Annotated in this window: 39 protein-coding genes, 1 tRNA gene and 1 pseudogene; 17 read left to right on the top strand and 24 right to left on the bottom strand. The window is 33.4% G+C overall.

The genetic code is table 11. The annotated features are described in order from the left end of the window. Nucleotides 1–111: 111 nt before the first annotated feature. The 4 genes from katG to ACM55G_RS08655 form a co-directional block, all read right to left on the bottom strand. Nucleotides 112–2364 (bottom strand): catalase/peroxidase HPI, encoded by a 2253-nt coding sequence (katG, locus tag ACM55G_RS08670; RefSeq protein WP_416843512.1) that lies wholly within the window; start codon nt 2362–2364, stop codon nt 112–114. A gap of 605 nt (nt 2365–2969) precedes the next feature. Beyond that, nucleotides 2970–3521 carry an acyl-CoA thioesterase gene (locus tag ACM55G_RS08665; protein ID WP_416843511.1) on the bottom strand — a complete coding sequence of 184 codons (552 nt, stop codon included), beginning with the start codon at nt 3519–3521 and terminating at the stop codon, nt 2970–2972. 49 nt (nt 3522–3570) lie between these two features. Then, nucleotides 3571–5010: a rubredoxin gene (locus ACM55G_RS08660; protein ID WP_416843510.1), complete on the bottom strand. Its 1440-nt coding sequence runs from the start codon at nt 5008–5010 to the stop codon at nt 3571–3573. Between the two features lie 80 nt (nt 5011–5090). Then, entirely contained in the window at nt 5091–8600 is a 3510-nt protein-coding gene (locus ACM55G_RS08655; RefSeq protein ID WP_416843509.1) for a molybdopterin-dependent oxidoreductase, read from the bottom strand. A 147-nt stretch (nt 8601–8747) separates the two neighbouring features. Here ACM55G_RS08655 and ACM55G_RS08650 point away from each other — a divergent pair, with 147 nt between their 5' ends. From ACM55G_RS08650 to ACM55G_RS08640, 3 genes and pseudogenes are all read left to right on the top strand, one after another. After that, the gene (locus tag ACM55G_RS08650; protein WP_416843508.1) at nt 8748–9446 is read left to right on the top strand and encodes a Crp/Fnr family transcriptional regulator; all 699 of its coding nucleotides are present in this window, start codon (nt 8748–8750) and stop codon (nt 9444–9446) included. 362 nt (nt 9447–9808) lie between these two features. Then, nucleotides 9809–11260, top strand: coding sequence for an alginate export family protein (locus ACM55G_RS08645; protein ID WP_416843507.1), 1452 nt, complete (start codon nt 9809–9811; stop codon nt 11258–11260). Between the two features lie 32 nt (nt 11261–11292). After that, a pseudogene (locus ACM55G_RS08640) lies at nt 11293–12079 on the top strand (CmpA/NrtA family ABC transporter substrate-binding protein). A gap of 554 nt (nt 12080–12633) precedes the next feature. Here ACM55G_RS08640 and ACM55G_RS08635 read toward each other — a convergent pair. After that, nucleotides 12634–12816: a hypothetical protein gene (locus ACM55G_RS08635; RefSeq protein ID WP_416843506.1), complete on the bottom strand. Its 183-nt coding sequence runs from the start codon at nt 12814–12816 to the stop codon at nt 12634–12636. A gap of 187 nt (nt 12817–13003) precedes the next feature. Between ACM55G_RS08635 and ACM55G_RS08630 the strand changes: the two genes are divergently transcribed. Continuing rightward, complete coding sequence (locus tag ACM55G_RS08630) at nt 13004–15166, top strand: TonB-dependent receptor (RefSeq protein WP_416843505.1); 2163 nt, start codon at nt 13004–13006, stop codon at nt 15164–15166. Between the two features lie 1244 nt (nt 15167–16410). Here ACM55G_RS08630 and ACM55G_RS08625 read toward each other — a convergent pair. Together ACM55G_RS08625 and ACM55G_RS08620 are read right to left on the bottom strand one after the other, a co-directional pair. Continuing rightward, nucleotides 16411–17130, bottom strand: coding sequence for a hypothetical protein (locus ACM55G_RS08625; RefSeq protein WP_416843504.1), 720 nt, complete (start codon nt 17128–17130; stop codon nt 16411–16413). Between the two features lie 139 nt (nt 17131–17269). Next, entirely contained in the window at nt 17270–18301 is a 1032-nt protein-coding gene (locus ACM55G_RS08620; protein ID WP_416843503.1) for a hypothetical protein, read from the bottom strand. Nucleotides 18302–18572: 271 nt separating this feature from the next. On the opposite strand from ACM55G_RS08620, the gene ACM55G_RS08615 reads away from it, so the two are divergent. From ACM55G_RS08615 to ACM55G_RS08605, 3 genes are read left to right on the top strand one after another with little or no spacing between them, the layout of a single operon-like run. Next, the gene (locus ACM55G_RS08615) at nt 18573–19094 is read left to right on the top strand and encodes an RNA polymerase sigma factor (RefSeq protein WP_416843502.1); all 522 of its coding nucleotides are present in this window, start codon (nt 18573–18575) and stop codon (nt 19092–19094) included. Between the two features lie 45 nt (nt 19095–19139). Continuing rightward, the gene (locus ACM55G_RS08610) at nt 19140–20033 is read left to right on the top strand and encodes a FecR family protein (protein ID WP_416843501.1); all 894 of its coding nucleotides are present in this window, start codon (nt 19140–19142) and stop codon (nt 20031–20033) included. A gap of 6 nt (nt 20034–20039) precedes the next feature. Continuing rightward, entirely contained in the window at nt 20040–22586 is a 2547-nt protein-coding gene (locus ACM55G_RS08605) for a TonB-dependent receptor (protein WP_416843500.1), read from the top strand. A gap of 1072 nt (nt 22587–23658) precedes the next feature. Here the strand turns inward: ACM55G_RS08605 and ACM55G_RS08600 are convergent. Next, on the bottom strand, nt 23659–25830 hold the full coding sequence (locus ACM55G_RS08600) for a TonB-dependent receptor family protein (RefSeq protein WP_416843499.1): 2172 nt from the start codon (nt 25828–25830) through the stop codon (nt 23659–23661). A 25-nt stretch (nt 25831–25855) separates the two neighbouring features. Further along, a complete protein-coding gene (locus ACM55G_RS08595; RefSeq protein WP_416843498.1) occupies nt 25856–26953 on the bottom strand; it encodes a cytochrome-c peroxidase in 1098 nt (365 codons plus the stop codon). A gap of 853 nt (nt 26954–27806) precedes the next feature. On the opposite strand from ACM55G_RS08595, the gene ACM55G_RS08590 reads away from it, so the two are divergent. The 3 genes from ACM55G_RS08590 (at nt 27807) to ACM55G_RS08580 (ending at nt 28578) form a co-directional block, all read left to right on the top strand. Next, nucleotides 27807–27977 carry an NUDIX domain-containing protein gene (locus tag ACM55G_RS08590; protein WP_416843497.1) on the top strand — a complete coding sequence of 57 codons (171 nt, stop codon included), beginning with the start codon at nt 27807–27809 and terminating at the stop codon, nt 27975–27977. Nucleotides 27978–28188: 211 nt separating this feature from the next. Then, entirely contained in the window at nt 28189–28326 is a 138-nt protein-coding gene (locus ACM55G_RS08585; RefSeq protein ID WP_416843496.1) for a YkvA family protein, read from the top strand. A gap of 6 nt (nt 28327–28332) precedes the next feature. Continuing rightward, complete coding sequence (locus ACM55G_RS08580) at nt 28333–28578, top strand: YkvA family protein (protein ID WP_416843714.1); 246 nt, start codon at nt 28333–28335, stop codon at nt 28576–28578. Between the two features lie 1096 nt (nt 28579–29674). On the opposite strand, the gene ACM55G_RS08575 is transcribed toward ACM55G_RS08580, so the two are convergent. The 13 genes from ACM55G_RS08575 to ACM55G_RS08515 all read right to left on the bottom strand — a co-directional run bounded on the left by ACM55G_RS08575 (nt 29675) and on the right by ACM55G_RS08515 (nt 42819). After that, a tRNA-Ser gene (locus ACM55G_RS08575) sits at nt 29675–29759 on the bottom strand. A gap of 167 nt (nt 29760–29926) precedes the next feature. Continuing rightward, nucleotides 29927–31060: a 3,4-dihydroxy-2-butanone-4-phosphate synthase gene (gene ribB, locus ACM55G_RS08570; RefSeq protein WP_416843495.1), complete on the bottom strand. Its 1134-nt coding sequence runs from the start codon at nt 31058–31060 to the stop codon at nt 29927–29929. 9 nt (nt 31061–31069) lie between these two features. After that, nucleotides 31070–32503 carry an LptF/LptG family permease gene (locus ACM55G_RS08565; RefSeq protein WP_416843494.1) on the bottom strand — a complete coding sequence of 478 codons (1434 nt, stop codon included), beginning with the start codon at nt 32501–32503 and terminating at the stop codon, nt 31070–31072. 7 nt (nt 32504–32510) lie between these two features. Further along, on the bottom strand, nt 32511–33155 hold the full coding sequence (gene lolA1 / locus ACM55G_RS08560; protein ID WP_465245446.1) for an outer membrane lipoprotein periplasmic chaperone LolA1: 645 nt from the start codon (nt 33153–33155) through the stop codon (nt 32511–32513). A 49-nt stretch (nt 33156–33204) separates the two neighbouring features. Next, nucleotides 33205–35655 (bottom strand): DNA translocase FtsK, encoded by a 2451-nt coding sequence (locus ACM55G_RS08555; RefSeq protein ID WP_416843492.1) that lies wholly within the window; start codon nt 35653–35655, stop codon nt 33205–33207. Between the two features lie 19 nt (nt 35656–35674). After that, entirely contained in the window at nt 35675–36049 is a 375-nt protein-coding gene (locus ACM55G_RS08550) for a diacylglycerol kinase family protein (RefSeq protein ID WP_416843491.1), read from the bottom strand. 10 nt (nt 36050–36059) lie between these two features. Next, complete coding sequence (gene tpx, locus ACM55G_RS08545) at nt 36060–36557, bottom strand: thiol peroxidase (protein WP_416843490.1); 498 nt, start codon at nt 36555–36557, stop codon at nt 36060–36062. 190 nt (nt 36558–36747) lie between these two features. Continuing rightward, complete coding sequence (locus tag ACM55G_RS08540; protein ID WP_416843488.1) at nt 36748–37005, bottom strand: DUF6952 family protein; 258 nt, start codon at nt 37003–37005, stop codon at nt 36748–36750. Between the two features lie 70 nt (nt 37006–37075). Beyond that, entirely contained in the window at nt 37076–37384 is a 309-nt protein-coding gene (locus ACM55G_RS08535; RefSeq protein WP_416843487.1) for a thioredoxin family protein, read from the bottom strand. A 65-nt stretch (nt 37385–37449) separates the two neighbouring features. Beyond that, a complete protein-coding gene (locus ACM55G_RS08530; protein ID WP_416843486.1) occupies nt 37450–38088 on the bottom strand; it encodes a peroxiredoxin in 639 nt (212 codons plus the stop codon). A 141-nt stretch (nt 38089–38229) separates the two neighbouring features. Next, complete coding sequence (locus ACM55G_RS08525) at nt 38230–39840, bottom strand: glycoside hydrolase family 3 protein (RefSeq protein WP_416843485.1); 1611 nt, start codon at nt 39838–39840, stop codon at nt 38230–38232. 143 nt (nt 39841–39983) lie between these two features. Continuing rightward, nucleotides 39984–41267, bottom strand: coding sequence for an MFS transporter (locus tag ACM55G_RS08520; protein WP_416843484.1), 1284 nt, complete (start codon nt 41265–41267; stop codon nt 39984–39986). Nucleotides 41268–41286: 19 nt separating this feature from the next. Next, entirely contained in the window at nt 41287–42819 is a 1533-nt protein-coding gene (locus ACM55G_RS08515; protein ID WP_416843483.1) for a glycoside hydrolase family 10-like protein, read from the bottom strand. Nucleotides 42820–43067: 248 nt separating this feature from the next. Here ACM55G_RS08515 and ACM55G_RS08510 point away from each other — a divergent pair, with 248 nt between their 5' ends. Together ACM55G_RS08510 and ACM55G_RS08505 are read left to right on the top strand one after the other, a co-directional pair. Beyond that, the gene (locus tag ACM55G_RS08510) at nt 43068–45983 is read left to right on the top strand and encodes an FAD-binding and (Fe-S)-binding domain-containing protein (RefSeq protein ID WP_416843482.1); all 2916 of its coding nucleotides are present in this window, start codon (nt 43068–43070) and stop codon (nt 45981–45983) included. A 302-nt stretch (nt 45984–46285) separates the two neighbouring features. Continuing rightward, the gene (locus ACM55G_RS08505) at nt 46286–48217 is read left to right on the top strand and encodes an amino acid permease (protein ID WP_416843481.1); all 1932 of its coding nucleotides are present in this window, start codon (nt 46286–46288) and stop codon (nt 48215–48217) included. A 124-nt stretch (nt 48218–48341) separates the two neighbouring features. Here the strand turns inward: ACM55G_RS08505 and ACM55G_RS08500 are convergent, their stop codons facing one another. Next, a complete protein-coding gene (locus ACM55G_RS08500) occupies nt 48342–49568 on the bottom strand; it encodes an aminotransferase class I/II-fold pyridoxal phosphate-dependent enzyme (protein ID WP_416843480.1) in 1227 nt (408 codons plus the stop codon). A 304-nt stretch (nt 49569–49872) separates the two neighbouring features. Here ACM55G_RS08500 and ACM55G_RS08495 point away from each other — a divergent pair, with 304 nt between their 5' ends. Both ACM55G_RS08495 and lpdA read left to right on the top strand, forming a co-directional pair. Then, nucleotides 49873–50331, top strand: a complete 459-nt coding sequence (locus tag ACM55G_RS08495; RefSeq protein WP_416843479.1) for an Lrp/AsnC family transcriptional regulator — start codon at nt 49873–49875, stop codon at nt 50329–50331. A gap of 149 nt (nt 50332–50480) precedes the next feature. Next, on the top strand, nt 50481–51884 hold the full coding sequence (gene lpdA / locus ACM55G_RS08490) for a dihydrolipoyl dehydrogenase (RefSeq protein ID WP_416843478.1): 1404 nt from the start codon (nt 50481–50483) through the stop codon (nt 51882–51884). Nucleotides 51885–51946: 62 nt separating this feature from the next. Here the strand turns inward: lpdA and ACM55G_RS08485 are convergent, their stop codons facing one another. Further along, a complete protein-coding gene (locus ACM55G_RS08485) occupies nt 51947–52324 on the bottom strand; it encodes a DoxX family membrane protein (protein ID WP_416843477.1) in 378 nt (125 codons plus the stop codon). A 591-nt stretch (nt 52325–52915) separates the two neighbouring features. Between ACM55G_RS08485 and ACM55G_RS08480 the strand changes: the two genes are divergently transcribed. Genes ACM55G_RS08480 through ACM55G_RS08470 form a run of 3 tightly spaced genes read left to right on the top strand, consistent with a single transcriptional unit; the run spans nt 52916 to nt 57543 of the window. Then, complete coding sequence (locus ACM55G_RS08480; protein WP_416843476.1) at nt 52916–54202, top strand: anthranilate synthase component I family protein; 1287 nt, start codon at nt 52916–52918, stop codon at nt 54200–54202. A gap of 27 nt (nt 54203–54229) precedes the next feature. Continuing rightward, on the top strand, nt 54230–55540 hold the full coding sequence (tilS, locus tag ACM55G_RS08475) for a tRNA lysidine(34) synthetase TilS (RefSeq protein WP_416843475.1): 1311 nt from the start codon (nt 54230–54232) through the stop codon (nt 55538–55540). Then, complete coding sequence (locus ACM55G_RS08470) at nt 55540–57543, top strand: protein-disulfide reductase DsbD family protein (protein WP_416843474.1); 2004 nt, start codon at nt 55540–55542, stop codon at nt 57541–57543. Before tilS ends, ACM55G_RS08470 begins: the two co-directional genes overlap by 1 nt. Nucleotides 57544–57671: the final 128 nt, after the last annotated feature.

The raw sequence follows: 57671 nt of genomic DNA, 5'->3' as shown, positions 1-57671 counted from the left end.
TATGGATATCAATCCGCCTAGGTAAAAATGGAAAAAAGCAGATCAAAAGGCAAATAAAAAAGGTGGCCCATTACAGGCCACCTTTAATACTATATACTACAAGGTTTATAATTAAACTAAGTCGAAACGGTCTAGGTTCATTACCTTAGTCCACGCTGCAATAAAGTCCTTAACAAACTTTTCTTGAGAGTCTCCACAGCCATAAACTTCAGCAATGGCCCTTAGCTCTGTGTTAGAACCAAAAATAAGATCCACACGCGTTCCAACCCATTTGATTGCACCTGTTTTACGATCGGTACCTACAAATGCGTCATCCGATTCGGAAACAGCTTTCCAAGTTGTACCTAAATCAAGTAAGTTTACAAAGAAATCGTTCGTTAAAGCCTCTGGACGTTTTGTGAAAATTCCCGTTTGCGAGTGATCAAAGTTTGTATTCAACACACGCATACCACCAACTAGAGCCGTCATTTCTGGTACAGATAGTGTTAATAATTGTGCTTTATCAATAAGGAGTTCCTCAGCTGAAACCGTATATTTTGTCTTAACGTAATTACGGAAACCATCTGCTTGAGGCTCAAGAACTGCAAATGAATCTACATCTGTTTGTTCTTGTAAAGCGTCTGTTCTTCCGGGTGTAAAAGGCACTTTCACATCTTGATTAGCATTTTTTGCTGCTTTTTCAATTCCTGCACTACCACCTAAAACTATTAAATCCGCAATGGAGACTTGCTTACCGCCAAAATTAGCGTTGTTGAATTCTTTTTGAATTTGACCAAGTGTTTCTAGAACTTTCTCCAATTGAGAAGGATTATTCACTTTCCAATCTTTTTGAGGTTCTAGACGAATACGACCACCGTTTGCTCCACCACGTTTGTCAGACCCACGGAAAGTTGATGCGGAAGCCCATGCAGTTGATACCAATTGAGAAACTGATAATCCTGAAGCCAAAATTGTTGCTTTTAGAAAATCAACATCTTGATTGTCAATTAATTGATGTGTAGCCACAGGAATAGGATCTTGCCAGATTAATTCTTCGGCAGGCACTTCTGGTCCTAAATAGCGAGTCTTTGGACCCATATCACGGTGCGTTAGCTTGAACCATGCTCTAGCAAATGCATCATTGAATTGGGCTGGATTCTCTAGAAAACGTCTTGAGATTTTTTCATAAGCAGGATCAAATCGCAGTGAAAGGTCTGTCGTCAACATAAAGGGTTGGTGACTTTTTGATGGGTCGTGAGCATCTGGCACTAAACCAGCTCCTGCACCATCTTTTGGTTTCCATTGGTGCGCACCTGCGGGACTTTTGGTTAATTCCCATTCATAACCAAATAAATTTTCGAAATAGTTATTGCTCCATTTTGACGGAGTGGTAGTCCATGCCCCTTCTAAACCACTAGTAATTGTATCTCCAGCATTACCAGTACCAAAACTATTTTTCCAACCTTGACTTTGTTCTTCAATAGGTGCTCCAGCAGGTTCTGCAGTAACATATTTCTCTGGATCTGCGGCGCCATGGGTTTTACCCAATGTATGTCCACCTGCACTTAATGCAACAGTTTCTTCATCATTCATTGCCATACGGGCAAAAGTTTCACGAATATCATGCGCTGCTAATACTGGATCTGGGTTTCCGTTAGGTCCTTCTGGATTTACATAGATTAATCCCATTTGAACTGCAGCAAGAGGTTGCTCTAATTCACGTTCTCCATTATAACGATTGTCACCTAACCATTCGCGCTCAGAGCCCCAATAAATATCTTCATTTGGTTCCCAAACATCTTCACGTCCGCCAGCGAAACCAAAAGTTTCAAAACCAGCCGACTCTAAAGCACAGTTACCTGTTAAAATCAATAAATCAGCCCAAGAAATTTTTCTACCATATTTTTGTTTGATAGGCCAAAGTAACAAACGAGCCTTATCTAAGTTGGCATTGTCTGGCCAACTGTTTAATGGTGCAAAGCGTTGCGTTCCAGCTCCAGACCCACCACGTCCGTCTGCGATGCGATACGTACCTGCACTGTGCCAAGCCATTCTGATGAATAGACCTCCGTAAAAGCCATAATCTGCCGGCCACCAGTCTTGTGAGGTGGTCATTAAATCCATGATGTCCTTTTTCAAGGCTGCAAAATCCAAAGACTTGAACTCTTCCGCATAGTTGAACGTTTCTCCCATTGGGTTAGATGACGCTCCGTGTTGGCGTAAGATGTTTAATTTCAATTGATTTGGCCACCATTCGCGATTTGCCGGAGCAGAACCAGCACCTTGCTTTGCCGGAGTACCAGCACTTGCACCATGATTAAACGGACATTTACTTTCACTGTTCACATTGTAGGGCGCTGTGGTCGGATTTGTGTTATTTTCCATATTGTATTTTTATATTATTTTCTAGAGTACGAATTTACATAAAAACATTCTTATCGAAATTTATTTTTAATAGATAAAAACTATAGTCCTTTTCTAAAATCCGTTATACAGTCAACTTACAGAAAAATGTTTAATTAAATGGTGTGATAGCATTTGGAGATCGTTCTGTTAGTATTGAGCCCAAAAACTCGACATTCAGCTAAATGTTTGATCGATCTTTACTTTCTATTACTGCAACGCTTTAGAGAGTGAGTTTTCTTGCCTAAATACTTTAATATCAAGAAGAATCTTAAGTGAATTAATTATTAAAAATCAATATGATTTGCTCGTGTGGTAGTACTAACGGTATGAATAGCAATGTAGTTCTTGGTGTTATTGAATTGGATTTCAAGAGTTGGATACACAGAGATTGAAAAATAATATAATGATGTTTGTTCTGCAAACAAAATAGCGACAAGCGTTTATCAAAATGAGGGCAGATGGTATAACTTTAAAAGGAGTAATTCTAATAAACTCTTGGGCTACATTTAGGCAAACGGAATTCAAAACCAGAACTTTGGCAAGCCAGAAGACGTTATTGTTTTAATATTAGCAAATCATATTAATTAGTATTGCAATTCCACCTTAATATTATATTGATTTAAACTCAAAATACTTTCTCTAGATCCAAAAGTTGCAATACTCTTTTGATATTCTCTTTCTTTTTTCAAAGCAATTTGTTTTACACAGTTTTGAAACCTACTCACTTCTTTTAGATTAGTAAGTAATAATCCGGGAACGGCTGCTTTTTTTCCTTCTTTGTCTTTGGAAACCATTGTGAAATAGGACGAATAACAATGATTAACGGTTCCTGTCTGAATATTTTCTGATTCCACACGAATACCCACAATCATGGAGCTGCTTCCTACGTAATTTACGCTGGCTTTCATCGTTACTAATTCGCCCACTTCAATAGGTTTTAAGAAATTCACGGTATCTACCGATGCCGTTACGCAATAATTTTCGGAAAATTTTGAAGCACAAGCAAAAGTAATTTGATCGAGTAATGATAAAATATAACCTCCATGTATTTTGCCACTAAAATTTGTGTGTGAAGGCAGCATTAATTCGGAAATTGTAATGTAAGAAGAACTTACCGTTTTGAAACCAGTATTCATCTGTTGAATTTATTGTTTTTAAAAAGAGTATTTTCTTTTACAGCTTAAGTTATAAAGTATTCAGTTTTTCTCCTGCCAATACTATAAAATTTATTTTTGGAGATTCACATAGTGAGCAACAGTACTCTTCGGGTAAATCTTTGAATAAAACCCCTTTTTCAATCCCTTGAATACCATCACCGTATTCTGAATTGTATACCGTTAAACATTCCGGACATTGATGAACATCTTGTGCTGCTTTTTCTTTTTTGGTGTTTGTTTTACTAACTTGAACAACTAAATTTCCTAAATCTTCAAAATATTTTCTACTCAATTCAATCAAAATGGTTGGTAATTCCAGTTTGTCTACATCTTGGGCATGAACAATATATTCTTTGGTATTCGGATCAAAATTTTTAGCATACAAAACATTATATGTATCCCTAATTTTGATGGACTCCAAGTCTTTTGGTAATTCATTTTTTTCGAGTATAATTGAAGTGAAATAATGTCCGTCACGATTGTATTCTGTTATTCCAAAGGTAAGTCCATACGTACTGATGTCAAATTGGTCGAGTGTTCGAACCAGAAAAGTTTTAAGATTTAAAGCCCATTCCATGGCAACCGGTAAATGCCAGTTAAGTTCTAATAAAGAGTGACGCACGTTAATTCCTTTTTTACCCAAGAATTTTTCCCAATCTAATTTGCTGTCTTTTGGGATTCCTTTAATGATAAAGGACTTCCATGGCGTGATGCATATTTTTCCAATTTTGCAGTCAAAACATAAATCGCACATTTCTTTCAAAAACTCTAAATCATAGAGATTATTTCTCCAATACAACCCCAACCAATATTGATCAATTCCCAATCGATTCATTCCTTCATAATATGGAAATGGATAGAAAGGAATATTTAAAGGTTTGTCAATGGTTCTGTTGTTGGTACCCAAAGCATCATTGACTAATTGAAAAATCATGTCTACAGAATCGGGTTCTTCTTCGAGTATTTTTTCTATTGCATAATATATTTCGGCGATATTCCAACTGTAAATCAATACGGGATACATTTCCATTTTATCCCATTTTGGCAAACGGATATAGAGAAACCAATAATCGTCATGATCCGAAGCAATAAAGTTGATGTGCCCCGTAAATAAAGGAACTAACTGTTGTTTTGGATCGGTGATGTTAACTTTAAGCTTGGGTTGTTCTTTAAATTGCTCTAAAATATATAAAAACTTATTTCCCGTAAGCCAAGGGGTATTTCTAAAAATATCGGTAGATACATAAGAAGAAACGATGTTGTTTCCACTTTTTTCATTGGGATAAACAAAATAGTTCTTACCTGTTTTTTCTTTTTCAATAGGAGTAAAACCTTTAGGGAATATAATATCTTGTCGAGAACCAAAGGAGATTGCATCAAGTCCTTGTTCTAAAGCCATATTTACAATTACTCGCAATTCACCTGGTGAAATTACGCCTCCTTTTACTATTAGTCTTGTCAATTCCATAATTTATAGTTTAGAATTTTCAGTCTCAGTTTTCAGTCTCAGTACGCAACTGAAAACTGAGACTGAGACTGAAAACTATTTTATTTAATCTTCGCCAATATCTCTTTTACTTCCGTTTTGCAACTTCCACAACCTAATCCAGCACCCGTGGTTCTGCATAATTCGGTAAAGTTAGTCACGCCACTTTTTATAGCTTCTTCAATATTCCCACTTCCTACTTGGCTGCAGGAACACACTAACTTGCCTAGTACGGGTTTCGTATTCGAACTTCCTCTAAGCAGCGTATTTCTTTTATCTGATAATTCGATTTTGCTTTCAATCATCGTTTTGAATTCGGCAAATTCGTTTTTATCACCCATCAAAATAGCACCTACTAATAAGTCATTTTTGACGATACATTTTTTATAGTATCTTTTTCCTAAATCAGCAAACACAATTTCTTCGTAAGCGTCATTGTCCGGAATTTCTACTTCGCCAATACTACATAAATTTATATCTTCCAGTTTCAAGATATTCATTAAAACGGAACCTTTATAAAAACTGCTGACATCGCCGGCCATAAAATTCGCCAATACATCCGCTTGTTCTTCAGCTGCCGAAGTAATTCCGAATAACTGGTTGTTGAATTCAGCAATTTCTCCAATAGCAAATATATTTGGATTCGATGATTGTAAATACTGATTCACTTTTACACCACGTCCACAGGATATCCCTGATTCTTTGGCTAATTCTATATTTGGAATAGTACCAATGGTGTATACGATGGCATTGGCAGTGATAATTCGACCACTTTTCAGGGCAATTTCTAATTCGTTTGGATTCTCGGTTTCGAATACGGTACTGACTTCGTTATCAAAATAAATTTGAATGTCACGAAGTTGTACTTCTTCGGCCAATAATTTACTCGAAATTCGGTCTAATTGACGTTCCATTAATCGGGAAGCCCTTTGAATTATAGTGATTTTTACTTTTTTATGTTTTAGGGCTGCCGCCAATTCTAATCCTAATAATCCACCACCCACGATAACTACATGTTGCTTTTCTGCAACTAAATTAGTGTTATTCAAATAGTTTTTTAATCGGTCAGCATCTTCTTTTTTTCTAATGGTGAATCGTCCCGGCAAATGTAATTGTGCATTTTCAGGAATAAAAGGTCGGCTTCCTGTGGCTAAAATTAAAGAATCAAAAGAATGGGCGATGCCGTCACTATCTAGAATTATATTTTCTTTGGTGTTGATGTTATCAATTGAAACACCCGATTTCAGGGTGATATTTAGCTTGCTTAACGCTTCATCTTTTATTTTTAAAAGCTGTTCCCAAGAAAGTTCTGCAGTTACGTATTCCGGTAATAAAACCCGGTTGTAAAATGGGTTTTCTTCATTTGAAAATACAATAATTTCGTCTGAAGTATTGATTTCCCTGTAGTTCTGAATGAATCGGAAAGCAGCTGCTCCAGCACCTACAACCGCGATTTTCTCGAAAGGTTTTACATATTTAGCAACCGCGACAGTGGTGAATTTAAAGTCAGGCTCTTTCGATACAGGATCTACCAGCGTATTAGTCAAATTATTGGTTCTGTTCAAATCATTTTCCAATTGTTTCCCCCAGTGCATCGGCAAGAATAACACGCCTTCTCTAATAGTGTCGGAAACTTTCGCTTTTACACGAACAGTTCCGTTTTTACTGGTCACTACAACAATATCTCCATTATTTATGGACGCTTTGTAGGCATCAATAGGATTTATTTCAAGCACAGGACTCGGAATATGCGTCATTAATCGGGACACTTTACCGGTTTTAGTCATCGTATGCCATTGGTCTCTTATACGACCCGTGGTTAGAATATAAGGAAACTGATCATTTGGTTGTTCCGAAGTATTCTCAATAGCCGTCGGTATATTAAAAATGGCCTTTTGCGAAGGCGTATAGAATTTTTTATCGGTAAATAAACGGGGGGTTCCAGGATGTCCATAATCAGGAACGGGCCATTGAAAAGTGCCTTCGTTTTTTAGACGATTGTAATTTAAAAAGGAAATATCTATGTTGGTGTTTTTTGTCATTAGACAATGTTCCTTATAAATATCTTCGGTGCTGTTGAAATTGAAGCCGTTGAAATTCATTTTTTTAGCAAAACGAGTCAGGATTTCCACATCCGGTAATGCTTCTGCCGGTGCATTAATGCCTTTCGGCAAATAAGAAATTCGTCTTTCAGAATTGGTCATGGTTCCTTCTTTCTCTAACCAACCTGCTGCCGGCAATAATAAATCGGCAAATTTTGACGTATCTGCATTATGTGAAATATCCTGAACCACCACAAATTTGGCATTAGCTAAAGCTTTTTCAACTCTGCGAGAATCAGGCAAACTCACTAACGGATTGGTACAAATAATCCAGATCGCTTTCATTTTCCCAGATTCCAAAGCTTCAAACATTTCTGTTGCCGTTAATCCCGGTTTTTCAGATAGGTCTTCAACTCCCCAAAAATCAGCTACTTCTTTCCGATGTACCGGATTGTTTAATTCTTTGTGTACAGCCAATAAATTAGCCATTCCACCTACTTCACGACCACCCATAGCATTAGGTTGTCCCGTCAATGAAAAAGGCCCGGAGCCTGGTTTTCCTATTTGTCCTGTTAATAAAGAAAGGTTCAGTAAAGCAGTATTTTTGTCTACGCCAATAGCACTTTGATTGAGTCCCATTGCCCATAGCGAAAGAAATCCTTTGGCTTTACCAATGATTTCAGCCGCTAATTTGATGTCATTTAAGGGAACGCCACAAAGTTTAGATGCTTTTTCTAAGGAACTGGAAAGAACAAGGTCTTTGTATAATTTGAAATTTTCAGTATGGTTTTTAATGAAATCATTGTCGGCGTATCCTTTTTCGATTAGCCTTTTGGCCAAAGCATGATATAAAATGATGTCAGTACCCGGAATGATTTGTAAATGTAAATCAGCTGCTATTGCTGAATCCGTTCTTCGGGGATCGACTACAATGATTTTTGTTTTAGGATTTTTTTCCTTGTGTTGTTCTATTCGTCTAAAAAGAATAGGGTGACACCAAGCGGGATTGGCTCCTGTTATCAAAAAAGTATCTGCCAGTTCAATATCGTCGTAAGCGATTGGCACAGCATCTTCTCCAAATGTTTTTTTGTACCCTGCAACCGCTGAACTCATGCACAAACGGGAGTTGGTGTCGATATTATTGGTTTTCAGAAATCCTTTTACCAGTTTGTTTACCAAATAATATTCTTCCGTAAGACATTGTCCAGAAATATAGAATCCAACACTGTCAGGACCATGTTTTTTTATTATGGACGAAAAAACTGCTGCTGCACGATCCAAAGCGGTATCCCAGCTCACTCTTTCCATAGGATGGGACTTACTCCATCGCATTTCTGGATAAAGAATCCTGTCTGAAGTATCATTGACCACATAATGAAGATTCATCCCTTTAGAACAAAGCATGCCTCTATTCACCGGATGGTCTTTATCGCCTGTAACGGTGACTCCATTTTTGGAATCATTGGTTACTATAATTCCGCATCCTACTCCACAATAGGAACACGTGGTTTTGATTTTTGAATTTTGCATTATTGAATTTCTTTATTAATAATGAAAGGGTTATATATGGATCTGTTTCAGATCTTACTAAAGTGTAAAAATAAGTATTTTTACGTATTTATACGTATTAAATGAATTTTATTTTATATTTTTGAGTAAAATAAATAGTAGCTTCGTATGAAAGAAGAATTAGCCACTTGTAACAGCTGTATAAATGAAAATTGTTTCATTAAAAAGCACCTTCATTTAGAACAAATGAAAAACTATATTAACAGGAAACGTAGTTTTACTTGTAAAAAAGCGCAGCAATTTATCATTGAAGGCGCGCCAATTCAAGGTTTATATTTTATTTACAAAGGAAAAGTAAAGACGGTAAAAACTGGTATTAATGGGAGGGAACAAATCGTACGATTAACTAAAGATGGCGACACGGTTGGGTTCAGAGGTTTTGGTACCAGTAAGCGCTACCTAATTGGTGCTTATGCATTGGAGGATACTACATTATGTGATTTCAGTAATGAAGACATGCTGGAAATACTGCATAATGTTCCTGAATTTACCTTTGATTTAATGTTGTTTTATGCGGAAGAGCTTAATAAAAGTGAGAATAATATTCGCAAAATTGCACAAATGAATGTGCGGGAAAGGGTAATTGATACCTTATTATATATACATAAAAAATTCGGTCAGATAAATGGCGTAATAGAGCTTGATTTGTCCAGAAAAGAAATTGCAGATTTTGCTGGAACCACTGATGAGCAGGTAATACGAGTGATTTCAAGTTTAAAAAAAGAAATGCTCATTAAAACTGTCGGTAAGAAAATAGGATTAGTTCATACCGATAAATTAAAATTAGAAATTAAAGAACATAAATAGTTACACAATATATTCGCATTTTTTCTTCTTTTATTTATTATTCTGATACGTATTCTCCTTTTGGAGAATGTAATCTCCCAACTGTTTTATTCGAATAAATAATCGCTTTTTATGTTTTTTAAAAGCCGATTGACAATATTTCCCCAAATAAATTTTTACTATACGTATTTTTCACTACGTTTTTAATACTGCTTAAGCCACGCTATTGTTGGTTTTGGTTCTAATGTCTGTCAAAAGGCAGGAGTTAAACCACCTTAATTACGGTTTTTTGGTACTAAAAAGTTATTTCAGTCTGTTTTTTATATAGTATATACGTATAAGTACTTACTTAAATTTGCGTCATACTAATAAAACATAAGATTATGCAAAAGTTTAAAACCACATTACGAGGCACTCAAGGATGGAATAGGAGAAAAATTTCAAAAGTAAATCTTTCAAAATCTTTTTTCTTGGGAATCGCCTTAACCTTATTAAGCCAAAATGAAGCAAAAGGACAATTTACCGCAACAGGACAAATTAGAGAAAGAACGGAACTTAGAGCAGGACAAGGGACTTTGCAAAAAGAGGCAGACAAAGCAGCATTATTCAATTCTCAAAGAGCACGATTAAATATAGGATTTACAGGATATCGGTTTAAAGTATTTATGGCGCTACAAGATGTGCGCGTGTGGGGACAAGATGCTTCTTCCATAAATAGAACAACTACAGAAGCAAATAATGGGATCATGCTTCATGAAGCTTGGGGAGAGATCATGTTAAATGACACGATAAGCACCATTCAAAATTTATCTTTAAAAATAGGACGTCAAGAAATCTCTTATGATGACCAAAAAGTGTTAGGAGGTTTAGACTGGTTGCAACAAGGAAGAAGACATGATGCGATCGTTTTCAAATTTGTAAATAAAGGATGGATTGCTGATCTTGGAGCAGCATTTAACCAAAATAAAGAAGGTAACGCTGGGACAGTTTATAATGGAGTTCCTACTGCTTATGGTGCCGGGACAAACGGAATTGGTACCATGTACAAATCATTTCAGTATGCTTATATAGGAAAGAAACTTTCCTTTGGTGATATCTCGTTTTTATTCTTTAAAGATGATTTTAATAAATATACGAATGTTACTTCTGGAACACCGGCTGTAACTAGTAAAGTATATAGTGAAGGTGTTTGGAGTCGCAATACTACAGGATTTTATTTCAACACTAATGTTACCAGAAAATTCAATCTTACAGGAAGCTTATACCATCAAGGGGGTAAGGACAAAGACGGCAGATCTATAAGCGCTAATTTGGCTTCCATAACATCCACTTTGCAAGTAGGAAGAAAATTATTTGTAGGTCCTGGAATTGATTATTTATCAGGAACAGACGGAACAAAAGCAGTAACAGCAACTTCACAAAGCAATCTTTTTGATCCATTATACGGAACACCGCACAAATTCTGGGGAAGTATGGATTATTTCTATGCTGCGAATGGTTTTGGAAAACAAGGATTGTTGAACTATTTCTTTAAAATGAAATACAACGCAAAAGACAACCTTACATTTTTTGCTGACATACATGGTTTTGCTGCAGCAAATAAATTGTCTAATGGAACAGGAGGAGAATTAGATTCTTATTTAGGGACTGAGGTTGACTTAATGGTACGATACAATTTAACTAAAATGATCACTATTGAAGCAGGATATTCTTTCATGAAAGCAACTAATTCAATGGCATCAGCAGCGGTTAAAAATGTTACAACACCAGATCTTAGTCCACAATTTGCTTATCTAATGCTAAATATCAAGCCTAACTTTTTAGCAAAAAAATAAATTAAAGTATCCAATTTTTAAAAACAAATAAAATGAAAAATTCAAATAAACAAATAACAAAGGTTTTCAAAAGAGTTGTGTTGACCTTGTTGATAGTATTGTCCGCTTTTACAACAATAAATACTCAAAGTGATCCTGTACGATTAGGTTTCATTCTACTTACGGATTGTTCGCCAATTGTTATGGCAAAAGAACTTGGGTTATTTAAAAAATACGGAGTTGAGGTTATTGTAACCAAAGAATCTTCTTGGGCGAATGTTCGTGACAAAATCCTAACAGGAGAATTAGACGGAGCACATTGTTTGTATTCTATGCCGTTTTCAGTATACACAGGAGTCGGGCCATTACACGTTCTAATGATTTTTGTGGAAAAGTGGGTTTTAAACAAATGAATAAAATAACTCCAGTAGTTGCGGCCAAGTTAAAAGCCGAAAAAGAAGTGACATTTGCCATGACTTTCCCCGGAGGAACACACGATTTATGGTTGCGTAACTGGATGTCAAACGGTAGTTTGAATCAAAAAGAAGTGAAAATATTACGATACCTCCTCCACAAATAGTAGCTAATATGAAGGTAGGAAATATGTATGGCTATTGCGTAGGAGAGCCCTGGAGAGGTGTTGCTGTAAAACAAGGAATTGAATTTACACAGGTAGCTTCTCCAGACATTTGGAAAGATTATCCTGAAAAAGCTTTGGTTGTGAACAAATATTTCAACTCAAAACGTAAAGCAGATTTAGTAAAAGTAATGAAAGCCGTAATGGAAGCATGTTTTGGATATTCAAATAAACCCGCACTATTAGTTAAGCAACATTTTTAAAAATATTTTTCTCTTTCCAAAATTCTTCAATTGTTTTATAATTTAAAGCGGAATACCTTCTTTTTTTGTTGCACCAGATTTCAATAAATTCGAATATATTGGGTTCCATTTGCTCTTTTTCAATTGTTACTATAAATCTGTTCCGTTTTCAAAGTCTTAAAAAAGCGCTTCGCTACTGCGTTATCCCAACAATTCCCTTTTCTACTCATACTTCTTGTGATCATTCTGTAGGAATCAATCAGATGGTAAACTTCTTAATGTCGTATTGAATACCTCTATTACAATGGAATACCATAGGGTTTATTGTGCTTTGGTTTTTAAGTCTTTACATGAGAGCGAAGAGTTATGAGCTTAGAGGTTTTAATAAAAATAGTAGCTGGAAGAGTAGGGGGAAGAAATAGAAAGATGCTCAGAAGTGTCTTTTTGTTATGATTAGAAATCCTTTGTAATTTACAACTTAATCCTTCATTAATGAATTACAGTTAACTTGCCCACAAAACAGAATTATAGTTTGTACATTTGCAACAATGAAAGGATATATTAAAATAGTACTTCTAATTTTGATTTCGTGTTGCTATATCAATACCGTATTTGAATTTTCGGATAGTGAGGAGAAGGCTAATTTTGAAAATGAAAGTCACGCCTATATTCAACAATTTAGTAACCAAATCTTTGCAAACAGCGTAACGCAAAGTATTCCGCATTGCGACATTAGTGACACGCCAATTCAATTCCATTTAAATGGAATTCTACCTGTATCTAAATGCAATTCATTCTACAAAAGCTTTTTCTTTCCAAAACGGGATAAGCTTTTTATTCTATATTCTTCTTTCTTGATTTGATGATTTTCTGATTTTACTTTTTTGGCAATTGCTACGCAGTTGTCGGTTTCACTATTTCAGAATAATTCTATTTAAATCCAAAATGAAAAAAATAATATTCATTCTTTTGCTATTTCCATTTTTAGCAACAGCCCAAAACACTTTTAAAGCAATCATCAAAGGTGAAAAATCAAAAAAAGTACTTGACAGCGTTAGCGTATTTCTAACCGGAAATCAAAACGGTTTCACTACTTCTGACGAAAAAGGATTTGTAGTAATTGAAAACATTCCCAACGGTAAGCAAACAATTGTTTTCAGCTCTTTTGGTTACCGAAAAATGGAGAAAAATATTGTATTTCCTCAAAATGAAACTATTGAAATATTTTTAGAACCAATATCGGAAGAATTAGAAGAAGTTAAAGTTACTTCAACAAGAAGTAGCCGAACAATAAAAAACACTCCAACTCGAATCGAAGCGATTGTTTCTGGCGAATTAGAAGAAAAATCTTCAATGCAACCAGGGAATATAAAAATGTTGCTTACTGAAAGTACAGGAATTCAAACGCAACAAACTTCCCAAGTTTCAGGAAGTGCGAGTATTCGTATTCAAGGTTTAGACGGAAAATATACACAACTTTTACAAGACGGATTTCCTTTGTATTCGGGTTTCGCAAGTGGTTTGAGCATTTTACAAATTCCACCTTTGAATTTAAAACGCGTGGAAGTTATCAAAGGTTCCACTTCAACGCTTTATGGCGGCGGAGCCATTGCGGGATTGATAAACTTGATTACAAAAGAACCAACCGACACAAGAGAAATTTCATTTTTGGCAAACATAAATCAAACACAAGCGTTGGATCTAAGTGGTTTTTATGCTGGAAAACACAAGAAATCAGGACTTACAATTTATGCTTCAAGCAATTCTCAAAATGCTTATGATGTGAATAATGACGGTTTCTCGGATATACCAAAATTTGACAGATATACCATAAGCCCAAAGTTTTTTTATTATCCAAACGAGAAAACGACTTTTAGTTTTGGTGCAAACGCAGGATTTGAAAACCGAATAGGTGGGGATATGCAAGTAATAGAAAACAAATCAGATGCTACGCATATGTTCTTTGAGCGAAATAACAGTAATCGATATTCGACACAAGCAAAATTTGAAAAAACATTTGACAATAAAAATATATTGACCATTAAAAATAGCGTTGGATATTTTAACCGAAAAATAGAAAAACAAACTTATAATTTTGAAGGACAACAAATAGCCACTTTTACAGAAGCCAATTATCTAATCCCTAACGAAAAATCAGAATGGAATTTGGGAGCGAATTTAGTTTCGGACAATTTCAAACAAATGAATTTAATGGCTGACAAGTTAGATTATTACAATGCTGCCTTTGGTTTTTTTGCTCAAAACAATCTTAACATAACCGAAAAATTTATTTTAGAAAGCGGTTTGCGTTTAGACGTTACAAATAGAAGTAATGTTTTTGTTTTGCCTCGTTTGTCGTTACTGTACAAAATCAACGAAAAATTATCTTCAAGATTTGGCGGTGGTTTAGGATACAAATCACCTACCATTTTCTCGGAAGAATCCGAAGAAAAGGCGTTTCAAAATATAAATTCACTGGACTTTTCAAAAGTCAATCCTGAAAAATCGTATGGATTAAATGCTGATATTAATTACAAAACTACCATTTTTGACGAAGTAAGTTTTGCCATTAATCAAATGTTTTTTTATACCATTATCAAAAACCCGTTGGTTCTTAATCCAGTTCCACTGACGGTAAATTATGCCTTTGAAAATGCCAACGGAAATATAGAAACTAAAGGATTTGAAACAAACGTAAAGCTTCGTTTTGAAGATATTTCCTGTTACATTGGTTATACCTATATTGACGCAAATAGAAATTTTAATAACACAAGAACTATAAACCCTTTAACGGCAAAAAATAGAATAAATGCAAACGTAATGTATGAATGGGAAGAGAAATTGCGAATCGCTTACGAAGTTTTTTATGTTGGGAATCAGTATTTGACAAAGAACGAAAAAGTTAGGGATTATTGGGTTATGGGAGTTTCAGGAGAATACAAATTTAAGTGTTTCAGCATATTTTTGAATCTTGAAAATTTTTTGGACAGCCGACAATCGAAATGGGAAAATATGTTTTCGGGAACAATTCAAAATCCACAATTTAGAGAAGTTTACACCCCAACAGACGGATTTATATTGAACGGAGGAATTAAGATTAGGCTATAATAGTTTAGATATAAGCACTACAAAACAGCGGCAGCCGTTACCAATTTCTCTAAAAGTCTAAATCAACACCAAATAACATAAAAAACGACCTCGCTTAAGTCATTTTAAGCGAGGTTTGTTTTTATCAAAAAATTATTAAACATTGTGGTTTTGATAGTTGTAATTGTTTGGCTTCTCAAGGTGTTTGGACTTTTTAATAGTTTGATGGATGTACATGTATAAAAAATGCATGTCGCATTATTCAAATATCAGTTCTGAAATCGAACAGTCTTTAAAACAATAATCCTTAAAATTAACAATCAAGAATTTAAAAAAGATTGTTTGGAGTTTTCCAACTCGTTCAGATTAATCCCATAAAAAAAACGCAAATTTATTACCTTGCGCAGCTTATAGGGATGTATATTTTTTGGAAAGTACATTTTTGCATAGCGCTGGTGAGATTCTCCAGCAAATATAATTATAAAATGGAATTACTTTAATTATGGACGAATTAAAAATCGTACTGTTGTTTTATCATTAGCTTGATTATAAATGTCAACTATTAGATAGGTGTTAGTAGTAACACCTGTAATCAAATAGGCAAAATCATAGTCGGTTTTATTTTTTGCGGTCGTATCATCCGTTAAAAAATGGAGTGCTTGATCCCTCTTTTGTAATTACAACCTTAGAAAGCGCAATCTCAGATTGGATATGGCCGCTCACTGTATATTCGCCTTGTGAATTAGCTTTACCCTCGCCTCGGTTTGATTTAAAGTTATTGTTGGAAGTGCAGCATCATCCTTTGAGCATGAATTCAAAAATAATCCGATTGCTAAAACAGAAATTATAGTAATAAAAAAATATCTCCATTCTCATAATTATTTGTATTTAAATTGTTGTAAATTAAATAGAAGGTAGTTTTCTTTTCTTAAATAATGTGTTAAAGTCTTAAAAACAATTTTACAAAACGAAAATGCTTTGGAAATATATAGACAAATTTACTACCAATTGCCTCGGACTCCCTCATAAGAAAGATAAAGAAATTGGAAAAAAGCAAATGTTATAAAGTTTTTCTAAACACTTAGTCGACTATTTAAAGCATTAGCGTAACGAAGCGAGGACTTCTTTGCACATAATTAATGATGTTAAAAGAGGTTAGGGTAGAATGGCTTATTTAGAAGACTTGTGAGACACTATCGAATAGAAGTAAAAAGAGACTACATTTTAAAGATAGCCTCTTTTTTAATAAATCTGTTTTAATTTAATTAGTCCTTGTCATCTAAGTCTGTTTCATTTTCAAGCAGATTTCTTATTTGCTCTCCAAGATCATGATGTCCATCGTCGTTATCAGTACTAATTTCGATAACTCCATCTCCATCGGTATCCAGAAGTAAATTTTGATTGTCTAACGTTATTAATCTCGCCATTATGGCATCAAGATGTATTTTTATATTAAGAGTCATATCGTTACCATTAATCGTGAAATCTTTAGCTGGATCTGCAAAATCCATTTCAAGTTCAGCATCTTTGCCACTCCAGATGATAAAGTTTTTCCCGTTTATTGTCCCTTTAATTAAAAAAGTTTTACCTTCCATTTCGCCAGGCATAATACTTTTTTCAAATTTAAATTTAATTTCTTCATACTTGGCATTTGGAATATTAACAGAAGTAATAAATTGGGTCAAAGTTTTGTTTGGATCTAGGATGTCAACTAAAAAAGGACCTACAAGTTTTACATCATTATCATAAAAAGGATTTGTAAGATACTTATCTTCTGCTTCATCTAGTTCAAATTTTATCTTAGCAATGTTTATTTTAAATTCCGTGAAAACCACTGTTGATGCAGCAGTACGAGCAGTGGTAAACGTTTTTCCAGATGTAGAAACGGACGAAGCTTTTAATGTCACATTACCGCTTGTAGATGGATTATCCGTGCAAGAACTTATCATAATGACAAGTATTGCTAAAATCGATGTTTTTTTCATTTTTTTCATTTTTTTAAGTTTAAGTAATATATAATTAGGGGTTAATAATTAATGGTTTTGAAATACAATTTTAATTAATGTATTTATAAAAAAAAAAATCCTTTAAAATTTACAGTAAGAGGTTTGTGTTCCGTTTTAATTAGTTCTTGGTGAAATAAAGATAATCAGTTGCGCCATCGCTAGCATTTTTATTTTTCAATCTAACTTTTGTGGTTGTAAATTCTGTAATTTTCCAATTGTCCTCTAAATTATCTAATTTACTGTCATCAAATTTTAACAGAAATATATCTTGACTACTATTTACAAAAGTGGACCAATTTCCGGCGATAGTATTTTTTTCTTTTACAACCACAACAGTTCCATTAGAATTGAAAGTGAAACTATATCCCTTGTAATTTAAAGTTTCATCACTATCATCAAAATAATAAGATACACGCCAGGTTCCATTTGTTAAAATCGAAGTGAAATTCTTGTTTCCTCCAGAGCCTGAATTAGTATTACAATCTTTAATCCCATCTTCAATACTGCTTTCAAAATTAGAGTTGTTTGTAATTACAACATTTTGACCCTTAAAATTTGTAATAGAAACCGGATAATTGATCGTTATAAATACATTACTTTCTATATCTTTCAAAAAATTATATAAATCTTTATTGTTTTGAATAGTAATAGTGTTTGCAATTTGATTATCTGCATTATAAATATTAATCTTTATTGGATAATTTATATGTAGGCAGTCAATCTCATCAAACCCGTCATCATCATCACAATTATCAATAACATTCTTTAATTGATCCGGATTTGTAATCAGTTCGGTCTTGAAATTTTGATACTGAATTGTTATTGGATACACAAAGTTTACTATATCATCATCATTTGAAAAGGCATCTAATGCAGCTTGAACTTTTATATAATCATTTTGGTTAGATACGGTAATATGTGTTCTATTTACAATAACAATAACTGGCAACTGAACATTAAAACAACTGGAATTGTCCAAAATATTATCCTTAGAAGTAGGGTTTTGTGATACCCTAGAAATCAAATCCGTAAGAGGAGAGATGGCCTTTAAGTTTTGAGTAGGATCTTGAATAACCAATGTTTCCTCATTTTGACAAGAAATAAATATTATTGCCGTAACGCTCATTAATAAATATTTAATCGTTTTCATATGTAGCTAATATTTATTTTTTAATGGAATCTGGAATCGGTGACTTTTTTTTGTCATCGAACCCCGTTTCGTATATCTTTAATTAGTGTTTACTTCACTGATAATATTTTTATTTGTGTTCAGTGATTGCTTCGCAGTTGTATCGAGTTTTCATTGTACTCATTTCATATAAAAAATAGAGGTTGTAATAATAAAACAGTTTACATCAACATTACCCTACCAAAATTTAAAAATAAATATATCTTTGTAAGGTAAAAAAATTATGAAATAAATGACAATAAATTCATTATCAGAAACTTGTGATAAAATTGTTTTTTCAACTTTTTTCAAAACTCATGCAAAGTCACTTCGCAATTTTCTCTTTTATAAATATGGAAATAAAGACCAAGCCGATGATATAGCCCAAGAAGCTTTCATTAAACTCTGGCAAAATTGTGCTTCGGTTCCCATTGAAAAAGCTAAATCCTATATCTATATAATTGCCAATAATAACTTTCTTAACGAAATTGCACATCAAAAAGTAGTTTTGGAATATGAAAATAATTTTTTTAGTCTTAATAAAACAAATGAAACTCCGGAATTTATACTCGAAGAAAAGCAATTCAAAATCAAGCTCTTAAAATCAATTGAAAATTTGAATGAAACACAACGAGTTGCATTTTTGATGCATCGAATTGATGGTAAAAAATATAGCGAAATTGCGGAAGAATTAAATATAAGTATTAAAGCAGTTGAAAAGCGTATACATTTGGCTTTAGTTGAACTAAGAAAAGAAATTGATAGTATAAAGTAGGGTAAATTTGTTTTTACTTGTTTTAAATATAATAAGATTAATACAATGAAAGAGAATTACATTTTAGCAAAGTGGTTAAACTACGATTTGACAGAAGCCCAATTAGCTGAATTTAAAGCTAATCCGGATTATGAAAAATATGAAAAAATTAAAAATTATACTGCTCATTTAGAGGTACCCAATTTTAATGAAACGAAAGTTTTAGAACATGTTATAAGTCATAAAAAAACAACACCTAAAGTTATTCCTTTATATAAAAATTGGTTATTTAAAGTGGCTGCTGTTATAGTTATCGGGTTAGGAATTACATTTATGGAAGAAAACTTTGCCTCACAAACCCAATATGCTCCTAATGGCAAAAGTGTTTCTTTTTCGTTGCCTGATAACTCCGAAGTAGTTTTGAATGCTGGTTCAGAAATTGAATATAGAAAATGGAATTGGGATAACAACAGAAACCTTGAGTTATATGGTGAAGCTTATTTTAAAGTAGCAAAAGGCAAAAAATTTGAAGTTGCAACTGATCTTGGAAAGGTTGCTGTTCTTGGAACTCAATTTAATGTAAAAGTAAGAAAAAGTCGTTTTGATGTAACTTGTTTTGAAGGAAGGGTAAAAGTAAATTACAAAGAGAAAGAGGTGATTTTAACCCACGGGCAAAGTGTTACTTTTGAAAATGGAAAGCAGATAAATACAACCGTTAATGCTTCTAAACCGGAATGGCTAGAAAATACTATTGCTTTTAATAAAGAAAATTTACGTAACATATTAGATGAAATTCAAAGGCAGTACAACGTATCTATTGAAGTGAAAGCAAAATATTCGGGTGAATTATTTACAGGTAAAATTCCTATTGACAATCTTGATGTTGCCCTTCAAATTATTGCGAAGACCTATCATTTAGAACCGAATAAAATTGCTCTAAACAAAATAATTTTTGAATGAAAATAAATGTTTTTTATTAAACGTATTTATGTCTTATTTTTTTGGTTTGTTTTTGCCTTGAGTTTGACAGCTCAAGATAGAAGCAAAACAATTGCATTAAAAGATATTCTGCAATCTATTGAAAAACAACATGTCATTTATTTTAATTATATTGACAATGAGATAGTTGTTTTTAAAATTGTACCTCCAAAAAAATCGTTGTCCTTGAACAAGAAGATTAATTATCTTCATAAAAAAACCAATCTATTTTTTGAAAATATAGACAATAAATTCATTACCATTTATAGCAATAATAGGGTAGACACAAAGAATATTTGTGGATATGTATTTTCGAAAGAAGATAATTCTCCACTGGAAAATGTGAATATTAAGTTTGAAGATAGTTTCAATACTTCAACCAATAAAAAAGGATATTTTGAACTAAAAAAAGAAAAGTCAACGGATTTATTAATTACTAACATTGGGTATACTACTGAAAAAATTTCTGGCTCTGATTTACAAAATAAAAATTGTTTAAAAATTTACCTTGAAGTAGAAGTTTCTGAATTAAATAATATAATAGCGAACCATCTTTTAACATCTGGAATCTCAAAAAAAATTAATGGAATATTTGAAATTAAACCAAAAAAACTTGGAATATTACCTGGTTTAATTGAATCTGATGTTTTACAAACCATGTTACAAATTCCCGGTATTTATAGTACTGATGAAAGTATTTCTAGTATTAATGTGAGAGGCGGTACACATGATCAAAATTTATTCTTGTGGAATGGGATTAAAATGTATCAAACTGGACATTTTTTTGGTTTAATCTCTGCTTTCAATCCTAATTTAGCCCATACTATTTCCATAACTAAAAACGGAAGTTCTGCTTTTTTTGGAGAAAGTGTATCGAGTGTTGTGGATATTTCCTCTAACCCAAATAACTTTGAAGAAAACAGTTTTGGTGCTGGAATAAATATGATTAATGCTGACATTTATTCAAAGTTTAATATCTGCAAAAAAGGTTTCTTGGAAATTGCTGGAAGAAAATCCATAACCGATTTAGTAAAAACGCCTACCTATAAAGAATATTATAATAAAGCTTTTCAAAATACAAGTATTACTAATTTTTCCAATAATCAGAATGTGGATTATTCAAGTGACGAGAAATTTAATTTTTACGATATTACGGTTAAATATTCTCAAAAAATTGGACTAAAAGACCATCTCATTTTAGATTTTATAACTATAAATGATCAACTTAAAGTTTTTCAAACAACCAGAGTTAATACTATAATTCAGTCTGAAAATAATATTTTATATCAAAAAAATTACGGAGGTAATCTTTCATGGAAACGAAACTGGAATGCAAAAAATAGTAGTAATTTCAATGTTTACACCTCGTCTTATGAACTTAATGCAGAAAAAAACAAAATACAGGATAATCAAACTGTAAAACAGGAAAATAAAGTATTAGACAATGGTTTTAAGTTTGAGAATAGTCATATAATCACTTCAAAATTTACTTTTAATAATGGATATCAATCAACCGAAATTGGCACTATAAATTTGGATGAAGTAAATAGTCCAATATTTTATCGAAGAATTAAAGAAGTTCTACGAACTCATGCGCTAATTGTTGAAGGAAAATACAACGATACCTTATCCAAAATATATTTTAATACAGGATTGCGGTTAAACTATATAGAACAATTTAAAAAACTCTTTTTTGAACCAAGATTACAGTTTAATTATGCTATCACAAAACATTTTAATTTAGAAGTATTAGGTGAATTCAAAAGTCAAAATTGTTATCAGGTTATTGATCTACAGAAAGATTATTTTGGAATAGAAAAAAGAAGGTGGATATTGGCAAACAACACTACTATTCCTATTCAAAAAAGTAAACAAGCGTCAATTAGTTTGTTTTTTACTAAAAACAATTGGTTATTTACTTTAGAAAATTTTTATAAAAAAGTAACTGGAATTAACAGCTCAAGCCAAGGATTTCAAAACCAATTAGAATTTGTAAAAACTAATGGCGATTATGAAGTCTTAGGAATTGAAATGCTAGCTCAAAAAAAAATAAATCATTTCATTACTTGGTTGAGTTATACTTATAATACTAACAATTATCACTTTCCAAATTTAGAACAACCTGTATTTCCAAATAACTTTAAATTAGACCATATTATCTCTTGGGCTGGAATCTATGAAAGAAAAAATCTAAAAATAGCATTGGGTTCAAAGTGGTATTCTGGAAAACCCGAGACCACTCCTATCAGTTCAACTATTAATTACAGTAATTTCTCCAATCCAAAGATTGATTACAATACCCCAAACAATAAAATACTTGATGACTTTTTTCAAGTTAATTTTTCGACAACATACAAATGGGAAAGCTTAGATCAAATTCAATATAAATTGGGGTTCTCTTTACTGAATGTATTTAATCGAAAAAATGAAATTAATGAATATTATAGAATAAATACGATTACCAATTCTATTGAAGATGTAAAAATTTTTTCACTTCGACGAACTCCAAATTTAAGTTTTAGAATAACTTATTAAACCTACATTGCTTGTAAGAACATTAATCCCTACCAAATTGTAAGAAGACTCGATTGTTAAACTTGGATTACCCAATTCAATCAAGCGTAATAGATGTTGCAGATGTATGTCTTGAGACATGAAAAGTAATTTATTGACAGCCGCTTTGCAGATTCATTCCGTTGAAGTGCGCTATATCTTTGAAGTAAGAAGATTACGTGGACTCAAAGACTGGATTACATTAAATGAAAGAGGAGCAGGAATGGCGGCAGCGACTCAAAGCTGTTTACGAAGGTGAAAAGCTTATAATCAAAGCAGGTTATGACACATCCGAATTATTTGGTGTCGCTACAGGATCAGAAGCTTATGACTAGCCATTAACAACCCAAGAAACGGTTATATTGCCAATTTATTTATTGTGTAAGTAAAAGTTATCCCGGTTAAAAAAAACATCAGAATTCATTTTTATATGGCTCTTTTTATTTAGTTAATAGTTTTTATTAAAAAAATAAAAAACTTGTCTAAAACAAAAGAGCGTTACTTAATAAGTGCGCTCTGTTGTTATGCAAAAAGTAATATCATCGAAAAGATCAGCTGTTTACGACCTTATATTTTTATAAATATAAACACATGAAAATGAGACGCTCACTGTATATTTGTAATATTATGAAAAAAAACTTAACAGAATAGTATATTATTCAAAGGGTTAAAGAAATAAGAAAAGCCAATAATTCTGCCCAAGAACAACTGTCTCTAAAATTAGATAAAGGCGTCGGTCTTTTAGGTGATATTGAAGCGATAATGAATACTTATCAAAAAGGATTGTGTAACTTTTGTGTTGATTGGATAAAAACATTTCAAATATTTCAGCATCATCGCCAATGGTGAAAATTTGATTGATGTTCGGCAAACTCGATTTGAAAACATTGTAATTCCACTAACAGATATACCAACCTTTAGACAAGTATATGCATCACTTGACGGACGAGTATTGCTCATTTACAGTTTTTTATTAATACCTTTCTGAAATAAAAAACACACATATCAAAAAAGAAATGTGTGTTTAAAAATTGAAATATAAGTACTTTGTTTACTAAAATTTAGCTGTAAATCCAAGATAAAAACTTCGTCCCACGGCGGGTATAATACCTGGCCCAGGATATTCATCGGTTCTACGAGTGAAATAGGATTTGTCTGCCAAATTATTAGCGCCCAATTTGATTGCTAAATTATTTAATTTATAGGAAGCACTCCAGTCCAAAACGGTATACGAAGGAATATGGCCCGCTACTGGATCTTCGCTAGTCATGACATTGGAAGCATCTCCATAAGCATCTCCAACATAATTGTACTGTAAAGTTGTCGATAATTTACTAGTGCTAAAAATTAAACCTACACGGTTTATAGTTTCGGCGGCTGCTTCTACTCTTTTCCCTTTAAATTCTCCAGTGGTGTATTTGGCATTTATATAGGAAAAGGAATTGAAAATACTTAAACCAAAATCAGATTGGGAGTTAAAGTATTTTAGAATATTAAACTCGATATAATTTTCAATTCCTTGATGAACACTATTGGCTATATTTTTCCTAATAGAATAATAATCTCCAGTAATTGGATCGGTTGCTAATGTTACCCCGATACGCTTGTTGTAAGCCATGTAAAATCCTCCAATATCAAAATTAAGGTAGTTCCTGATGGTTCCTCTGTAACCTAAATCACTATTAAATCCTTTTGAATCTTTCAGGTTAGGGTCTATTTTTGAACTAGTTCCAAAAGGTTCTAATTGGCTGTAATCTATCGGACGGTATGCCTGAGAAATATTGGCATAAAGACTGGTGTTTTTTCCTGGTTTTAACTCCAATCCAATTCCTGCTAATGCAAAAGTTCTATTTCTAACTTCATCTGTAAGCTGTATGTCGCCTTCTACTTCTTTATAGCCCTTGGCAGTACTTCTTAAATATTCAAATCGAAAACCGGGAGTGACGGTAAAATTTTTGGAAACTTTAAAAATATTTTCTACAAACGGAGCTAAATTGGTGGTGGTAAAATCTAAATCATATCCCCAATCTCCTATAATGGATGAATCAAAATCACTATTTGTGGTTCCTTCTCCGCCGCCTTGACGCTTAAACCAAGCATGACTTTGGCGCACACCACTTGCAAAAGTTGATTTTTGATTCCCCAAAGAATAATTTTGGGAATAGCGAATTTCAGTTGTGGTATTATTCATTTTTTCGATACCTACTTCTCTTGGTACATACGCTCCCGTTATTGGGTCTATGCCATCTGTAGCTCCGGCTCCTCCGTCTTCGTTTCTCCAAACCAAAGAACGACCACTAAATAAATAGGTAGATTTAATGCTCAAAGTACTGTTTTCCGAAGGCGTATAATTGGCGTAAGCTGTAATGATATTCCAAGGGCTTTTTAGCCAGTTTCGTGCTCTTGTAGAAGCTTTTGGATTAGCATAAAATAAACTGTCAGTTAAACCTCCAGGCATTTTTATTTTATTTCGAAGCAAAGAATATTCAATGCCAAAATTTAATTTTTTAGAATGATTGTATTGTATTTTTCCAAATCCGGAAACTTGCGATTGCTGACTGTTGGGTCTATACCCTTCCATATTACGGTATTGTAAAAAGCCATAATAGCCTATTTTTTTATGATTCCCGCCAACAGAATTAAAGGAATTAAACAATCCATAACTTCCTATTGTTTGTGAGGTAATAAATTCAAAAGGTTTGTTTTTTGGAGCATCTTTAATAACATAATTGACTAAACCCCCAAACTGTGATCCAAATTGCAACGATGCGGCACCTCTAACCAATTCGATACGATTGACAGCTTCCATTGGCGGAATGTAATACGATTCATTATAACCATAAATATCAGCACTGATGTTGTACCCATTCTGTCTGGTATTCATCTCTACACTTTGTGACGGATTAAGACCACGTGTTGCAATTCCGTTGGCAGTAAACCCGCTACTCTCTGTTTCTACAATATTTAAACCTGGGATTCTTCCTAGTATTTGTCTGGTATTATTGACTGCTTTATTGGCATCGAGACTGTCAACAAGAATGATTTCGCTTTTTTTACCAGCATAAATGATTCCGTCTTTACTATCGGGCAAGTGACCTATCCCATTTACTGTTTTAAAGCCTTTAACAATAACTTCTTTCAGGGAGTTTTCGGTATTTTCTTGTGCTTTTATGGTTTGTAATCCCGCTAAAGTGAGAAGGGTAAACATTATTTTATTGAAATTCATATTGTGGTTTTTGTAGTATTAAAAATTATTTTCGGTAATGATCGGTAAGCGTTCCAAGAAATGCTTCTAGTTGACTTTCTTCCTGGGTTGTCATTTTTAAATTGCCTAATTCGTTTCTATTTACGTTTTTAAGTACTTTTGGAGTAGCAAATTCACTTGGATTTACATCTCGAACATTATAGAAATAAATAACTTCTTTTAAGGTTTTAAAAGATCCGTTATGAAAATATGGCGCAGAAATAGCAATGTTTCGTAATGTTGGTACCTTAAATTTTCCATTGTGTTCGGGTTGAGAAACAATAGCTCCAATACCCAAATCAATAAAATTGATTCCTGCAGGATTTACGGCTGTAGATTGGTTGTAAAATGGATTTTTTTCGTTTCTGGGCACTCCTATATTATCATAGCTAAAATCCGTAAACAAAATTTTCCCGGTTCTTTCGTCAGGTTCTAAAACATGACATTGTGCACATTTTCCTTTTCCTTGAAAAACGGCTAATCCTTTCTTTTCATCATCAGTAAATTTGATCAATTGTTTGTTGAAATAATCAAATTTTGAGGTGAAAGAATTCACTTCTTTTGATGTCTCAAAAGCTGCTATTGCATCAGCGATGTAGGACATTAATTCTTCGTCGGTCTTTGCTAACCCGTACTCCTTTTCTATTTCAGAAAAGTAAGACGCATTTTTTATCTTGGAAACAACATTTGCAATACTGCCATTATTCATTTCTACTGCACCAATAAAGGGATGAATGAGTTGTTCTTTTAGAGTAAGAGATCGTCCATTAAAAAAAAGGCCTCCAACATAAGTCTGATCTGTAGTATTGTAGGTACGCTCAGGAGAAAATACATTGTAAGCTAAATTTGGAGAATTGATGTTTGAGAAAGTACCTTTTACAGCACCTTCCGAAATGTCTCTGTGCAAAGGGTCGCTAAAACCAGTTTCTGCTGCGTGACAGGAAGCACATGCTTGACCTATAGGATTGGATAGGTTTTTATCAAAGAAAATTAATTTTCCTATTGCTGTTTTATTGCTAACAACAGGTACATATTCGGAATCATCAGTACAACTGGATAGAATTATTATAACTACTAAGCCAATTAAAAAGTATTTTTTGTTCATTAATTTAGAATAGTTAAAAATAACGGTGCAAATATAAAATTCCATTTTTACATCGACAAACTTATTTAGACTAAATATTAATAATACTTTAAATTAATTTTAACAGTTTTGAATTTCAATATTTTACAAAAAAAATAATTTTTGGGATAAGATTTTGTTTTGCTGGACAAAAAGATACAGACTTATCGTTGCCGAAGATTCGTTTGTGATTAATAGTTCAGCAGAAATAGCAAATGCGTATTAATACTTTTTTAATAAAAAGTACCACAAAATTGATTTTAATGTTATTCAATATATAAAAAAGCACATGAATTTGTAATTGATAGAAATATGAATTGCTTTTTTGTTAGTTTACTTTGCCCCCAGAGCAGCAAGTTTCTTAATTTTGATAGTTGTTTTTGGAACAATGTTTTAAATTGTAATGGAGATTATTAAAATATACTCATTTGAAAAATAAGTTTTAGGTTCTAATGAATGGCTGTCCAATTTGATTGCACAAACATTTATTAATCTTTCGGCTGGTTCAAGAGCCCGTTTATCCCGAAGTTTCGGGACTTTAAAGCGAGGTTTGTTTTTGGAACAATGTTTCTTTAGCACTTGATTTCATAACGCATAAACGCTCCTTCCAATAATTCTTGTTCTGGTCTTGAAATTTATAAGTAGAAACAATTACTATCTGCAACAAAAAAAATAAAGTAGCTTTGAACTTTAATAGCGGACATCAAAACATTATAGCTTTTCATTTTAAATTTTAAAAGGATAAAAAAATATTCTTTTCTGAAAAACCTTAATTATAAAAATAATACGTTTTTTAGCGGTTTATAATCTCAAAGATGGTCGAAAATTATGAGACTTGTCCGGTGGTAGAATGGAATTTGGTGAAACTGCCGAGGAAACTCTGAAAAGAGAAATATTTGAAGAACTGAATATTGAAATTAAATCATTTAAAGTGATTGATACTTGGAATTATATGCATAATGATAAATGTCAAATTACGGGTTTATATACTTTAGTGAGATGCTGACAGATACCTTTTATTTATCTGATGAGCATGAAGGTTACTAGTGGATAGGGTTTTCTGGAGGAACTTTCTATTGAAAAAAATACAACTTTGGGACTGGGATTCTATTATTGATATCAAAGTTAGATTTACTAAATCAGTAATGATAGCAAACTCATAACCTACGAGACAAAAAGTACAATCGGCTGTTGCGGAAAACTAAAAAAAAACGACAATGCAATTAATAGACAAACTAAAGCAACAAGCAAGACAAATAAAATCGGAAGTACAAGTTTTGATTTTAGCCTATTCTGACAAACGGACACCACTGTCTGCAAAAATTATGATAGGACTAACAGTTGGCTATTTGTAAAGTCCGATTGACTTAATACCAGACTTTATCCCTGTTATAGGATATCTTGACGACTTAATTATTGTTCCTCTTTTAATTAGACTTTCTATTAAATTAATTCCTGCTGCCGTGTTGATAGAAGCCAGAAAAAATGTAAAGAACAATCCGCAAAAATTAAAAAAGAGCAATTGGATTTTTGCAACAGTAATAGTTATTATTTGGCTAGCACTTTTTTACGTGGCATACAGACATTTTAGCTATTTATGGAAATAAGAAACAAAGGTCTTGACATATTTATTGCTTAAACGACAAAATATCTTTAATCATCACCATAAATTTGTACTTCCTGCAATACGGCTAACTGTTGTGTACCCCACTAAAACTTTAAAAAAAATTGAAATAACACATAAAAACAACCTCGCTTAAGTCATTTTAAGTGAGGTTTGTTTTTTCCATTAGTACTTGTTCTACTCTTTAATTTCCAAGCTGTTTTTCTACCATCCGTTCCAAAATCTTTTGGTAATTAGAGTTGATGGATTACTTTTATTTGATTGTTATTTCAGATAAAATTGGCTTATTTGTATAAAATAACAAACATTTAGGTTTATGATACTCAAAGTCCTTTTCATGAATTAGTTCCATTCGAAACATTATTATTCGGTTTAAAATTACCTAGCTTTGATTTTAATAATTCCATATCCTCACTCACTTTTTTATCTAATATTTTAGCGTAGTGTTTCGTGGTTCTTAAACTTTTAGGCCCTAATATTTTACTCACGCTTTCTATGGGAACACCATTTCTGAGTGTTACAGTCGTCGCAAAAGTATGTCTAGCAATGCGGAAGGTTCAATCTTTTTTAATACTGCGAACATCCGCTATTTCCTTTAAGTAGCTATTCATTTTTTGGTTACTCAAAATAGGTGCCAGTTTATCTTCATTTATGCATTGTGGGTGATTGGCATATTTCAGAATTAATTCTTCCGGAATAGGGAGGAGGGGATTCTTGAAGCTGTTTCTGTTTTTTGACGAATCTGTAAATATCCATTTTCCGCCATCAATACCAATTCTGATGTTTGATACCGTTAAGTTTTTGACATCGATGAAGCCAAGCCAGTGAAGTATCCTGAACTTCTTCTTGTATCAGATAATCTCTTTCGACTTCACGAATTTTGATTTATAGTTTGAAAATCGATTATTTTATTTAATCCATTTGATTCTCTAAACTGTTTCCGCTCTTATCTATAATCAACGTACCAGCCTTTACTATTTTTAGATAATTTAGGTATTGTATATTTTGTGTGCATTTTGTGTAGTTTTTGGTCAAAAAAAAACGGGAAGTCACTGTTTGTAGTGCTTCCCGAATTTAAGCGGAGAAAGAGGGATTCGAACCCCCGGACCTGTAACAGTCAACAGTTTTCAAGACTGCCGCATTCGACCGCTCTGCCATTTCTCCAGTCTGTCGCCTTCATTACCTGATTGCGAGTGCAAATATAAGAACCTTTTTTGGTTATACAAATCTATTTTTATAAAAAAAGCATCTATTTTTAGTGAGAATTTTTAAATGTTTCATTTTCTATACTTTAGACGAAACTTATTTTCTAAAAAAATTAAAATTTAGGTTCAATACTTTACATATTCTGTTATTTCCAGTCCATAACCAATCATTCCAACACGTTTTGTCCCCTCAGTATTGGATACCAATCTTATTTTTGAGATATCAATATCATGTAATATTTGAGCACCAATACCAAAATCTTTACTGTCTATAACAATTTTTGGTGCTTTCATTACACCTTCACTTTGTAGTAATTTAAGTTCCGTGATACGACTTAATAAATTAATCGATTGCATATCCTGATTGATGAAAATAACGGCACCTTTTCCTTGCTCATTAATTACTTTAAACATATCATCAAGCTGTTGGTCTGCATTATTAGTCAATGTGCCTAATAAATCATTATTTACCTGAGAGGAATTGATTCTGGTCAAAATGGACTCACCCAAATTCCAAGTTCCTTTTGTTAAAGCAATATGAATTTGCTTGTTGGTTGTTTGTTGGTAAGCACGTAATCTGAATGTACCAAAACGGGTTTCTATATCAAAATCTTCTTTTTTTACAATAAGACTGTCATGTTGCATTCTGTAAGCAACTAAATCTTCAATAGAAACTAATTTTAAATCGAATTTTTTAGCCACTTTAAGTAATTGTGGCAAACGCGCCATTGAGCCATCTTCATTCATGATTTCTACAATCACACCCGCTGATTTAAAGCCTGCGAGTCGCGCAAAATCAATTGCAGCTTCCGTATGTCCAGTTCTTCTTAAAACTCCTCCTTGTTTAGCTATAAGAGGAAATATATGCCCTGGTCGTGCTAAATCATGAGGTTTTGTTTTAGAATCAACTAAAGATAAAATAGTTTTTGCCCTATCTCCAGCGGATATTCCCGTAGTAACTCCATTTCCTCTTAAATCTACTGAGACAGTAAAAGCAGTTTCCATAGGATCCGTATTGTTACTAACCATTACATGAAGTCCTAATTCTTTGCAGCGGCTTTCTGTTAATGGAGCACATATTAATCCACGGCCGTGAGTAGCCATGAAGTTAATCATTTCGGGCGTTACTTTTTCGGCTGCAGCCAAGAAATCACCTTCATTTTCTCTATCTTCATCATCAACAACAATAATAATTTTTCCTTGTCGAATATCTTCAATTGCTTCTTCTATTGTGTTTAGGTGTATTTTATTTGTAACCATGATTGGTGTCTAGTTTGGTGTTGGGAATATTTTTTTATATAATTTTTGGAATGGAGCTAAAATAACATCCATATTTATTAATCCGATATCGTTTGTGGCTCTATAAGTCAGTAAAATAGCCAAAGGTGATAGAATTATCGACGATAGCCAAGCACCCATAAATGGAGTAAGTCCATTTTCCTGTGAAATTCTTTTACCAAAAGTATTTATAAAATGGAATGTTATAAAAATCAAAACGGCAAAAATAATTGGAAGCCCAAGTCCGCCTTTTCTAATAATAGCTCCCAAAGGTGCTCCTATAAAAAACATCAAAAAACAGGCGTAAGCGATAACAAATTTATCGTAAAAGGCCAATAAATGATTGTTGATATTTTTTCGCTTCGCTTTAAATTCTGTTTGACTGGCATCAATAGAATATTTTAAACTTCCCAGATTACTGATTGCAAGGTCTAAAATCTTAGATTTTTCTTCATTTTTATATAATGATAATATATTTTTTGGAAGAGTTTTATTTTTTTTAAGCTGTTTTATTTTATTATCCCTAGGAATTACAATTCGCTGATTCATGTTTTCTGAAAACGAAATAATATCTGTTTTTAAATTTTTATGTAAGGAATCTAGCGTGTAATTTAATTCACTCACATTCAGCATCGTGTTGGTATTAGCAATGCTTTGATCATTTACATCGACTTTATTCAATTGTGATAAATCGATATTGATGATGTATTTTTTAAATGAACTTTTTGCAAATGGCAATTTACTTCGATCTTCATATTTTTTGGGAACGATATCTTCGTAATAATAACCATTATTTAGTACTAATTGCAGAATACTAGATTTTTCGCTGCTTATCAGTTCTCCATTTTTGGCTTTTATTACTGTTTTACTGCCGTCACCAAGATTTGATTTTTTATGGATTGTGATACCGGTAAGGAAATTTCCGTTTTCTCCGGATTTTTTATTCACTTTGATATTATAAAAACCAACATCACTAAACTGACCTTCGGCGATTGCTAGAGCAGGTTTAGCTTGTGCGATGTTTTTTCTGAAATTGATGAATTTATATTCCGCAAAAGGAATTACATTATTGGCAAAAAGAAAGGCGATGAATCCTAATATAACAATAAAAACTGTTAAGCTTTTTAGGGCTCTTTTAAGCGAAACCCCCGCTGATTTCATAGCCGCCAATTCGTAATTTTCGGATAAATCTCCAAAAGTCATTATCGATGCCAATAATACTGACAACGGTAAAACCAGTGGAATAATTCGGGGCATTGAAAATCCCAAAAACTTGATAATCATTAGTAAATCCAAATCTTTTCCCGCTAATTCAGAAATGAATAACCAAACAGTTTGAAGTATAAAAATGAAAAAGAGTATTACAAATACAGTTGTAAATGTAATCAGAAATGTTTTTAATAAGTATTTGTCAAGAATTTTCACCTAAGAATTAATCTAATTTATTGATGTAGTAATTTGGATATTTACTTTCGGTAAAGGTAAATTGATTTTTTGACAAAGGTTGGTTGGTTTTAAAAGAATTAACCGTCAAAGTAGTTTTTGTGCCTTTTTTACCCATTTCAATCAAGTTGTAGATGTGTTTGGTCTGTACATCAATGCCTAATAATATTTCTTTTCTTTGATCTTTTGAATTGGTAGGTATAAGTTTGATATACTGGATTTTTCTTCCTTTTACATCTTGTAAAATATCCATATTGTATCTATAACCTGCGTTAAAAAAAGTCAATAATTTTGAAGGAGTAATGGCATTGTCGTCTTTATCATTTACGTTAGAAATAGTGATTTCTTCATCTTCAGGAACAATGGTGTAGCTTTTTTTACCGTCAAAAATTTTAGTAACCCCCATGAAATTCAATACAAATTGATTGCCTTTCATGATTACATTTCCTTTACTGTCCTGATTAATGTTTTCTTTGGCATTGTTTAAAGAATATTTGAAATCGATAACGATATTATTATAACTTCTAACTTTTGCTGTAACTTGATCTAAAAGGTCTTTCGCTTTTTTATCTTGAGCTTGTATTGAAAAGCTAAAAAATAGCAAAACTGCCATTTGAAAAAATCGTTTACCCATCTTTTTTATATTAATTTTTTTGAATTCTTGAATCTTTGATTCCATGATGTTAATTGTTTTGTTCATTGTTGAAAAATTGATCAAGAGAACTCATGTCCAGAATGTTTACACTACGTGCTTTACTTCCTTCAAATGGACCAACAATTCCAGCAGCTTCGAGTTGATCAATCAATCGACCTGCTCTGTTGTAGCCTAATTTTAGTTTTCTTTGTAACAATGAAGCCGAACCTTGTTGTGCGTTTACTATTATTTCAGCGGCTTCTCTAAACAAAGTATCTCTGTCGGAAATATCCATATCAAGATTGATGCCACTTTCCTCTCCTACAAATTCAGGAAGTAAATATGCTGTTGCATATGCTTTTTGAGATCCAATAAATTCAGTTATTTTTTCTACTTCCGGTGTGTCTATGAAAGCACATTGTACCCGAACAACGTCATTTCCGTTGGTGTAAAGCATATCGCCTCGGCCTATCAATTGATCAGCACCTTGGGTATCAAGAATGGTTCTGGAATCAATTTTAGAGGTAACTCTAAAAGCAATTCTCGCCGGGAAATTGGCTTTTATCAAACCTGTAATTACGTTAACAGAAGGTCTTTGTGTAGCTATAATTAAGTGAATTCCAATGGCCCGCGCTAATTGTGCTAAACGAGCAATAGGAACTTCTACTTCTTTTCCTGCAGTCATAATCAAATCGGCAAACTCATCGACAACAAGAACGATATAAGGTAAAAATCGGTGTCCATTTTCTGGGTTCAGTTTTCGAGCTTTAAATTTATCGTTGTATTCTTTGATGTTACGCACCATTGCGTCTTTTAATAAAGAATAACGGTTGTCCATTTCTACACAAAGTGAATTCAGGGTGTTGACCACTTTTGCATTATCAGTAATGATAGCGTCATCCATGTCTGGAAGTTTCGCTAAATAGTGTCTTTCAATTTTATTAAAAAGGGTTAGTTCTACTTTTTTGGGATCGACCAAAACAAATTTAACTTCGGCTGGATGTTTTTTGTACAAAAGCGAAGTCAAAACAGCATTTAATCCAACTGATTTCCCTTGTCCGGTAGCTCCCGCCATCAATAAGTGAGGCATTTTCGCTAAATCAACCACAAAAGTTTCATTCGAAATTGTTTTTCCAAGAGCAATAGGCAATTCCATTTCCGCTTCCTGAAATTTGGTTGAGCCAATAACACTTTTCATCGATACCATCGTAGGATTCTTATTAGGAACCTCGATTCCTATCGTCCCTTTTCCGGGAATAGGGGCAATGATACGAATTCCTAAAGCCGAAAGTGATAAAGCGATATCGTCTTCTAAACTTTTAATTTTTGAAATACGAATTCCCGCTTCCGGTACAATTTCATATAAAGTAACTGATGGTCCGACTGTCGCTTTTATCTGTGCAATTTCAATTTTGTAATTGCGCAACGTATCAACAATCCTGTTTTTATTCTCTTCTAATTCTTCCTGATTGATTGTGATTCCTCCGGTTGAATATTCCTTTAATAAGTCTATCGTAGGAAATTTATAATTGGATAAATCCAAAGTTGGATCGAATAATCCAAAATCAGCTACCAACCGCGAGGCTAGATTTTCCTCAATAATATCTTCTTCCGGCGCTGTTTCTATAACAAATGTATCTACAGGATTTGAAATAATTTCAGGAGATACTATTGGCGTAACTTGCATAGCAAGTGGTTTTACAATGGGATCTCTATTAATATCCGATGAATTACTAATGGTTGGTTTCAACGCCTCTTTGTTAATTTCGAATTGAGAACCATTTATTTTCAAATGAATGTCATCAATTTCCTCTTCTAAAACAGCAAATTCTTCTAAATTATAACTGCTGCTTTTTGCACCATTTAGCGGAATAGTGGCTAAATCAGCTTTAATTTCTTTTTTTGTATTATCAAAAAAGGATTGAATATTTTCTGGGGAGATTTTGACTTTGAAAATTATATAAACAACTGATCCAAATAACAGTACCAATAAAGTTCCTGTTTTTCCAATATAATCTTGCAAAAATAAATTCAATTCGAATCCAATTGTCCCTCCTAATTCGGGTGCGGAAGTAGCAAAAAATCCAAATAAAATTGATACAATGATAATTACGAATAAATTCCAAAACCAAATACTTTTCAATTTTTTTAAGGAAACACCTAAAACCATATACATTCCTGTCAGGAAAAACAAGCGTACGAATATAAATGCAGCAAGTCCAAAACCTTTATAAACAAGTAAGTCAGCTAAAAAGGCACCAAATTTTCCTAACCAATTGTGAACGGTTTCGGTTCTGTCAGTCAACTTACCTACAGCACTTTGATCTTGATGTCCGTAAATATAAAAGGAAATAAATGTAAATAATAAAGCAATTGAAAATAATACCAAAAGAGAACCAAAAACGATTTTGTGCTGTTTAGTTATCTTAATTGGATTATTTCCCTCTGTTTTAGAATCCTTTTTTTTATCTAAAGATACTGTTTTTGTAGTTTTTGCCATTCTTGATTGTAATAATATCTTACAGAACTATTGGTATATAAATGATTAAACCGATTGCTATTGCCGTTAAAGCAGCAAAAAATACAGCTCCGGCAGCAATATCTTTGATAAATCCAATTCTTTCATGATAATTTGGATGAATAAAATCTGCTATTTTTTCAACAGCTGTATTTAAACCTTCAATACTCATAACCAAACCAATGGCCATGGTTTGAAAAAGCCATTGTGTCGCAGTTATTCCAAAATAGAATCCAGCAATAGTCATTAGTATACCTAATGAAAATTGTACCATTATGCTGTGTTCTGTAGTAATTAATTTTACAGCACCTTTAAAAGCATAAGTGACACTTTTTAATCTTCCGGTAAAGAAAGTATTATCTTTTTGAAATTCCATTCGGCTGCTTTTAAAGTACTGCTAATGCAGCTTCATAGTTTGGTTCATCTGCAATTTCTGCAACTTGTTCCGTATGTGTAATTGTTCCGTTTTCATCAACAACAATAATAACTCTTGAATGCAATCCAGCCAAAGGTCCGTCGGTAATTTCTAAACCATTCGTTTTGCCAAAACTTCCTTCTGAAAAATCAGATAAATTAACGACATTATCGAGACCTTCTGCACCACAAAAACGTTTTTGGGCAAATGGTAAATCTCTTGAAATACACAAAACAGTAGTGTTTTCTAAAGTACTGGCACTTTCGTTAAATTTTCGAACTGAAGCAGCACAAGTTCCTGTGTCAACACTTGGGAAAATATTCAATACTAATTTTTTTCCTGCAAAGTCTGCAAGTGAAGTGTATGAAAGATCAGTTTTAACTAATTTAAAATCAGCAATTTTTGTTCCTACTTTTGGTAATTCTCCTGAAGTCTGTACTGGATTTCCCCCTAATGTTATTGAAGACATAATGTTTGTTTTTAATGAGGTTCAAAAGTATGAAAATTATTTAAGAATTTGTCCTCAAATGTCGGGATAAGTTTACCATTTTGGCTCAAATTATCAACCGGAAGATTCCAATGTGGTTTTGGATTGTTAAATAAAAAAACGCACTCATTGCAGAGTGCGTTTTAGAACAATTGAATTAAAAAATTCTTTTTTATTTATCGATAGAACCCAGAACACGTTTCATGAAACTGTTTAAAGCTTCTTTTTTATCACTTCCAGTTTTTACCAGTTTGTTCACTTCTAAAGCGCCATACATATTTGAAATCAATTCACCAATTACATCTAACTCTTCATCTTTCAATGAAGTAATTTCTGTCATTGCTTCCAAAACTTCAATTGTTTCTATGATATAATCTTCATCATTTTCTTCTATAAACTGCGTTAAATGCTTGATTACCGGTAATTTCATCTTTATTTGTTTATGCGTTGATTTGTTCATTTGTGGTCAAACGTTTTTTAACGACTAACCAACATAACTTTTAAACTATCTCGTTCACCAATTCTATTAATACTTCTTGTTTATTAGTTTGTGTTTCGTTTACTAATTTCCCATTTACAAAAGTGGCAAAAGTGGGTAAATTACTTACATTAGCTAGTTTTCTTGATTCTGGAAAATTTTCAGCATCGACAAGAGCAAAAGTAATTGTTTCGTTTTCTGAAGCCAATTTTTTGAATTTTGGTTTCATAATACGACAATTTCCACACCATGAAGCCGAAAATTGAACTACAACTTTTTCATTTTTTGAAATTAAATCTGCTAATGTATCTTCGTTTAATTCGATTAACATAATTTTTATTTTTAAAATTTAATGGCAATTAAAAAAATATTGAAATTGCCATTGAATTTGTTTTATTAGTTTAGAGATAAGTATTCTGCAGTACTTTTTCTGTCAGCACTCATTGCTTCTTTTCCAGATTCCCAGTTTGCAGGACAAACTTCACCTTTCTCTTGAATGTGTGTGTATGCATCAACCATACGTAAATATTCATTTACGTTACGACCTAATGGCATGTCGTTTACACTTTCGTGGAAAATTTTTCCAGTTTCGTCAATAAGGTAAGTTGCTCTATAAGTGACATTAGATCCTTCGATAATAATAGAATCGGTTTCTTCACTGTAACCCGTTTCTTCAATGTCAAGAATTCCTAGAATGTTTGATAAGTTTCTGTTAGTATCAGCAAGAATTGGATAGGTAACTCCTTCGATTCCACCATTGTTTTTTGGAGTGTTTAACCAAGCAAAATGAACTTCATTTGTATCACAAGAAGCTCCTATAACAATTGTATTTCTTATTTCGAATTCTGGTAAGGCTGCTTGAAAAGCATGTAATTCAGTTGGACATACAAATGTGAAATCTTTAGGGTACCAAAACAAAATCACTTTTTTGTTGTTTTTTGTAGCTTCTTCGAATATATTGATTTTTAAATTATCACCCATTTCTGAGATAGCATCTACTGCAATGCTTGGGAATTTTTTTCCTACTAATGACATTTATTTACTTTTTAATTAATTTTTTTTGACGGTGCAAAAGTAGTCTAAACAAAAGGTTAAATGCAATAACAGTTGATTATAAATAGTGATTTATAAATAGTTATTTCTTATCAAGATTTTTTAAAATGAAATAGCAGTTAATTATAATCCACTAACCGCCACAGGTAGAGTTCCTTTGCAAGCGGTGTTCTCTAAAAGTTGTTCCGCTGCGGTTTCTTGAAATTCTTTAAAATCCTGATACATTTGAACGATTCCTAAAGCATTTTTTAAATTTGGTATGACTTGAAGGGCATACGGATTTCCAAAAACATACAAAACACATTTTTTGTTTTGTAATAAAGTACCCAAAAACCGAAGTACTGAATCGTCCATATCAAAATTATGTAAAGGTTTAGCCTTTGGGACAAACAATGAAATAATAAGAGTGTCAAAACGAGTTAATGTATTTTCTAATTCATTTAGAACAGAATCATCGCCAGTTTCATAACTAAATTCAGGTGAAGGTAAAGCGGCAGATAGGTTCTTGAAAAATACATTATCGGTGTTTTTATAAAAGCTGAGTTTGGCAAGATCTTCTCTGTTTTTAGCATCAAAAACGGTTACTGTATTGTGATTGTCTTTTATTTTTGTAATACAGTTTCGAGCAACTTTTCTATTTAAAACGGAGGTAGTTTCAAAATCAAAATCACTTTCCGCAAGGTTTGGTAAACGAAGTTTTCCGTCTAGAATTCCTGCTTTATTTTTGCATTTCCACAATCGATTAAAACTGGCTTCAATTCTTTCCGGTGTGGCATTTTGGAGAATTTCTTGAATTCCTTCCGGCACATTTTCGGCAAAACACAAAACATCATTTCCGGCATTAAAAGCTTCCCATTCCAGTTGCCCTTTTTTCTTGTATAATTTGGAAACACTATGCATATTCAATGCATCCGAAATCACCAAACCATCATATCCCAATTGCTTTCGCAAAAGCGTTTCAATTACGGATTTTGATAACGTTGCTGATGTATCATTTCCGTCGTTCAAAACGGGAACAGCTAAATGGCCAATCATAATGGAATCGACATTATTTCCGATACCTTTTATAAAAGGAACGAATTCATTGGCTAATAATTCTTCCAGCGTTTCTTCTAAAACGGGTAGTCCTAAATGGGAATCAACATTAGTATTTCCGTGTCCTGGGAAATGTTTGAGACAGCCTAATACACCGGCATCATTCATTCCTTTCAAATATTCGAGGGCAAAATCAGCTACTTTTTCTTTATTCTCACCAAAGGAACGATACCCAATTACGGGATTATTTGGGTTGTTATTGATATCCGCCAAGGGTGCTAAATTATAATGGATTCCAACCGATTTTAAGTCTAGACCTATTTGTTTCCCAATTTCGTAAACCAATTTTTTTTCACTGTTCGGTAAAGCGCCAAGGGTAATGGCATAAGGATATTGTGGTGTTTTTTCGACGCGCATGGCCAATCCCCATTCGGCATCAATACTCATCAATAATGGAGTCGTCGCACAGTTTTGATACCTTACGATAAGTTCCTTCAAACGCTGAAAGCTATCGTCATTTAATACTATTTTTTTCTTGGTTTCATAATTGGTTGCGGCGCTGGCTCTACTATGAAAAAAAGTCAGTCCACCTATATTATATTCTTTAATTAATCGTTCAGTTGCCTGTATGTTTTCTTCGGTATCATTGATGAAAACGGCAGGAAAGAAAAATTGTCCTATTTTTTGTTCTAATGTCATTTTGAAATAGTGATAAGAGTAGTTTTTAACCATTTAAGGCATGTAAATTATTGTACAGATTTTATTGGTTGGTTAAAATAATTACTTTAAATAGTTTATGTATTCACGTATATGCCTTATATGTTAATGAAAATGATATGTTTTTATTCTTGCGTTGATTTCTTTCCAAAATCGCCAGGAAAAATTAAAAATCTGGAAAGGATTAATCCTGGTATTGTCGCTAAAAATACCCAAATAAAGAAATTGCCATAACCCAAATATTCCTGAATAAATCCGCTCAACATTCCTGGAAGCATCATTCCCAAAGCCATAAATCCTGTTGCGATGGAGTAGTGGGATGTTTTTGATGCGCCATCGGCAACGTAAATTAAATACATCATGAAAGCAGCAAAACCAAAACCATATCCAAATTGTTCTGCAATCACAGTCGCATAAACATAAAAAATTGACTCAGGATGAAAGTGGGAAAGCAAAATGAATCCTATGATAGGCAAGTGCATAGCTAAAAACATAGGTAACATCCATTTGCCGAGTCCTCCTTTTGAAATGGCTATTCCGCCAAGAATTCCTCCGATTACAAGTGCTGTTACTCCAAAGGTGCCATAAATAATTCCGACATCTTCAGTGGTTAATTCCATACCGCCTTTGATTTTTTCATCTATTAAAAATGGGGTCAACATTTTTAATAATTGCGATTCTCCTAATCTGAAAAGTAATATAAAGGCTAATACAATTCCAATTTGTTTTTTTTGAAAAAAGGTTTTAAAGACTACTCCGAAACTCTGTTTGTTTTCAGTTTCAGTTTCAGTTTTAGTTTTAGTTTCTTCTACTTTTGGAGTGGTAAAAAAGTTATAGATAGTTAAAAAAGTCATAACCAAGGCCACAATTATCATAGTATAGGACCAAGCTTTGCTTTTGTCTCCATATTTTTGCTCCAGAAAACCACCTAGTATTACGATTAATCCATTGGCGGTAAGCATGGAGAGTCTGTAAAAAGTGCTTCGGATTCCTAAGAAAAATGATTGTTGTTCCTTGGCTAAAGCCAACATGTAAAATCCATCGCTTGCAACGTCATTTGAAGCTGATGCAAATGCCGCAACCCAAAAAATAGCCAGACTCAAAACAAAAAAATTACTCATAGGGATGGTTAATCCCACAATCAAAAAGGCTATTGCAATAACCAATTGCATCGCCAGAAACCACTTTCTTTTGGTTGCATATAAATCTATAAAAGGGCTCCATAGTGGTTTAATTACCCAAGGCAAGTACAATAAACTGGTGTAAACTCCAATGTCTTCATTGTTGATGCCTAAACTCTTGTACATAATGACCGATACGGAGATGATGATGGCATACGGAAATCCTGACGCAAAATTTAATAATGGAATCCAAAACCAAGGTTTGGTGTCTGTTTTTGTTTGTTGCATATTATATTCAATTCAAATTTTATAGTGTGAAATTAACTAAAGTTGGTTGACTTTCATTACCATAAAAATCGATGAATGTAATGGCGCAGGTTGTATTTTTATCTAATTTGTAGGTTGGAATCACAACTTCAACAGTATCAATATTCTCTTTAAATGCTACTTTATCAATAATTTGACTTGGATCGTTGATGTCAATTTTCGAATTAAATTTAGCGCCATAAACCATAACATAACGTACTTTACTGTACAATGGATATTTGACATTAAAGCTGGAAGAAATAGGATTTACTAAAACATTATTCGCTGTGGGTACAATAGCCATTTTTTTAATAGAATTTGGAACCACATTAGGTAGTGCAGGATATTTGTACTGGTTTTCTATCAATAGTTGCGCAACGTTTTGATTTTTGTTCAAAAATGATTTGGCACTAAAAAAAGCATTTCCTTGAATGTTTTTGTAGGTTCTGGTAATATCAATTTGATTAGGAATTTCATTAGGATTGCTCCATTTTTTATCGGAATCTGCATTGATTTTATACGTTCCATTCCCTATGTAAATAGCTGTATTAGTTGAGTTTTCCGACCACCAACGCAGTAATTTTGAATAGGAAGCTTTAGGATGATCCATACTCCAGTACAATTGTGGAACGAGGTAATCAATCCATTTATTTTGCATCCATGCTATTGGATCAGCATATAAATCATCATAATTAGTTTGACCAGCTTCTGTCTCAGAACCTTTTGGATCTACTGATTTGTTTCTCCAAACTCCAAACGGGCTGATTCCAAATTGTACCCATGGTTTTATGTTTTTTATCGAAATTGAAATATTTTTTACCAAGGTATTTACATTAGATCGTCTCCAGTTTTCTACACTTAATCCATTTCCATATTTTTGGTAGGAAGCAGTGTCATTAAAAACTTCGCCTTTTACTCTATAAGGATAAAAATAATCATCAAAATGAATAGCATCAATATCATAATTTTTAACCACCTCGTCCACAATATCTATTAAATGAGCTTGTACTTCCGGTAGCGCTGGATTGTAATAGTATTTCCCACCATATTTAATCATCCATTCCGGATGTTGGTAAAAGTCATGTTTTGGACTTAAAATAGCCGTGTTCAGGTCCATTGTGGCGCGATATGGATTTAACCAAGCGTGAAATTCAAACCCTCTAGCATGCGTTTCTTCTATCATCCATGCCAATGTGTCAAAATAAGGTTTAGGCGTTTGCCCTTCTTTTCCGGTCAAAAAGCGAGACCACGGTGCTAATTCTGTGGGGTAAAAGGCATCACCAACACTTCGAATTTGTACAATTACGGCGTTATAATTTAATTTTTTATAAGCGTCTAAAATTTCAATAAAATCGGATTTTTGTTTATTTACATTATCGGTACTACTTTTTGGCCAGTCAATATTAACAACTGTGGCTATCCAAACGGCTCTAAATTCATTTTTAGGGTTTGTGGCCATCATTTGTGCGTTCCCATTCCAAGAAGAAATTAAAAAGAACAAAATAAGTACTAGGACAAGCTTGCATTTTTTCATTAGGTCTTATTTATAAAGTATTCAAAAATAGTTTTTTTAGTGAAATTTACCCGATAAAAGGATATAAAATTCGACATATTTTACTAACGCAATTTCTTTGCCAAAATTTTTTTAAATTGAATTTTCTAACAAATATTAAAAACTTTTTGACTTTTTCTTATTTGATTTTTTAATTTATAATCGGCTATATATTTATATTTGTCAAATAATACTGTATTGTCAGTTTTATATAAAATAATGTATAAGCCATGTTAACCTCACTTGAATTAGAACAATTATCTCTATCATTAGAAGGAACACTTTTATTTGATGATCTTCATAAAACGATTTACGCTACTGACGCCTCTGCTTATAGAATTATGCCACTTGCTGTGGCTATTCCAAAATCAGAAGAAGATATTGTCAAAATTATTCGCTTTGCAGCAAAAAATAAGATTTCAATAACTCCTCGAACTGCCGGAACTTCTTTGGCTGGGCAAACGGTAGGTAGCGGTATTATTGTTGATGTTTCGAAACATTTCACCAAGATTGTTGCTTTTGATCCCATTAAAAAAACGGTTACGGTACAACCAGGAGTGATTCGGGATGAACTGAATTTATTCTTGCAACCACATGGATTATTTTTTGGACCCAATACTTCCACTTCAAGTCGATGTATGATAGGAGGAATGGTGGGTAATAATTCGTCAGGAACCACGTCGATACGTTATGGCGTAACTCGCGACAAAATAGTGGAATTGAAAGCTATTTTGAGTGATGGAAGTCAAACAGTATTCAAAGATATGACTTCGGAAGAATTTATTGAAAAGACAAAAGGAGATTCACTTGAAAATACCATTTACAATACTATTTACGAGGAACTTTCGAATACAGAAAACCAAAAAGAAATTGTAAAGGAGTTTCCAAAACCCGAAATTCACAGGCGAAATACGGGTTATGCGATAGATTTATTATTAAAATCAGAATTGTTTTCAGGAACAGAAAAAACGATAAACTTAGGAAAACTCCTTTGCGGAAGCGAAGGGACTTTAGCATTTACCACCGAAATCACGTTGAAAGTAGATGATTTACCGCCAACAAATAATATCATGGTGGTAGCGCATTTTCATACCATTCAAGAAAGTTTAGAAGCTGTAGTTACAGCGATGAAACATCATTTATATACCTGTGAATTGATGGATGATACCATTCTGGATTGTACAAAAACGAACAGGGAACAAGCTAAAAACAGATTTTTTATACAAGGGGATCCAAAGGCAGTTATCATGCTTGAAGTGGCGTCTCATCATAGTATGGAAGATGCCGAATTACAAGCCAATGCTTTGATAGCAGATCTTGAGTTACATAATTTCGGGTATGCTTTACCTAAAATTTATGGCTCGGACATTGATAAAATAAATGAGTTACGAAAAGCAGGTCTTGGACTTTTAGGAAGTATAGTAGGGGATAATAAAGCAGCTGATTCCATTGAAGATACCGCAGTTGAGTTGAGTGATTTACCAAATTATATTGCTGAATTCTCGGCGATGATGCAGCGTCATGGTCAAAGTGCCATTTATTATGCACACGCCGGAGCCGGAGAAATTCACTTGCGACCAGTTTTAAATTTAAAAACAAAAGAAGGATTACACCAATTTAGAAACATTGCGACCGAAGTGGCTATTTTGGTAAAAAAATATAGAGGTTCATTGAGCGGGGAACATGGAGACGGAATAGTGCGTGGAGAATTTTTGCCTTTTATGATTGGGGACAAGAATTATGAATTATTAAAACGGGTAAAAAAAGCTTTTGACCCGAATACAATTTTAAATGTTGGAAAAATTGTTAATGCTTCCAAAATGGACGAAAATCTTAGGGTGGAAGCGGGCAGGGTAGAACCGAATATCAAAACGATTCAGGATTTCTCGGATAGTATGGGGATTTTACGTGCTGCAGAGAAATGTAACGGTTCCGGCGATTGCAGGAAATTACCATCGGCTGGTGGTACTTTATGTCCAAGTTATCGCGCCACGCGAAACGAAAAAGACACCACTCGTGCAAGAGCCAATGCGCTGAGAGAATATTTGACGCATTCAGAAAAAGACAATAAGTTCGATCACGAAGAATTATATAAAGTATTTGAATTGTGTGTAAGTTGTAAAGCTTGTGCGAGCGAATGCCCAAGTAATGTGGATGTAGCTGCTTTAAAATCGGAGTTTTTGTACCAATACCAAAAAGCAAACGGATTCTCATTGCGAAATAAAATATTTGCGTTTAACTCTAAGCTAAATAACCTTGGAAGTATTACTCCATCGTTTACCAATTTTATGGTGAATTTGCCTTTGGTGAAAAAGAGTATGGGAATTGCTCCAAAAAGAGAAGTCCCGCTTTTGGCTCCAATCACGTTTAGAAAATGGTATGAGAAAAATTGGAATCAGGCGCCAAGTGATTCTTTTGTAAATGGAAAAGTATGTTTGTTTTGTGATGAATTCACTAATTTTTATGATGTTTCAGTTGGAATCGATGCGTATGAGTTATTGACGGCATTAGGATACGAAGTGATTCTGGTAGATCATGAAGAAAGCGGTAGGGCTTTTATTTCTAAAGGTTTTCTCGAAGAAGCAAAAGCAATTGCAAATATAAATATTGATATTTTTTCGAATTATATTACTGCTGATTGTCCGTTGATAGGAATCGAACCATCGGCGATATTGACTTTCAGGGACGAATACATCCGATTGGCAGATGATAAAGTAAATGCCGAAAAATTATCCGAACATGTATTCACCATTGAAGAGTTTTTTAAAAATGAGATTACAAAAGGAAAAATTCATGCAGAGCAATTTTCTGACTTGGAAAAAACGATAAAAATTCACGGACACTGCCATCAAAAGTCATTGAGTTCTATTGAAGCGACTTTTGCCATGTTGAATGTACCAAAAAATAGCTCGGTTACGATTTACAATTCGGGATGTTGCGGTATGGCTGGTTCTTTTGGATACGAAAAAGAGCATTACGACATCAGTATGCAAATGGGAGAAGATACTTTGTTTCCAAAAATTAGAGCTACTGATGCCACTACAACTATTGCTGCTGCAGGAACAAGTTGTCGTCATCAAATTTTTGATGGAACCAATAGAAAAGCGCTCCATCCGGTATCTATTTTAAAGTCATATTTAAAATAGATATGTGCTTGTTTTGGAATATTAAATGTGTAATATTTGTAAAAAATGAATTTAGGTTAAATACTGCGTCTTATATTTATTATTTCATAAAAAATAGAGCTGTTAAATATTGATTTGATATTTTATAATAGTTAAAAAAATGAAATATGGAATGGGATGTGAAATTAAAAACAAAATAGTTTTCTTAAAATTTCTAATATTTAAAATGTTTTAAATATTTGATTTTTTATAAAATTTACGTTATTTTCGAATTAAATCGTAAAATTTACGATAAATTAATTTTTAATGATAAAATTTACAATATGGCATTAAAGGGTTTATTCAGAAAGAAGACAGTTCAAGATATTTTAAAACAGGTTGAAAAAAATAATGCGGATGGTCATAATGCACTTGGAAAGCATTTAACGGCTCGTGATTTAACGGCATTTGGAATTGCAGCTATTGTTGGAGCAGGTATTTTTAGTACCATTGGTAAAGCCAGTGCTGATGGAGGTCCTGCAGTTATTTTTCTTTTCTTATTTACAGCCATAGCGTGTAGTTTTGCTGCCTTTGCTTATGCTGAATTTGCTTCTATGGTTCCTGTTTCGGGAAGTGCTTACACCTATTCTTATGTAGCTTTTGGAGAAATAATCGCTTGGATTATTGGCTGGGCATTAATAATGGAATATGCAGTAGGAAATATAACGGTGGCGATATCGTGGAGCGATTATTTTACCGGATTACTCGATAGTATGGGGATTCATCTTCCACAATATGCTCAAATGGATTATTTATCCGCTTCCAATGGTTTTAAAGATGCAACTGCTTTGATGCAAAGTGGCAAAACATTTGAAAATTTAAGTTTAGCAACACAAGCGGCATATACAGCATGGACCACTTCACCGGTTATTGGTTCCTTTCACTTTGTGGCTGATTTACCAGCTTTATTAATTATTGTTTTAATTACAGCTTTGGTTTATCGTGGTATGAAAGAGTCTCGTAATGCCAGCAATATAATGGTTGTTGTTAAATTATGTATCGTACTTTTAGTAATTGCTGTAGGGATTTTTTATGTAGATGTTGATAATTGGCATCCGTTTGCACCTAATGGAGTTTCAGGGGTTTTAAAAGGAGTTTCGGCTGTGTTCTTTGCTTACATCGGGTTTGATGCAATTTCTACAACTGCCGAAGAATGTAAAGATCCACAACGTGATTTGCCAAAAGGAATGATGTGGGCCATTATTATTTGTACTATTTTATATATTGCAATCGCATTGGTTTTAACAGGAATGGTAAGCTACAATGAATTGAATGTAGGAGATCCATTAGCATTTGTATTTGATAAACTACATTTAAAATGGATGTCGGGAATTATTGCCGTGAGTGCAGTAATTGCGATGGCTAGTGTTTTATTGGTGTTCCAAATGGGGCAACCGCGAATCTGGATGAGTATGAGTCGGGATGGATTATTACCCAAACGATTTTCTAAAGTTCATCCTAAATTTAAAACACCTTCTTATGCTACAATCGTTACCGGTTTTGTAGTAGCAATACCTGCTTTATTTTTGAATTTAACCATGGTTACGGATTTGTGCAGTATAGGGACTTTATTTGCCTTTGTATTGGTATGCGCCGGAGTTTTGGCTTTGCAAAATAGAACCGATATTCCTCGTGGAAAATTCAAAACGCCTTACATGAATTCAAAATTTATCATGCCTGTTTTAATTTGTATTGGGTTGGTCTTTGCGTTTGGTTATAATAAAAAAAATACAATGAATTTCATTACTAATGAAACTCAAATCAATAGCTCGGAGGCTATTGTAACCTCATTAAATAAAGAAGAAACTCAAAAAGTATATGAGTATTTAGTAAGTGTTGATGCTAAAAATGCTACAACAGGTACTCCGGATTTAGAATTTTTACTAAGTCAATACCAACAAGATGACGCAAAATATGCTAGTGTAATTGCAAATTTACCAGTAGCGGAATCTATTAAATATGAAAGTGGTTTTAGTTTATTCAAACACAAAATCCCAATGTGGATTTTTCTGCTTGTTTTGGCTGGATTATCGGTTTGGTCATTCAAGGAAAATTTATCACTGATTCCATTATTGGGTTTGATTTGTTGCTTGTACATGATGGCAGAACTAAGTGTTTGGAACTGGATTTATTTTACTATTTGGCTGCTTATCGGTTTGACGATTTATTTTGGGTTCAGCCGTAACAACAGTAAGTTGAATTTGAAAGAGGTTTAAATTTAATATTTATATAGGAAACCGTCTTGTGCAATCAAGACGGTTTTTTTGGTTTAGAGCAAAAAAAATCCGTTCGAAATATACTTTCAAACGGATTCAACAAACTACAAAAACTAAAAAAAAACTATTCCATCAAAACGGATTCTGACGTTAGTACATTCAATTCCATCATGCATTTTTTCATGATCTGATACGTTCTTTCTATATTGTTGTCTAAACCTATAGAAAATCGGATTAGACCATCAGTCAATCCCATTTCTATTTGTTCATCCATAGGGATTTCGCTTGAAGTAGAAGTCCCCGGTGCGCTAAATAAGGTTTTATAAAATCCTAAACTCACTGCAAGATACCCTAGGTTTTTTGCCTGCATCAATTCCATTAGTTCGTTGGCTTTCGCCAAAGTTCCAACATCCAATGTCATCATTCCGCCAAAGCCATATTCCGGATTAATCATCGAAGCATACAATTCATGGCTTGGGTGACTTTTTAATCCCGGATAAACCGTTTTTAATCCGTCTTTTTCAAAACGTTCCGCCAGATACATTGCATTATAACTGTGTTGCTTCATACGGATATGTAGCGTGCGCAAGTTTTTCATCACACTGGCTGAACGTAAACTATCCATTGTCGGACCAAGTAACATACTGGCGCCACTATTCACGTTTTTCAAACTATCAATAAATTCCTGTGAAGCACACGTTACGCCGCCCACGGTATCACTGCTTCCGTTGATGTATTTCGTTAAGCTGTGAATGATAATATCAGCACCTAATTTTACAGGAGAAACAGATAATGGTGAAAAAGTATTATCGACCACTAACTTCAAATTGTGTTTTTTTGCGATTTTTGCTAATCCGGCAATATCAGCCACTTCCAGTAAAGGATTACTGACCGTCTCGCAGTACAAGACTTTGGTTTTGGGAGTAATGGCAGCTTCCACAACGTCTAATTTCGTGATGTCAACAAAAGTGGTTGTGATGCCTAATCTCGGCGAGAAATTCTTCAAAAAAGCATACGTTCCCCCATAAATAGTTCTGCTCGAAACAATATGATCTCCTGCACTGCACAATTGCATTAGCGTAGGTGTAATTGCTCCCATTCCTGAAGCGGAGACATTCGCTGTTTCTGTTCCTTCCATCGCTGCCAAGGCTTTGTCTAAGTATAAATTGCTCGGTGAAGAGTGACGTGAATATAAATAACAACCTTCCATATTACCTTCAAAAGTATCGAACATCGTTTTTGCTGATAAAAAAGTATAGGTTGAGGAATCAGAAATAGAGGGGTTTACGCCGCCAAATTCACCAAAGTACTGTAAATCCTGAATGTTATCTGCGGGATTGAAGTTTTTCATAATTTATATTTAATCTTTTTTATGCTGAATTTATTTCAGTATTCGAAGCTATTCCTGCTATTCGTTTCAATCTTTTCTTTTTTAAAGAAAAAAAGAGAAGGATTTTCACTGCTATCAGGGCTAGGGAATTTCGTTCTTTGATGAAATCTATTCAAAACAACAGTGTTTTAGATTAATAATCAATCATGGTAATGAATATTAGATTTTAAAACTATTAAATATAGATAATGTAATTTATTTTTCTAAATTAGCCTCTCAAATAAGAATTTTATAGATTATTTATCCATTCCAATTTTTCAATAAAATGACATTAGATTCAACAGATAAAAAGTTGCTTTTTTTATTACAATCCGACAGCAAGAAAACAACCAAAGAACTTTCCTTAAAACTCAATCTTTCGGTTACTGCCGTTTACGAACGCATTAAAAAATTAGAAAGAGAAGGGATTATTGATAAATACGTCGTGTTAGTCAATCGATCGAAAGTTGAGAGAGGTTTTGTTGTTTTTTGTCACCTCAAATTGATTCAGCATACCAAAGAGTTTATCGCTAAATTCGAAAGTGAAGTCGTAAAATTAAAAGAAGTGATGGAGTGCCATCATGTGAGCGGCGATTACGATTATATCCTGAAAATAGTAGTAAAAGACATGGAAGCGTATCGGGAATTTTTGGTTACAAAACTGACTACACTGCAACATATAGGAAGCACACACAGCACGTTTATGATTAGTGAAGTAAAAAGCACGACCGTTGTTGATATTTAGTAGGCAGTTTTTTGTGTAGGTTATTCAACGGTTAGTAAACACTAATTGCTAAAAATTCATAACAAAAAACCTTATAAATTAAACTTTAAACAAAACTTAATTCCTTAATTTTGTGCAAGATTTTATAAAACACAATAAAAAAATATACTATGAGTTCATTTGACGTAGTCATAATAGGTTCTGGGCCAGGCGGATATGTATCGGCAATTCGTTGTGCACAACTGGGGTTCAAAACAGCAATTATAGAAAAATATTCCACTCTTGGAGGAACTTGCCTGAATGTAGGTTGTATTCCATCAAAAGCATTACTTGCTTCTTCTCATCATTACAGTGAAATTGCCCATTTTGCAGATCACGGAATTGAAGTTTCCGGAGAAATAAAAGTGAACCTTGAAAAAATGATAGCGCGCAAACAAGCCGTTGTGGATCAGACTTCAGGTGGTGTGAAATTTTTAATGGATAAAAATAAAATTACAGTTCTGGAAGGTTTGGGTTCATTTGTTGACACTACTCATGTTGCTGTTGCAAAAGCGGATGGAACTTCTGAAACTATCGAAGCTACAACTATCATTATCGCTACAGGTTCAAAACCATCTTCTTTGCCATTTATCAAAATCGATAAAGAAAGAATCATCACTTCTACAGAAGCTTTGAAACTTAAAGAAGTACCAAAACATTTAGTTATCATTGGAGGTGGCGTAATTGGGATTGAATTAGGTCAAGTGTATTTACGATTGGGAGCGCAAGTTTCTGTAGTAGAATTCATGGACCGAATTATTCCAGGAATGGATGCTTCATTATCTAAAGAATTGACTAAGGTTTTAAAAAAACAAGGCATGAAATTCTACGTTTCACACAAAGTGAAATCAGTAGAAAGAAATGGCGAAGCTGTTGTAGTTCAAGCTGAAAATGCAAAAGGAGAAACAATTACGCTGGAAGGAGATTATTCATTAGTTTCTGTGGGACGTCGTCCTTATACTGATGGATTGAATGCGGATAAAGCAGGAGTAAAAATCTCGGATAGAGGAATGGTAGAAGTAAACGATCATTTACAAACTTCAGTTCCTAATATCTATGCTATTGGTGATGTTGTTCGTGGAGCGATGTTAGCGCACAAAGCAGAAGAAGAAGGAGCAATGGTTGCTGAAATATTAGCAGGTCAAAAACCACATATTGATTACAACTTAATTCCGGGTGTTGTTTACACTTGGCCAGAAGTGGCTGCTGTAGGGCAAACTGAGGAGCAATTGAAAGCTGCTGGAGTAGATTTCAAATCAGGAAGTTTCCCTTTTAAAGCTTTAGGACGTGCTCGTGCTGGAGGTGATTTAGACGGATTTGTGAAAATTCTTGCTGATGCAAAAACAGATGAAGTTCTTGGAGTTCATATGATTGGAGCCCGTTGTGCGGATTTAATTGCTGAAGCGGTTACGGCAATGGAATTCAAAGCCTCTGCCGAAGATATTTCAAGAATGTCTCACGCGCACCCAACATTTGCAGAAGCAATAAAAGAAGCTGCATTAGCTGCTACTGATAATAGAGCTTTACATGTATAATTAAAGACTATATATAAAATAAGAAACCCGCTATCTAAGCGGGTTTCTTTTTTATATTTTTATTATTTAGCTACAAATACACTTTTATAATTTTCCCAATGGCTAAAAATTAAAAAGATATTTCCAAAAAATACAAATAATGCAATTGGTAAGTTTTGTGGACTTAAGAAAAAATTGATCAATAATATATTTAAAGTAACGGGTAAAATAATGAGATTAGCCAAAGTTACATAGCGACCAGTAATAAATGAAATTCCACAGAGAAATTCTAAGGATTTTGCTAAAGGTATCAAATAAGTGGATGCCATTAAACCGACATTAAATGCTTTGAAGTTCCCAGTTGTTTCAGCCTCAGGCGACAGGTGTAAAAAAAAACTAATTGAAGTATAAAGAAAAAGGAGTCCAAGTAAAGATCGAATAATGATGATTGCAATTTTCATGATATTTGGTTTTATAGGTTACACATTTAAAATATACTATTATCGCATAGCATTTTATTCATATACAATATTTTCCATTGGTGCTCGTCTAAATCAGCTAAGTCCGTAAATCCATCCATGATCTTGTCGTTTTATAAATAGAAACCGCCAGTATCAATTGCATTTTTAATCATTTCATCTCCTTTTTTCTTTACTTTTAACATCACCACCAATCAGTTCTTGGATTCTTAACTGTGAATTTTAGATTGAATTTAAAACCAATTTCAGGTTTTGTTACGGCCCTAATTTTACAAGTATTTTCGAATCGAGATCACTCTGATTTCATTTTTATGATATAAAGATAATTAATTTTTTAAAACGAAAACGATTGATTTTTAACAGTTTTAATTTTATTTATGCAAATATTTCTTATAAACAACAAAACCACCAGTTCCAAATAGGATGATTGCCCAAGATTAAAGATAAAAACGATCACTTTAGCGAATAGCGAATTGATTTTAAATATTGATTAAAATCGTTTCATTAATTTTTCGTTACTACTCTTAGTTGGAATTTTTTTATTGTAATTTTGAATCTTAAAATAAATCGTTTTTGAGAATTTCAATTTATAAGCAAATATCCGATCCTGCAGCCTTTAAACAACAACTTTTATTTTGGTCGCAACAATTCCGCGAAGTAATTTTCATGGATAGTAATCATTATCCACAGGAATATTCTAGTTATGACTGTCTGCTTGCAGTAGATGCTTTTACTTCCATAAAAACGGATTATAATAATGCTTTCGAGGATTTAAAACAATACCAGCAAATTACCAAGGACTGGCTTTTTGGTTATTTATCGTATGATTTAAAAAATGATGTGGAGCACTTGCAATCCAATAATTTTGATGGATTGGGTTTTCCGGATTTGTTTTTCTTTCAACCTAAGAAATTATTTTTATTGAAAGGAAATGAACTCGAAATTCAATATCTCAATGTATGCGAAGATGAAGCGGAGGGAGACTTTGAGGAAATTAGTGTTCAGTATTCAACATCTAGTGTTCAAAACTCACAAATAACAATTCAACAACGGATTTCAAAAGAGAATTATCTTGAAAAAGCATCCAAAATATTAGAACACATTCATCACGGGGATATTTACGAAGCGAATTTTTGCATGGAGTTTTTTGCAGAAAATGCAACGATTGAGCCTATTGAAAAGTTTGTAAAGTTGAACGAAATTTCTCTTCCGCCATTTGCCGTTTTTTTTAAGAATAATAAACATTTTTTACTTTCAGCTTCTCCAGAACGCTATTTGAAAAAGGAAGGGGAATTGATTATTTCGCAACCAATTAAAGGAACTGCGAGACGATTCTCAGATCCAATGGAAGATGAAAAATCGAGAACACAATTGGCTTTGGACCCAAAAGAGCGTTCCGAAAATATTATGATTACGGATTTGGTCCGCAATGATTTGTCGCATACCGCACAAAAAGGTTCTGTGGCAGTAACAGAATTATGTAAAATTTATTCTTTTATACAGGTGCACCAAATGATTTCTACGGTTACTTCAAAATTAGATCTTCAATACAAAGCGGTTGATGCTATAAAAACCACTTTTCCGATGGGAAGTATGACCGGAGCTCCAAAAATTTCGGCAATGAAAATTATCGAAAACCTTGAAGAAACAAAACGGGGTTTGTACAGTGGGGCAGTAGGATATTTTACGCCAAGTGGTGATTTTGATTTCAATGTTGTAATCCGAAGTATTTTGTACAATCAGGAGAAAAAATATGTTTCTTTTTCAGTGGGAAGTGCCATCACTTCGCAATCAATTCCTGAAAAGGAGTATGAGGAATGTTTGCTTAAAGCCAAAGCTATGCGAGAAGTTTTAAGCTAAATCAAAATGAATTAATTACTTTTGAATATGCTACAGAAATTCCAAAACCATCTTCTTCACAATTTTCAATTTTTGAATGGAAAAAAACTGCTTCTTGCCACAAGTGGCGGTATTGACAGTATGGTTATGGTGCATTTATTTCAGCAATTAGACTATAAGATTGGAATCGCACATTGCAATTTTCAACTTCGCGGAATGGAAAGTTTCGGGGATCAAGATTTTGTTCAGGAATATGCTGTCGCAAATGATGTAAAGGTATTCATAACACAATTTGATACCAAATCCTTTGCGGAAGATTATAAAATTTCAACTCAAGTAGCCGCTCGCGAGTTGCGTTACAACTGGTTTTATGAATTATTAGAAACCGAAAAATTTGACTATATTCTTACCGCACATCATGCTGATGACAATATAGAAACTTTTCTCATCAATCTTACCAGAGGAACAGGATTAGAAGGTTTAACTGGAATTCCGGAACAAAATGAAAATGTGATTCGGCCATTTTTATTGTTTTCTAGACAAGAAATTGAAGTATATGCAAAAGTAAATGCGATTCAATGGCGAGAAGACAGCAGTAATGCATCGGATAAATACCTTCGAAATAAAATTCGCCATCATGTAGTTCCGATGTTAAAAGAATTAAATCCAAATTTTCTTTCCTCTTTTCATAAAACAGAAACATATTTGCAGGAAGCGCAAGCTATGGTTGAGGATGCATCAATTATTGTGTATCAACAAGTGGCAAAGCAAGAAGAGGAAAACATATTTTTTGATTTGAATCAATTGAAAAAATTGCCCAATTACAAATCGTATTTGTACCAATGGTTGAAAGAATTTGAATTTTCGGCTTGGGATGATATTTATGATTTGGTCGAAAGTCAATCAGGTAAGCAGATTTATTCACCTGAGTTTCGATTGTTGAAAGACAGAGATTCTTTAATCCTAAGTCCAATAAATTTCGTAAATGAAAAGAAAGAGTTTTTAATTCAAGAAAATCAGGAAGAAGTTAAGATTCCCATAAATCTTTCGTTTTGCAAAGTATCCGAGATGAGTATCGTTTCAAATAAAACTATCTTTGTTGACGCCAATAAATTACAATTTCCCTTAGTTTTACGCCATTGGCATGAAGGAGATGTTTTTCAACCTTTTGGGATGGACGGCAAATCTAAGAAAGTGAGTAAATTATTTAAAGACGAGAAATTATCATTGATTGACAAAGAAAACACTTGGCTTTTATGCTCCAAAAATGAAATTGTTTGGATTGTTGGGATTCGTCAAGATAACCGTTATAGAATAGAAAACAACACACAAAATATACTTAAAATAGATATAGAATAATGAGGAAATTACTATTTATACTTTTTGCTTTTTTTGCTTTCGCCAAAGGAAATGCACAAATTCTTGATCCTGCAAAATGGACAACAAAAATTGAAAAAAAATCAGAGAATACTTATTTGTTAACTTTTAATGCCGTTATTGAAAAAGACTGGCATATGTATTCCCAGTTTACACCGGATGGAGGACCATTGCCATTAGAGGTTATTTTTAAAAATCAAAAAGGAAATTTCACCTTAGTTGGCAAAGCCAAAGAAAGTAAAACAACTACAGCTTTCAATGATGTTTTTGGAGTGAACGAGACTTTTTTTGAAAAGAAAGCCCAAATTCAGCAAGAGATTATACTAACAAATCCAAAGATTCTAAAAGTAGAAGTCGATTTAAATTATCAGGTTTGTAAAGATGCCTGCATTAATTTAGAGAAAAAATTCACTTTTGCAATTCCTACAATTTCAAAGGCCGATGCCAACATCATTAAAAGCGAAACATTAAAAGCAGACACTATACCTTCAAAACAAGAAGTAACAGAAGCAATTGCTAGTCCTGCAAATTCAGCAGTTACAGTTGCTAAACCAGCTACTCAAAAAGGATTATGGTCTATTTTCTTCATTGCTTTTTTGTCGGGATTTGCCGCTTTGCTTACGCCTTGTGTTTTTCCGATGATTCCTATGACCGTGAGCTTTTTTACCAAACAAAGTAAATCAAAAGCGAAAGGAATCAGACATGCCATTATTTATGGAATTTCTATCATATTTATTTATGTAGTATTGGGGTTTTTAGTGACTTGGATTTTTGGTGCTGATGCGCTGAATGCCTTGTCTACCAATGTTTGGTTTAATATAATATTCTTTATTCTATTGATTGTTTTTGCGGCTTCATTTCTTGGCGCATTCGAGATTATGCTGCCTAATTCGTGGGCAAATAAAGTAGACAGCCAGGCGGATAGAGGTGGGATAATAGGGATATTATTTATGGCATTAGCGCTTGCGATTGTCTCTTTTTCTTGTACAGGACCTATTGTAGGAACCCTGCTGGTTGACGCTGCTTCGAAAGGTGGTATTGCACCAATAATCGGAATGTTAGGTTTTTCATTAGCTTTGGCCTTACCTTTTATGTTGTTTGCCATGTTCCCAGGTTGGCTACATTCGTTACCAAGATCTGGTGGATGGCTAAATACAGTAAAAGTAGTTTTGGGTTTTCTGGAATTGGCTTTGGCTTTCAAATTTTTATCGAATGCTGATTTGGTTTTACAATTGCATTTGTTGGAAAGAGAAGTGTTTTTGGCGATTTGGATCGCTGTTTTTGGAGCATTAGCCCTTTATTTATTTGGGAAAATCACGTTGCCACACGATAGTGCTTTGACTCATATTTCAGTAGGAAGATTGTTAATGGGATTGCTGGTTTTAACGTTTACCATTTATTTAATCCCGGGACTTTGGGGAGCGCCTTTAAAACTGATTAATGCTTTTCCGCCACCAATGGAATATAGCGAAAGTCCAATGGGTTTTGGAAGTTCAGGAGTTGAAAATTCAATAGCCATTTTACCCGAAGGTGCCAAAAGCGGGCCACATGGATTAGTAGTTTTTGATGATTACGAAAAAGGCTTGGCTTATGCCAGAATAATACACAAACCTATTATGTTAGATTTTACAGGTTACGCTTGTGTGAATTGCAGAAAAATGGAAAATAATGTTTGGTCTGACGCGCGTGTTTTTTCTATTTTGAATAACGATGTTGTTTTGATTTCTTTATATGTTGATGATAAGCGCGAATTGCCTAAAAACGAACACACTATTTCTAAAACTACCGGGGCTGAAATTGAAACCATTGGTGATAAGTGGACCGATTTTATGATTTCCAAATATAAAACCAATACACAACCCTTATATGTTTTAACAGATTTAGAAGGGAATAATTTAAATGAAACAATTCCAACCATAAGTTATGTTGGAGTGGAAGAATATGTGATTTGGCTAAAAACCGGAACCTCTAAATTCAAAAAATAAACTTTTTTTTGTTTGTCCCGTCCTGAAAAAACAATACAGATTATTAGATAAAATTAAATATTAAACAGTAGCAAAAATGTTTTTGCTACTGTTTTTTGCTTTATAGGTTCTCATGTTAATTATGCTTT

The organism is Flavobacterium algoriphilum, from assembly GCF_048158655.1.
Classification (GTDB): domain Bacteria; phylum Bacteroidota; class Bacteroidia; order Flavobacteriales; family Flavobacteriaceae; genus Flavobacterium; species Flavobacterium algoriphilum.
Note: the sequence above shows the minus strand (reverse complement) of the source record. Positions and strands in the feature narration are given on the sequence as shown.

Excerpts from the sequence above, each read along its gene's own strand:
- katG (WP_416843512.1), bottom strand. The coding sequence starts at position 2,364 with ATGGAAAATAACACAAATCCGACCACAGCGCCCTACAATGTGAACAGT.
- ACM55G_RS08665 (WP_416843511.1), bottom strand. The coding sequence starts at position 3,521 with ATGAATACTGGTTTCAAAACGGTAAGTTCTTCTTACATTACAATTTCC.
- ACM55G_RS08660 (WP_416843510.1), bottom strand. The coding sequence starts at position 5,010 with ATGGAATTGACAAGACTAATAGTAAAAGGAGGCGTAATTTCACCAGGT.
- ACM55G_RS08655 (WP_416843509.1), bottom strand. The coding sequence starts at position 8,600 with ATGCAAAATTCAAAAATCAAAACCACGTGTTCCTATTGTGGAGTAGGA.
- ACM55G_RS08650 (WP_416843508.1), top strand. The coding sequence starts at position 8,748 with ATGAAAGAAGAATTAGCCACTTGTAACAGCTGTATAAATGAAAATTGT.
- ACM55G_RS08645 (WP_416843507.1), top strand. The coding sequence starts at position 9,809 with ATGCAAAAGTTTAAAACCACATTACGAGGCACTCAAGGATGGAATAGG.
- ACM55G_RS08635 (WP_416843506.1), bottom strand. The coding sequence starts at position 12,816 with ATGGAATTGAATTGGCGTGTCACTAATGTCGCAATGCGGAATACTTTG.
- ACM55G_RS08630 (WP_416843505.1), top strand. The coding sequence starts at position 13,004 with ATGAAAAAAATAATATTCATTCTTTTGCTATTTCCATTTTTAGCAACA.
- ACM55G_RS08625 (WP_416843504.1), bottom strand. The coding sequence starts at position 17,130 with ATGAAAAAAACATCGATTTTAGCAATACTTGTCATTATGATAAGTTCT.
- ACM55G_RS08620 (WP_416843503.1), bottom strand. The coding sequence starts at position 18,301 with ATGAAAACGATTAAATATTTATTAATGAGCGTTACGGCAATAATATTT.
- ACM55G_RS08615 (WP_416843502.1), top strand. The coding sequence starts at position 18,573 with ATGACAATAAATTCATTATCAGAAACTTGTGATAAAATTGTTTTTTCA.
- ACM55G_RS08610 (WP_416843501.1), top strand. The coding sequence starts at position 19,140 with ATGAAAGAGAATTACATTTTAGCAAAGTGGTTAAACTACGATTTGACA.
- ACM55G_RS08605 (WP_416843500.1), top strand. The coding sequence starts at position 20,040 with ATGTTTTTTATTAAACGTATTTATGTCTTATTTTTTTGGTTTGTTTTT.
- ACM55G_RS08600 (WP_416843499.1), bottom strand. The coding sequence starts at position 25,830 with ATGAATTTCAATAAAATAATGTTTACCCTTCTCACTTTAGCGGGATTA.
- ACM55G_RS08595 (WP_416843498.1), bottom strand. The coding sequence starts at position 26,953 with ATGAACAAAAAATACTTTTTAATTGGCTTAGTAGTTATAATAATTCTA.
- ACM55G_RS08585 (WP_416843496.1), top strand. The coding sequence starts at position 28,189 with ATGCAATTAATAGACAAACTAAAGCAACAAGCAAGACAAATAAAATCG.
- ribB (WP_416843495.1), bottom strand. The coding sequence starts at position 31,060 with ATGGTTACAAATAAAATACACCTAAACACAATAGAAGAAGCAATTGAA.
- lolA1 (WP_465245446.1), bottom strand. The coding sequence starts at position 33,155 with ATGGGTAAACGATTTTTTCAAATGGCAGTTTTGCTATTTTTTAGCTTT.
- ACM55G_RS08555 (WP_416843492.1), bottom strand. The coding sequence starts at position 35,655 with ATGGCAAAAACTACAAAAACAGTATCTTTAGATAAAAAAAAGGATTCT.
- ACM55G_RS08550 (WP_416843491.1), bottom strand. The coding sequence starts at position 36,049 with ATGGAATTTCAAAAAGATAATACTTTCTTTACCGGAAGATTAAAAAGT.
- tpx (WP_416843490.1), bottom strand. The coding sequence starts at position 36,557 with ATGTCTTCAATAACATTAGGGGGAAATCCAGTACAGACTTCAGGAGAA.
- ACM55G_RS08540 (WP_416843488.1), bottom strand. The coding sequence starts at position 37,005 with ATGAAATTACCGGTAATCAAGCATTTAACGCAGTTTATAGAAGAAAAT.
- ACM55G_RS08535 (WP_416843487.1), bottom strand. The coding sequence starts at position 37,384 with ATGTTAATCGAATTAAACGAAGATACATTAGCAGATTTAATTTCAAAA.
- ACM55G_RS08530 (WP_416843486.1), bottom strand. The coding sequence starts at position 38,088 with ATGTCATTAGTAGGAAAAAAATTCCCAAGCATTGCAGTAGATGCTATC.
- ACM55G_RS08525 (WP_416843485.1), bottom strand. The coding sequence starts at position 39,840 with ATGACATTAGAACAAAAAATAGGACAATTTTTCTTTCCTGCCGTTTTC.
- ACM55G_RS08520 (WP_416843484.1), bottom strand. The coding sequence starts at position 41,267 with ATGCAACAAACAAAAACAGACACCAAACCTTGGTTTTGGATTCCATTA.
- ACM55G_RS08515 (WP_416843483.1), bottom strand. The coding sequence starts at position 42,819 with ATGAAAAAATGCAAGCTTGTCCTAGTACTTATTTTGTTCTTTTTAATT.
- ACM55G_RS08510 (WP_416843482.1), top strand. The coding sequence starts at position 43,068 with ATGTTAACCTCACTTGAATTAGAACAATTATCTCTATCATTAGAAGGA.
- ACM55G_RS08505 (WP_416843481.1), top strand. The coding sequence starts at position 46,286 with ATGGCATTAAAGGGTTTATTCAGAAAGAAGACAGTTCAAGATATTTTA.
- ACM55G_RS08500 (WP_416843480.1), bottom strand. The coding sequence starts at position 49,568 with ATGAAAAACTTCAATCCCGCAGATAACATTCAGGATTTACAGTACTTT.
- ACM55G_RS08495 (WP_416843479.1), top strand. The coding sequence starts at position 49,873 with ATGACATTAGATTCAACAGATAAAAAGTTGCTTTTTTTATTACAATCC.
- lpdA (WP_416843478.1), top strand. The coding sequence starts at position 50,481 with ATGAGTTCATTTGACGTAGTCATAATAGGTTCTGGGCCAGGCGGATAT.
- ACM55G_RS08485 (WP_416843477.1), bottom strand. The coding sequence starts at position 52,324 with ATGAAAATTGCAATCATCATTATTCGATCTTTACTTGGACTCCTTTTT.
- tilS (WP_416843475.1), top strand. The coding sequence starts at position 54,230 with ATGCTACAGAAATTCCAAAACCATCTTCTTCACAATTTTCAATTTTTG.
- ACM55G_RS08470 (WP_416843474.1), top strand. The coding sequence starts at position 55,540 with ATGAGGAAATTACTATTTATACTTTTTGCTTTTTTTGCTTTCGCCAAA.